Source organism: Paraburkholderia sp. EG286A (assembly GCF_040965375.1).
Taxonomy (GTDB): domain Bacteria; phylum Pseudomonadota; class Gammaproteobacteria; order Burkholderiales; family Burkholderiaceae; genus Paraburkholderia.
The window spans coordinates 1-57303 of sequence record NZ_JBFRCB010000011.1 but is presented as its reverse complement, the minus strand read 5'-3'; the positions used below and the strand labels follow the sequence as shown (position 1 = coordinate 57303).

Below are 57303 nucleotides of genomic sequence, written 5' to 3'. Positions count from 1 at the left end.
TCAAGCTATTTTTCTCATCCTCAACGCCACGTCCAGGAATCGGTGGCCCGCGTCGACAGCGGCTCCGCGCTGGTGTCCGAAACGGGAACGGCCATCCGGGAGATTGTTGATGCGGTGAAGCGGGTCGATTCGATCGTCCACGAGATCGCGGCCGCCTCGAACGAACAGAGTACCGGCATCCAGCAGGTTGGCAAGGCGATCGCCCAGATGGATTCAGTGACGCAACAGAATGCGGCGCTCGTTGAGCAGGCGGCCGCTGCAGCTCAGTCACTCAGCGTACAGGCCGGCGGACTGGCGCATGTCGTCGCGGCATTTCGCCTCGAAGCCGGCGACCCGCGTATGGCCGAACGTCCTCGCCACCCGGTAGCTGCGGAGCCGGTCGATGTCGATAACGCTTAAGCTCATCCTGAGCTGGCTCGTTGTGCTGGCTGGCCTTGCCGTGCTGATATGGCTCTTCGCTTTCCACTGGTAGCACGCACCTGCGCGTTCGAGGCAGATGGCCGACTGCCGCCGGGTTCTCCAGCGCCGAAGGCGAAACAGACGCTTCGCGTTCCGCGCGAGATGTCGAAGCCGGAGCGGTTACGGACCAGACTCGCACCCAACGCCGCTCCGTTGAGCGTTGGCTTTCCCGGCATGTTGTTCCGTGCATACGGGAAGCAGATCGGCGACAGCATTTACAGCGCCTGTCTTGTCGTTCACCTGACTTGCGAGCGACATTACCGCGCGGCCAGGCTCCTGCCAGGATTACCCCGCTAAAGATATTGGGATGAGAAGCCGTAATACATACTTGTTCCAACAGGACCGTGGCGTTGGCGCTGGCATGAGAGAGCAAACGTTTGCCCGGAAACTGTGGCTGTGGCTGCTCCCGGGCTTGGTGCGTCTGACATCGATCGAGGGACTCGACGCGCGGTTGTTGCGCCAGGTGCATCGGACGATCGCCGTGCAGGTTGCCGGCAATCCGGGCACGCAGGTTCCGCCCGTCCTGACGTTCCCCCGGCGGATCGCTGGCAACCGATCGCGGCGGTGGAACAGGCTGTAAACTGCTGTGCCCCGACATCCCTGGCAGCGCGCTGAGGAAAGACCATGTTCGACGCCGAGATTGCGGCCACGCTCCTGAACCGGTGGGACCGCAAACGTGCGCACCCTGACGACCAGTCACCGCTAAACCTTTTGCAGGAGGGCAAGCTGCATTTCAGGCGTGATGTTGGCGATATTTGTACGGACGCCCGTGCAGCAGACCCCTGTCTTCGCGTCGAATGCCTGACGTTCGCCGACGGACAAAGTGGCTGGTCGCGATGGGCCGCTGCGGAATCGGGCTGAGCGCGCGAGATGTTCGCACGGGCGGGCCATGTCGGTATCGGCTGGCTTCTCTCGGCGCTGGCTCCCTGCGATGGCAGGCATGCTCGCGCCGAACCGGTTCCTGGCGACCGCCAGCCTGCAACGCGTCCTGCCATGGCGAGGACCGGGCCGTTACGGTGGTCACGCCGGGTGATGGGAGTAGTCACGTTGTGTTCCGGGCGCGGTGTCGACCCGGACACGGCTGGTGACCAGGTGACATACCGGGTTTCAGGTGGTCGAAGGAGGTGCACGTGGACTTCGTGAAGACAGAGATCGGGCAACTGGAGAAGGCGCTGAACGCGCTGGTTCGTCATCCTCAGCTTATCCGCCGCGAATACTGGATATCGCAGATCGAGGGTCTGCTGGGACGTCCCAGGCTGTCGCCGCAGGATCGGCAACGGTTATGCGCGCTGCTCGACCTGCTCCGCACCCCGGCGGAATACAGTCCGGCGCAGTAGTAACGGCGCCGGGAAGTCTTTGAGTTAGCGCTCCTCGCAGGTGAGGATTGCGTTCGCTGAAAACCCTGGTCATCGTGGCCAGCCGCATTGATCACGCGGGATGTCCGCCGCAACCTCGTCAGACGGGCGGCCGGTCGCGCCCGCACGTGCGCCGCCACGATCCACACCTCGCGAGTACCATGCTGATATCTGATTTCCGCCGCTCAGCCAACTTCCGGTGTGTTGTACATCTACCGGTGCGTTGCGTTGCTTCGCCAGGAACAGCGTCCGGGACCGCGGCCCGGGTTCCTCCAAACCTGTCGACGGCACGCTGACGATGCACACCCAACCGCCCTGCAGCAACACTCCTGTCGCCACTCCGTCAGAGTTGATCACGGCACTCAGGGACCTCTACATCGTTTCAAGTGCCGCCGCACAACTCGGCGGATACGGGCTGGAAGTTCACGAAGCGCAATGGCGCGCGCTGGCTCGAGGCACCCGTGGGGCGAAGGCGGTCCTCGACCAGCAGACCGCCGCCCGCGACACAGATGCGATTACCGCGTTTCGCCAGCTGGCGAAAATGTGTGAGGACATTCTTGAACTTTACGCAAGGCATCAGAAGTTCCCGTCTGCGGTGTGGCGCGAAGTGGGCAGGCTGGGGCGCGAGGCCTACGACTGCATCGACCTGTGCATCACCCGCCAGCGGGGGGGCGGCGCATGAATTCGTTGTCGTTCGTGCCCGGGTTTCCGACACTCCAATAAAACTGAACCATGCACGGCCGCGGGACCGCCCGGCTGGAAGACCGTTGTGAGCGTCCTTAGATCAAGGAATACCCAATGAGCACCGAGGGAATCAACAAGGCCGCCGCGCTGCTGCTCATGTCGCTCGGTGAAAACGAAGCTGCCGAAGCCTTCCGGTTCCTCGCACCACGGGAGGTACAAAAGATCAGCTTTGCGATGGCCACGCTGAAGAACGTTGCGCGCGGCGACGTCAACACCGTGCTGCAGGACTTTATCGGACAGGCGCAGACGCAAACCACGCTGTCACTTGACTCGAACGACTATATCCGGTCGGTCCTGACCCGGGCGCTCGGCGAAGACAAGGCTGGCAGCGTCATCGACCGCATACTGCTAGGCGACAGCATCACCGGCATCGAGGGCTGAAGTGGATGGATGCCCCGGCCGTCGCGGAACTGATCAAGAACGAACAGCCGCAAATCATCGCCACGATCCTCGTGCACCTGGACCCGGATCAGGCTTCCGGCGTGCTCCAATCCTTCACCGAACGTACGCGCAACGACGTGCTGCTGCGCATCGCCACGCTCGACGGCATCCAGCCGACCGCCCTGCGCGAGCTCGACGATGCGCTGACCGAGCTGCTGTCGGGCAGCGGCCACGCCAAGCGCACGGCGATCGGGGGCGGCCGCGCGGCCGCGGAAATCATCAACAACCTGTCGGACCAGCACGAAGAATCGGTAATCGGGAACGTGCGCGAGTACGACGCTGGTCTCGCGCAGGAGATTATCGACGGGATGTTTACGTTCGAGAAACTGGTCGAACTTGATGACCGCGCGGTCAGGCTGCTGCTGAAGGAAGTGGGTTCAGAAACACTGGTCGTCGCGCTCAAGGTCGGGCCGCCCTCACTGCGTGAAAGGTTCATGTCCAACGTGTCGCAGCGGGCAGCCGAGCTGTTTTCAGAGGAGATGGAAACACGCGGCCCCGTCCGGCTCTCGGAAATTGAAGCGCAACAGCACAAGGTCATGCAGGTCGTGCGCAGCCTCGCCGAAAGCGGCCAGATAGCGTTGGGCGACAAGCCGGGTGACGCGTATATCTAGATTATTCGATGCGTGGCCGGCAGCGACGGAGACCGGAAAAGCAGCGGGATGCGGATCGGGTCGCAGGCGGCCCCGCGACGACATCTCGTTCAGCCGGAAGGCTATCCGGCCGCCCCGCTGACGATGCCGCCCTGGCGGCCTCGAGCATCCGCTTGTTCACTGTCTCGACGACATGAAATGGAGCGCTGCGCATCTGCCGCTCATTCAGCGTCAGGAGGTCAGCCAGGAGGTCGAACGTGACCGAGTCTACGGCCCAGACTCCGGTGACTTCCGCGCTCCGGTGACAACGGACCAACGCGTCCTGGACCTCGGCCATGCCCTCCGGGCACGCCTCGACGTACCCCGCCGCAAGCAGATGACATGTGATGGCGATGACGTCTGCCATCGTTTCGAAGTGACGCGCGTCGCCGCGTCCCTGTCGAAGGTTCGCCAGCCTCATGTGATACTCGATCAACAGGGCGCAGGTGACTTCCGTGGGGAGCAGAAGCAAGCGCATACTCGCTGGCATCGCGTGAGCGAAGCGGCGTTTGGCTGCAGACGAGTTCAATCTGGAGCGTGGCATCGGTGCGCCGTGGGTATCCGGGATGCCTGTGATATCGGCGGAAGAGCTGTCCGGCTTCAATTCTTTCTGCGGTGACGCCCAAAAGAGGTCGATGCCCTGAATGTCGGCTTCACCACGCCGTACTCAACCCGGCGGTCGAGCCATCCCATGCCGGTGAGCAACATGGTGGCGTAATCGCCGTGGCGAGTGAAACGTGCACTCTGCAGGCAAGCGCAAAGCCCACCTCCTGGGGGATCAGCGGGCCTGAGGGGATGCCAGAGAAAGCGAATCGCTCAACTACTGCGATACCCCCGCACGTGATTGTCATACCAGGCAGCCGCCGCAAGCCCGAGCGCGGTCAGATAATGATGGGTAAAGTCGGGCAGTTCTTCGCATGCCGCGCAGATCACCGTGAGCTTCCCCGATTCGACCGCCTCAGCGGCGTTCAATAACAGGCCCAGCGCACCGTGTCGTTCGAGCAGCGCCCGCCGGATATCCACGTGAATCGGCAGCTTCGACGCGACGTCGTCGATCGTGCTGCCAAACAGCACATGAACCAGCGAGAAAACGCCGGTGATGAAAGCAGCATCGGCGAACCGTTCGTCACCGGGCTGCAGCCGGCCCGCCGCGAGTTCCATGAATCGCGCGCGCGTGCCACATAGCTGCGCCAGGGGATCGGAGCGTAATGTGCGGAGATGGCCGTCGGCGAAGAGCAGCAAGTGCGTCCAGCGCATGATCTGCCGGGTGCCAACCACCATGATCGCCTGACGCAATGATGAAATCGTTTGGGAGAGCCCGAACGCGCTGGAATTGAGCAGGCGCAGCAGTTGCATCACGAGACGCGGATGCTGCTTGAGTTCGGCCTCAAGTTCAACAATCTCTGGTTCGCCGCCCAGCAGCACCAGCAGACGCATTAGCGATTCGCGCAATGGCGTTTGCCGCCGCGATGCCAGCACCTGGGGCTTGGCAAAGTAGTATCCCTGGAACAGATCGAAGCCGGCGCGCAGGGCGACGTTGTGGTCTTCGGGTGTCTCGACCTTCTCGGCGACCAATACCTTGCGGTGTTGCCGGACGACACCCACCAGTTCGTCAAGGCGTTCACGCGGGCAGGCGAGCAAGTCGATCTTGACGATATCCACGCACGGCAGCAGTTCCGTCAGACGCGGGGAAACCTCTGCGACATCATCCAGCGCAAGCCGGAACCCCTCGCGCCGCAGTTCGCGGCAGCGGCCGAAGAGTGCTTCATTAAAGGTTACTGTTTCTAGGATTTCGAGCACGAAGCGCTCGGGTGGCAACACCTGGACGATGTCGGACATCAGCACCGTCCTGTCAACGTTCACATAACCGGTGTGATCACCCAGCGCAGCGTCGAGACCCATATCACCGACGAGTCTCGCGATGACATCCGCGGTGGCTTCAACGTCATCGACGACGTGAGCGAAATTCAGTTCCCCCGAGCGGAACAGCAGTTCGAATCCATTCAACACGCCGTCTCGATCAAGAATCGGCTGGCGACCGAGGTAAACGTATTCGGACGTATCCATATCGTTTATTATTCGTTGCCGGTTGGCTGCCGGCGCAACCGGATGAGGGCTAGTTTCAATCCTGAACTCCTCGCACGCCACAAATGCACAATATCGTCCATGCTGGCGGGTTTTGCAATCGCAAATGTACTGACTGGCGCAACCACGTGAAACCTGTCCTTGCAGGTCCCGCCTGAAAGTGCGGCACAGCGGTGCAACACCAGGCACTGTCACCGACAGCCCCTGCGAAAGAGTGTGAATGCGCAGTTTTGCGTTCCCCCACGCGACTGAGCGTAGCCAAAGTGAACGGACCCCCAAAGGCAAACCAAGGGGTGCCCGCCACAACCTGCGGATGATTCCCAGGAAACTGCGGCTTTTTTACGCCTTGATGTTTGCTGTCCTACTCAAGCGCCCGACTGTCGAGCTATCGACGGCATGACGCCGCCGTAGAGCGAAGCGAATTGTTCAGGGCCCACTAGTTATGTGTATTTGCTTACAATCCACGGAGCGTGTGCTTGAAATCAGCCACGTTTTCTGCTCGAAATAACTGCAACTGACCAGAGGCGCGTGCTTGGATTAATTGCAACTGTGCTTGCATTCAGCGCGGCGTGCTTGCATTCCACGTCGTGCTCACGTTATCTGCAACTGACGAACCTCAGATCGGCAGTCCGGCCGCCAGTATCTTGTCGCGCAGGGTCGCAGCCCGTACTGGTTCCAGCGAGTTGCTGAACAGTGCCTTGATCTCGGTCGGCTTTGCGTCGAACTGCTCCACGAGGTCCTTGATGCGGTAGCCGTGCCGCGTGAGCGTCGGCTCAAGATCGTCAAGCTGCCGGGACAGGATCGATTCGACCATCGCGGCCGGTACGGGCTTCTCGCCGGTCCGATACCCCGCCTCGAACGCGAGCGTCAGATGCAACTGGATTTGCAGCGGAGTGCGCAGCTTCGACGCCAGCAGGTCGATTGCTTCCTCGGTGAGGATCGATTCAATGTCGGTGCCGTCGGCGGCACACGCGCCCAAGAGCCAGTACAGGAATTCGCGCTGGCTCCCGGCGATGCCGTCGAGCGAGAAAATGTCGGTGCGGTAACCAATCTCTTCCATCGTCGCGCGGCGAAGGTCATTGCGCAGCTTCGGATGCCCGGCGAGGATCAGGGACAGACTGCCGCCGCCGTCCTCGATCAGTTCCATCAGACGCTTAAGGCCAATCAGCGTATTGCCGTTCAGATCGTGCGCCTCGTCGACGAACAGTGCACCAGGCCGCTAGTTTTTTCTGACCAGTTCACGCAGATCACGCTCCCGTTTCTCGCCTTGGGTGGGAATGCGAACCTGCTTCTCCGTCCCTTCTTCGACTCGATCCTCAGCCTGAAGCATCGGACCATCCTGATGGATGCGTACGCAGCGGGCCTGCGCGTGTCGGAAGTCGTCCGCCTGAAGGTCACGGACATCGACAGCAAGCGCATGGTTATCCGTGTGAACCAGGGCAAGAACCGCAAGGATCGCTACGTAATGCTCTCGCCGCGTCTGCTCGAAATCCTCAGAACGTACTGGCAAGACGCTCACCCCAACGGCTGGCTGTTTTCCGGTGATATTCCTGGACACCCCGTCACGCGGGGCGCCGTCTCGCGAATCTGCGCTCTCGCTCGCCAACGATGTGGCATCCGGAAGCCGATAACACCGCATTCCTTGAGGCATGCGTTCGCGACTCATCTGCTCGAAGCCGAGACCGATGTGCGCGGGATCCAACTGCTCATGGGCCATAGGTCCCTCGCGACTACTTCGCGCTACTTGAGAATCGCGACCAGCACCGTGTGTGCCACAGCGAGTCCCTTCAATCCGCTGCCGCACCCCGCACCCATTCCACCGCCGCCACCTGCCCCCGAGTACTTCTGAAGCCGGCGATGCGCCCGGCGCTCGAGTTGGCGGACATACTTCGCCGCTGTGGTCCGCAGTATCGGCAGACCCATGCCGACGGGCTCACTCGTGTCCAACGGCGCGTGATGAGTGCGATCGAGCTTTGTCGGACTGCCGCGCTCGGCGGGCATGTCGAGCGATGCGACGCATGCGGCCATCAGCGCATCGCCTATGACTTGTGCCGCAATAGACATTGCCCAAAGTGCCAGTCGCTCGCACGCGCACAATGGCTCGAACGCCGGCAGGCCGAGCCGCTTCGCGAGACCGAGTACTTCCATGTCGACTTCACGCTTCCCGAACCCATCGCGGCTCTCGCGTACCAGAACAAACGGGTGCTCTACGACATGCTGTTTCGCGCCAGCGCTGAGACGCTGCGCACCAGCGCTGCCGACCCGAAGCACCTGGGCGCCGAGATCGGCTTCATCACGAACCTGCACACGCGGGGGCAGAATCTGCTGCACCACCCGCACGTGCATTGTGTCGTGCCCGGTGGTGGCATCTCCCCGGACAGTGAACGCTGGATCGCCTGCCGCCCCGGCTTCTTCCTGCCCGTGCGTCTCACGACTCTTTCGCCGACTGTTCCTCGAGCAGCTGCGCCGCGCTTTTAACGCTGGCATACTTCGCCTGCACGGCCAGCTCGAGTTCCTAAGGGATGCCAGGGAATTCGCCGCCTGGCTTGCGCCCGCTGCCAGGTCTGAGTGGGTCGTCTACGCCAAGCCATCCATTGGCGGTGCCGAACATGTGCTCGATTACCTGGGACGCTATACCCATCGCGTCGCCTTCTCCAATAGCCGGCTGCTGGGTTTCGACGGAAACGGCGTGCAGTTCTGCTGGAAGGACTACCGGCACGAGGCCCGGCACAGGACCATGACGCTCGCGGCTGACGAGTTCATCCGCCGCTTCCTGCTGCACGTGCTGCCCGACGGCTTCAAGCGCATTCGCAGCTACGGCTGGCTCGCCAACTGCCACCGGGCGCAGCGGCTGGCCAGCTGCCGGCACCTGCTCGGCGTCGAGCCGCCCTCCGCCGAATCACCCGCCAACGGAGAAGATTACCGCGACCGTTACCAGCGGCTCACCGGCAGGTCATTGCGTGACTGCCCAGTGTGCGGAAAGGGCCACATGGTCCACATCGAAGGTGGCGTACCCGGCAGCCTTCCGCGGGCTCCGCCTGCTCCCGCCCATGTGCACTAGCCGACATCGATGCTTCTGCCCAACAGGCTCGCCTTGCCCGATCAGGCCTGCGTGCCCGAAATCGCCAGATGCTAATCGTTGGCTATCGCAGTGCCTTCCACTTCGCGCGGCGGGATGATCGGTCCATACCATCGAGCGGTAGTGAATTTTCGATCGGACACGGGCGCCGTGTGCTGACGGCCCGCCTGTGCGACCTCCAGTTCTGTAGCGGCACGAGGCTCAACCTGATATTTGTATACCTTCACGACTTCGAGTTCTCCATCGATTTCCATCCAGTACCAGCCGGGCCTGGTTGGTCGCGTTAGGTGCCATTGCATATCCCCCCCCCCTTTTTGACGATTTCTTGAGGATTATGCCGCAGTGTGGAGTATCCGCCAGGAGACCGCAGCGACCCGCAGGTTCGCTCCTGTCCCTTAAAGCGAGCCTCTTTATAATTTCCGTTGCTCCATTTGGCGACGCTCACTGCGTCATCAAACCCGGACTTCTAACATTCTTTAAAGCCTCTGGGCGGATGTAGTGATAGATTGCAAATCAGGGAGAGGTAAGCAAGATGAACGATCATGTCATCTTCTATAAGGGCTACATCGTCGATTTCACACCATTCGCCGCAGGAGACGCAACGTTCGGTCCGCGATGGAGCATCTCAAAAGACGATGCTGTGTGGTCTGGCAGCGTTCCGCTTTCCACCGGAAACCTGATGTATCACTGCTCGAAAGAGGAAGCGGCGGAACTTGGAAAACGCCATGCGCTTCGAATGATCGACTGCGAGTAATGGCGGGTAGCCATGCCTCGTGCCGCCGACGTGTGAACACGACGTTCTCGTGTCGGCTTAACATCCTCCGGGCCACCTGGCCGTGCGCAGCACACGCAGCTACCTTTGCGCGAGCGCATGCTCACGAGCATGTTCTCAATTGGCTTCCAACCCCCCGTTCCTGCATCGGATCCGGTTTAAACAACGTCGCGCTACGGACTACTTATGCCACAACCACAGGGCGAATTGACGCATTTGTCTTGATAGATGGGCCAGGTGCCGTCTCAAGCACAATCACAAGCGTCGCCAATAGTGCACCAGCAATTACCAGGAGAGTCGCAATAATAACCCGGCGCATCATCGCAGCCCCTTCAAAACGATGTCGTTGATGCCTCTTGCCACTATTCTTGAAATATTATCAAGGCGGGCCCGAATGAAAAGTCAGAGATGGTCAAGCTTGCGGACTGCAAGCACAGACATCGCGGGAAGTAACCTTGAGGCGCGGCCCGAGGAAAGGCCGGAGACCCGCGGCGAAAGCGCGATGATTGCCGGTCTGGATCACATCCGATAATTAGCATTCCTTTATAATCTTCGCGTTTAACCTGTCTCATCCTTCACAACCGAAGGACAATGCGCATCGTCGGCGACGCGTACGATCAGGCTCGACAGCGCCGCGCCGGCGGGAGGTTCGTGTGGATGAGGGGGCGAATATGAATAGCCAGCATGAAAAATATATTGCGGCATTGCCAGCGGCGCAACTGGCCTCGGCGAAGCGATTAGCATGCCGTTGGATGAAGCAGGTCGGGTCGTGGTCGTCGCGCACTCGCCGACGAACGCCAGCGTGACGGCGTGGCTGGGCGGCAGCGGGGAGCGTCTGGGCATGCCGCGGAATGCGCCACGCGCACGGCCTGGCTGTGCAGCGAGGAGACCGGCTTCGTGCCCCAATGCCCTTCGCGATCAACGGCGGTCAGCTCATCCAATACAGATCGGGCTGGTCCGACCAGAGGTAACCCGAACATGACGACTACCCGGCAGAACTGTATCCGTGCCGGCTCATGCAGCGTGTCGTCGTGGTGAGGAGGATCTACGGGCCGAAGCGTCTCACAGGCATTTACGGCAGCCCGTGCCCGGCACTTTGGTGCGTACGGTGCGGCGAGCCGCCGACCTGCCCGAAAGCGGCATGATGTCCGCTGGAGGGGGGCGCCTCCCGGGCAGGCGTGGAATTGCACCTGGGAGCGTCATTCCCCGTTCCACGCGTTACCCTTGAGAGCAGACACACGAAGCGTCTGGCAATCTCACCGTGGTGTCAGGCCGGAGATTCATTGCCCTGGTGCAGGTCAGGCCAGCGGCCGCAGCGCGGCTGCTGGCCTGACCTGCACCGATCCGTGTTTCCGCAGGTGACCAGAAGCCCTTTGCGGCAGAGGGCGAGGCCCTGATGGCCGGCTCCAGTGACCGACCGAAGCCAGCGCCTGCGGAGCGTCGCATGACCGGGGAGTCGCTGCCTGGCCGCGTGTCGGCCAGGCCCTTCCGCGCGCGCGACCATGCGAAACAGGCCTGGATCGCGCGCGACCGGCGGCTTTTCGCCTGCGGCGCTCATGCTCGCCTTCACCGACTGGTACATCCACCTGATGGCGGCACCGGGCAAACGGCTGGAACTCGCCTCGCTCGCCGCGAACAACCTGCGGCGACTGCTTCAGAGTCTGGCCGGCGGACCGCCACTGGCGCCGGCGTTATCCGATGACGACCGGTTCAGTGCGCCTGCCTGGCAAATCGAGCCGTTCCGTCTCTGGCATCACGCCTTTCTGCTCACCGAACAATGGTGGAGCTCGGCCAGCCATGAAGTGCCCGGAACCACCCGCCATCATGAAGACGTCGTGTCCTTCGTCGCGCGCCAGCTCCTCGATACGCTCGCCCCCACCAACTTCGTGCCGACCAACCCCGAAGTCCTGCAGCGCACGGCTGCCACTTCTGGCGCCAATCTGGCGCTGGGCGCGTGCAACGCGTTCGACGACGCGCGACGCGCGCTGCTGGGCATGCCACCCGACGGCGCAAAACGTTTCCGGATCGGCGTAGACGTCGCCACGACCCCGGGCAGCGTCGTATTGCGCAATCGCCTGATCGAACTGATCCAGTATCACCCGACGACGCCCCAGGTCACCGCAGTACCCGTGTTGCTCTTGCCCGCGTGAATCATGAAGTACTACATCCTCGATCTGTCACCGCACAACTCGCTGGTCCGCTACCTGCTCGACAAAGGGCATACGGTGTTCTGTCTCATGGCGCAATCCCGATGTGCGGGACCGCGATCTCGCGCTCGACGACTACCGCAGCCTCGGTGTGATGCCGGCGCTCGACGCGATTTCGCGCATCGTACCCTTGCCGATTGGCTTGGTACGTAACACCTGGTCGTGCCGCCATGATCGAGCAAGCACAAAACGTCGATGAGTGGATAACACAGCAATCGGGCGGCTTATCCACAGAAACACTGAACAACCCTGTGGATAAACGAGGGCAATCCCTTGCCTCATGGGGTGATTCACTGGCCTTGCTATGTCGCGTACGCAACCATTCAACACAGAATAACGATTCGATATCGGGAAGAAAATATCTGCACCCCTGCCTGCTCATACCCGCTACCCGCACATGGTCAGTTTCCCGATTCATGGGCTACACCGCCATTTCGCTGCAGCTAGAGTTTCTGTGGATATCGCCGTCGCTTGACCTGTGCTCGAGGTCGTCTGTGGCGGCAACAAATGAAGTCCAGGACGCTCTGCAATCAATTGTCTGGTTAATCGTCTACAGTATTCGAACCGGAGTCTGCTTCCCTGCGGGCCGGTGCGTGTGTGATTGACTGTCCGCGCCCACCATCGAATGGGCCCTCGTTGGAGAATGAGCGGCGAGTGGTCGTATACGCGCCTCAGTGGTTCGTGCCGGCTTGAGCATCGGTTCCCGGTCCCGATCCGCCCGGTACGCGCGGTACGCCCGCAGGAAAAGCCTGCGCACAGGTCCGGCCGAAAACCGGCGCGTTTCGAGGGTCGACCGGGATGATCCACCCGTTCTTCCCTGGAATCAGATTTAGTTGGCCGGATCGGAGCGCACCAGAATTTTGACCAGGACCAGGAAGAAATGAAATGCCAACCAGAACGAACCAACCTTCGGCCGCGGATCTGTTACGTTGCCAGTTACGGTATCCCGTTGAGCTGGCCCGCGGCAGTTCGCATATTGGCAGCACGCTGACGCAGGCGTCGTGCAAGGCGGCGATCACCGAAATACTCACTGAATTTGAGTCACGGTACGGCCCGGGGGACCTGGCCGCGTTTGTTGACGCCCTTGCCCGGCGCCTCGAAGAGAGAGGGAATCCTGATGCAGCCTCTGCGATTCGGGAGTGCTCACGCGCCGATCGGGCGGCATAACGCGTGGGGGCGGTCGAAAGCAATGTCCGTCGGACATACACGGTACGGCGGTTCCCGATGAAGCTCCTGGCAAACCCCGGACCTGCTGGGCCTATCGGAGATTCTGTTCCAGACTGGCACCGATGACCGGTTCAAGGCACGGCGGTCGTGTCCGAAATGCGCCACACCTGATGAGCAAAGCCTCCATATGGTCCAGAGCGGATATCGGATCGTCCTCCGAAATCAGCAGGCGAGCCAGGGCCGCATGGGTGTCAAAGTATTTGTCCTCCGAAACAACCGGCTCCATGAACGCCAGGAGTCGCGTAATTTCTTCAAGCAGTGCCCCCCGATCCGCAGGGAGGCATTCAATGACTCTTCTCCGAAGCGCCACGGCCAGGACAAGATAATCGTTAGGCCCGGTTGTGATCCCGAAATCGTTCATTGCAGTTTCCCCCCGGTAGCTCGCATCATTGCGTCCCCGCTATTCGACGAGGATAGTTCAACCCCGAAGCAGATACCCTGTCCGAAAGGCTTGAGTTTGCGACATGCAAATAAACAGGCGATGCAGCGCATCAGGGGCTCTTCGTTAAACCCACAAAGCGCTCAACAACCAACCGACGACACGCTGCATACCGACAACCCGGAATCGCCGTGCGCAGCGCCGGAAAACACACCACGGAAAGGTTGTCAGTCAACGGATGAGACACAACCTCAATCCGACGCGGTTCCCCGCGTCTAACTGACGTCCAGAGTCCAGACCCGAATCTGGCGACGTTGCCGCTAGGCCGTGCAACCAGTCGTGCGGGGTATTGGCAAAATCAGGCTAGTGCTTCGCGCGACAGCGAAGCTGGTCATTGTTCCTCCAGCCCCGGACTTCCTGCTTGCGCGTCCGCAGTCTGCAAATCGGCCCATGCGCCCCGCTCCAGCACCCCCAGTTTGGCGGGATAGGGGTTACGCTCGCCGGAAAGTGCAAGCAACTCCCCGTTTCCCCCCGTCACCATCCGCAAAATCTCGGAGCCGCTGTACCAGCGGGCCATATTGCCGATCATCAAACCCAGGCGCGCTGCCACGGCCGGCGAGAAGATCAGGTCGGTCCCGAACGCCACCTTGAGTTCGTGCTTGCGTGCGAGCCTGTACATGTTGTCGGTCCCCACGATGACTTCCCGGAACTTGTCGAGGATCGGTCCCGTTAGCGGTCCGACATCGTCCTCGTTCACGAATGGTTGCGTATTCAACCATATTCCGTTCTTCGCCATCAACTCGGCGGTGTGTTCATCGATCAGATGGCCATGTTCGATGCATTGCGCGCCTGCCGACACGGCTCGCTTCACGGCAACTGGCGTGGACGCATGAACGGCCACATAGATCCCCCAGTCGCCCGCAGTTTCGACGGCTGCTCGCAGTTGAGGCCCGGTAAAGGTCAGCATGTCGAGCGGACTGCGCGGCGTGGATACGCCGCCGGCCCCCACAATCTTGATCTGCGTTGCGCCCTGCAGGAACTGCTCGCGCACGCGTAAGCGCACGTCGTCCGCCGAATCGGCGATCGCATTCGCGCCAGCCCTCTCCTGCTCACTGACCTGGCCCGTGGTACGAGGGATGGTCGTGAGCGGTCGAAAATCGCCATGACCGCCGGTAGTCGTGATCATCGCACCGGACGGATAGATGCGAGGGCCAGAAATCATGCCCGCATCGATAGCCTGCTTCAGCGCAAACGCCGGGCCGCCCAGGTCGCGTATCGTCGTGAAGCCGCGCAGCAGCGTGCGTTGAGCTTCCGCACTCGCAGCAAGATAGACCAGGCCAAGATCGGCCTGCATGATCGTCTGGATCGGCAGTGAGGCGAGCATGGCATGCCAATGCATCTCGACCAACCCAGGCATGATCACCTTGCCGCCGCAATCGAATTGTGCGGTACGTGCTTGCAGCAGGTGGCTGGCCTTGCCCGAGCTGTGAGATGCGGCTTGCTTCGACGACGAGATACATCCCATCGCGCAGCCCGGCAGACTTGCCGTCGAACGGCCGGAAATTTGTAAACGTAACGGGCTGCGGCGCAGTGGCGGCGGGACTCGCGCCCTGCGCCCGCACGAATTCCGGCAGGACGGCACCCAGCATGGTCGCCCCCATACCGATCAGGAATCCTCGCCGCACGAGGTCGGCGCCGATGCGACCATTCGCATACTGGGCAAGCGCCTTGTTACAAAATCAGGGATACGTTTGGCTTGTTCTGTTGACACCAAGGTACTTGCGGGAATCCATGTCTGTCCCGATGTGAATTGAACAGTATGCACGGAAAACCCCTTGCGGTCCTTGAACAACCCTGTGGTCGAACATATCAAATACGGCCGTGCCGGTGAGTCTCCGCAAGCCGGGAAAATACTTCGCATAATGCAGGACGCCCTGCAGACGATGATGACACACCGTGTGACCTGATCGAACGCGAAGTCAAGATTCAGTTCGCCCTCCTTCGTTTCGCCGGTTCACGAAAAACTCGCAGAGGCAACCCGCGACCTCCCATTGTCTGGTGACAAGCCAGAAGAAGCGCATGGCAGGCATACCCTTAGCAAGTCGCGCAGGTGGCTGACCCGAAGGCTTCAAGGCGATTGAAGGCAGCATATCCCGAGGCTTTTATAGCGCGCGCGCCCTCTGGCGAACCGCTAACGCCGCATCCGGGCGCTGCCGCTCTTCCAGGATGCTGGCGAGAATTTCAGCGAACGCCAGAACATCCCGGGTTCCGTACCGCCCTACAAATTCGGAGAACGTTTCATCAATCGCCGCTTGCTGGCCAGACGGTGAAAGTGTACTACCAATGTGAGAACTGCCGCGTGCGAGGTCAACCGGATAATCGATCCTGCAGCGCGCCAGATCTGCCGCTGGGGGCGGTCGCATTTTCAACGGCATTGCGATCTCCTTGCTTTCCGGCGTTCCTGTCCGGCACATGCGACCCTGTTCGACCCTCGTCAACGGCGCGGTGCGTCGATGGACGGATCCTCAATTGCACCGGGGCGAGGTGTCGCGACGGTAACCCAGGGCAAGGCATTCAGCCGTCCGGCGATTTCGGTCAGGTCCGCAGACGAGATGGATTCAAACATGACCGTTATTTCTTCAAAGTTATGCTTGCTATCCTGATGTATTCGCGCCCGCCCTGCCTGTGCGGCGTGCTCTCCGATCGCCTGGCAGACAGCGATGATTTTCAGTTCGCCAGTGGCGGCCCGCACGGTCAGGCTCGCACGGATATTCGCGAATTCAGCCAGCTTGCCGCTATCCTTGCTGCGCTGTATTGTCGCCATAGCCATCCGCTCTCGTACGGTCATTGTGAGAGAGGCGCGAATCCGTCGACTCGCAAATTGCGACCCTCCATCTGCCGTCGCCCCGTTGTGGCCCATTGCATCGCGAGCGCCGACACGGGGTGCCAGTCCGCGACGACGCCAGCCATGCCCGGTCACGGCCTGGGTCCAACGTTGCGCCGCCCACTGCTACGTGAGCAAGCGGGTACCGTCCGCGGCACGGGCGACAGTGCAGCCCGAGGTCTCTGTGAAGATGATTGCCCTGCAATCGCCTCGTCGTTTTCGGTCAACGGCCCAATATAAACAGCCAGCCATCGCGGGTAACATGAAAGGCGCGGAGGTCCGGCCCCAGCCCCGGCCTCGTCCAGATTAATGGAATGGGCTTTGCCCAGGACATCAGGATCTTCGCGGTCCAGGTAATTTCGCCGATGCTGGCCTGTATCACCGTGGCGGCACGCGTTCGTGCGGGCGGCGAATGGACGCCGCCCGGTCGTCCCGGCCTGCCGTGCTGTTCAGGTAGTATTTACCGCCAGAACCGGCGCACGTCTGTAACGGCGGTTACCGATTCCTATTCTAGGTCAACGGGTTGGCTCGTGACGATGAATAAAGCATAAGGCCTGTTTCATTCATGCCACGCGCCCGCACCAGTGAAACGAACTGCTGACCGAACGTCAGCTCACTGGTGCGCCGCAAGGCCTGCGTCAACAGCCTCGCCGCCATCCGGGCCCGGTGCACTTGGCACGCGGCTACCGCGGTCCTGGCCTTGCGGCTTCGCGTGGCCAACGAAACGGCGAAGCCTGCTCCACTGGCAGGCGAATCGGCGTCGTCAGGATCACGCAAACCGCAGGCTATTTTTTCCACGATGGCCTGCGCGCCAATGCTCCGGTCTGAGCGACGCGCGCCCTTGCCGCATCCAACCCAGCAACAGCTTAGCTCGCGGCATTCACTGTATTCTTGAATGCCTTGCCCGCTGTGAACTTGACAGTCTTCGCTGCGGGGATCTTCATCTCCTGGCCGGTCGACGGGTTGCGCCCGGTGCGCGCCGCGCGTTGGCCGGTCGTGAAGCTGCCAAACCCGACGAGCTGTACGGTCTGCCCGGCTGCAATCGCTTTGGTAATCGTTCCGATCAGCGTCTAGATCGCTTCACTCGTCGCGGACTTCGAAAGCCCGGTCTGTTCCGCAACCTCAGCAATCAGTTCGTGCTTGTTCATTGCGTTCTGTTCCAATGTAGTGAAATATGCCGACCAAACCGCGAATCGCCTCATTACCTGCCCAGCGAGGTCTCTCACGCGAAGAGCCTGGGTCGATTGACGCATTGTGGCGCCGCGCAGGCTGACCATCCCGTCGATGGAGCGCTCGTAGTCCCTTTATGGGCCGCGAGCGAAAGCGCTATGCCTGTCTTGCACGTGCGAACGCCGGTGGCTAACGCGGATTTCTCGCGATGCTGCGCCAGCAAACCTGGAGCTCCGGGATACGACATCATCCGGGCGTGGGCGCGTGGCGCTTAGTTTAACAGGACGGCAGTCAGACAGGCATTGCCGTGCGCCCCACTCAAACTCCCTTGGGGAGAGAGATACTGAATTTCCAGCGGAGCGGATAAACGCGGCAGAGTTCGGCTTTGCCTTCGCGCGCCGTGATAGCCCAGAAGTCCCCGCCGGGACACGCGCGGGTGCTGTCCAACAATGGCGGTACTCGGGAGCGCCCTGAGCGCCCTTGTCAATGACGGCGAGTGCAATGGACCTCGGTGACGGAACCATATTCGTGGGCTTGCGCGCGACGCAATTCCTCCGTGTAACTGGCTGTCATCGCGCTTCCGTACTGCTTGTTGAACCGGCGTGTGTCTCCCCCGTTCGGTCAATGCTTTGCCGGGTCGCGTGGAGAAACACTTTAATATGCATTCCTCAACTTCTTTGCAGGAATGCGATCAACACCTCTGGATCCACCGGCTTCACGAAGTGTTCTGTACATCCCGCGTCGCGGGACCGCCTAAGGTCGTCGGGTGCTCCATATCCGCTCAGCGCAACCAGGACGGCATTTGCGGTCTCCGGTAGCATTCGCAGCCGTCGCGCGAGTTCGTAACCGCTGATCCCCGGCAAGCCGAGATCGAGAATGATGGCGTCGGCATGAAACTGCCTGGCAATTGAAAGGGCGGTTTCTCCATCGAACGCGCATTGGACTTCATGCCGGTGCAGGACCATTGCCAGTGATTCTGCAGCGTCCCGGTTGTCATCGACAACCAGCACACGCAACCGTCTCGTTTGCTGCTTCGACGGTTCGGCCACGTTTGTCGCACCAGCGCCGATTGCCCGGGTGGTCGACAGCGAGACGGTAAAGCGTGCTCCCTTGCCCGCGCCGTCGCTTGCAGCAGTGACGTGTCCACCGTGCATGTCAACGAGATTCCGCACCACAGACAGACCAATTCCCAGACCCGACTGCGCCCTGCCATCCGCAGGCGCAAGCTGCACGTACGGCTCGAACATACGAGCGAGCTGCGATGTCGGAATGCCGACTCCCCTGTCGGTCACGGTGATCTGCACCCGGTCATGGCGCGCCGAAACATCGACCGTGATCTCAGACCCGTCACCCGAATACTTGATCGCGTTGTCCAGAAGATTGGACACCACCTGTGTGAGCCTCGTCTGGTCGCCATCCACGGCAACAGGACTGTCGGGCAGCGTTACTCTGATACTGTCGCGGTGCTCGTTCGCTGACGGCAGGCAATCTCGACCGCGTTTCGGACCGCGTCCCGGATATCGAATATTTCCCGGCGCAGCCGGATCTCGCCGCTGCTGATCCTGGACACGTCCAGCAGATCATCGATCAGACGGCTCAGATGCGCGCACTGGCGCTCGACTGTCATGCGCGCCCTTTCCACCTCCGACGGAAGATCAGCCCCAACCTGCTTAAGGATCTGCGCCGCGTTGCGTATCGGCGCGAGCGGATTCGTCAATTCGTGCGCCAACGTTGCGAGAAACGCATCCTTGAGCCGATCCGCCTCCCGAATCGCTTCTTCTGCGAGCGTGCGACGTGTGATGTCCGTCAGGGTACCAACAAACAGGCGGATCGAACCATCGGTCTCCTTCCTGCGGACTAATCGCAAGCTTGCGATTAGTCCGCAGGCTGGAAATCCAGCCGGTCAAACTGGGCCGGTTCATGCTGGCGCAATGTCCGCACGAACCGCTTGACGCTGTCGTATCCGGCAGCAAAGCCAAACCGGTCCACCAGATCCTGGTAGATGGCCATGGCGTTGCGCCGCAGCCGCAACTGGGCCTCTATGAACTCCCGGTGTGACTCGCAGGCCGATATCTGGTTGCTCTTTGCCGGTGGGCAGGGTGGAATGATATGAACGGCCCCGCCTACCGTGAAGGAGCCTGCGGGGGGCGGATCCTCACGGGCCGACGGCATCAGAGTGCCCAGATTGGAAGATCATGAGATCTTCACAGGCAACCGGAGGATCCAAAGTGAACTATACGACCATCGGCGTGGACATCGCCAAGAACGTGATGCAGATGCACTGGATCGATCCCGACACCGGGGAGGTTGTTAACAAATCGATCAGGCGCACAGCGTTTCTCGAGCATTTCGCGAACCGCACGCCCTGCTTGATCGGAATGGAGGCGTGTGGCGGCGCTCAGCACTGGGCTCGCGCCCGGACGAAAATGGGGCACCAGGTCAAACTGATGCCCGCGAAATTCGTCAAGGCCTTCAACATCGGTAACAAGAACGATCCGGCGTTTCGTACATGGCTCAACCACCGTGAATCACCCGTATGTGTCGCTCTTTCGTGAACTCTGCGCACGCTGAGTGAAATCCGGTCGGGCAGCGGCCGCCGGCGCCGGTGCAATGACCGCGCGCCTTATCGCTGCGACGTGGCACAGCATTCGCCATCCGACACGTCGCGGCATTGCACTGGCAATTGCCGCTGTGCCTGCGCTGTCGCTCGCGTATACGCTGGCCCTTATTCCATTCACACCCCGACTCGGTGACATCCGCAAGGCCCGCGTCGACCGTCCCGCGCTGATCCTCTCCGCCGACGGCACCGTGCTCGCGGAATTCAAGCCAGTCCATCGCGAGTGGGTCACGCTCAGCGAGATTTCACCGCATGTGGTGGATGCCCTGATCGCGACCGAGGGCCGCCGCTTCTACCAGCATCACGGTATTGACCTGAGACGCATTCCGTCGGCGGCATTGCGCACATTCTCCGGGGCCCGGCAGGGTGGCTCCACCATCACGCAGCAACTGGCACGCAACCTGTATCCCGATGAAATCGGTCGCGCACCGACGTTGACACGCAAACTCAAGGAAGCGATCACGGCGCTCAAGATCGAATCCGTCTACAGCAAGGACCAGATCCTCGAGACGTACCTCAACACCGTGCCGCTCCTGTACAACGCCTACGGCGTCGAGATGGCTGCGCGCACCTACTTCGGAAAGCGCGCAGCAGACCTCGATGTCCTCGAGAGCGCAACGCTCGTTGGCATGCTGAAGGCGAATAGCACGTTCAACCCCGTGCTCAATCCTGAGCGCGCACTGGAACGCCGCAATACGGTACTTGCGCAGATGTCGAAATACGGCAAGCTCAGTTCTACTGAATATGCACGACTGAACTGGCAACCGCTTGATGTCGATTTCGAACCCCAGACCGAGCCCATTGGCACTGCTCCGCATTTCGCAGTGCAGCTGCGCAGGTGGTTGACCGCGTGGGCTGATCGCAACGGCTACAACATCTATTCGGACGGGCTCGTGGTGCGCACGACCATCGATTCCCGACTTCAGGCAACGGCGACACAGGCCGTTGCCTGGCAGGCCAGCCAGCTGCAGTGGATCGCCAGCGGCACATGGAACGAGCGCACAGGCTGCTGGCCGGGTAACGAACTGTTCCAGTCCTTCATCAGACAGACAGCGGAGTACCGGACCGCACGGGACACCGGCCTCTCCGATCAGGCCGCAATCAGGAAACTTGCGCAGGACGCGGCGTTTGTGGGTGCGCTCTGCCACAGCAAAACCCAGATTCAGGCCGGATTCGTCGCCATCGATCCACGCAATGGAGACATCAAGGCATGGGTCGGCAGCCAGGACTATCGCGATGAGCCATTCGATCACGTGCAGCAGGCCCGTCGGCAACCCGGCTCCACCTTCAAGGCTTTTGTGTATGGTGCGGCGTTTGCCGATGGTGCGCAACCAGGCGACACAATCGTCGACCGCAACGTTGCCATTGCATTGAAGGGCAATGCGGTTTGGCGGCCGACCGACCCCGAGCCCCCTACCGGCCGGCCGATGACACTGCGCAATGCGCTTGCTTTTTCACGCAATCGCGTGACAGCCCAGCTCATGCAGCGGGAGGGACCGGCAAAGGTTGCGGCGCTCGCACGCCAGATGGGCGTGCGCGAAAGTCCCCTTGATGCCGTGCCGTCGCTTGCCCTTGGTACGAGCCCGGTCACGCTCAAGGAGATGGTCTCGGCGTATTGCACGATCGCAAACCGGGGAGCCTATGTCGAACCACGCATGGTGACACGTATCGAGGATCGCAACGGCAACATGCTCGCCGAGTTCCCTGCTGCGCGGCCAACGCAGGCGCTACCGCCTGCCGCTGCGCTCAAGCTGGTCGACGTGATGCGTGACGTCGTCAATCGGGGCACTGGCTCCGACATCAGGACACGTTTCGGCATTCATGCCGACGTGGCGGGCAAGACCGGAACGACGCAGGACAACACGGACAGCTGGTTCATCCTGATCCATCCGCAGCTGGTCGCCGGTGCCTGGGTGGGCTTCGACGACGCACGCGTGACATTGCGCAACGACTACTGGGGCAAAGGTGCGCATGGCGCATTGCCGATGGTGGGGGCCTTCTATGACATGGCACTGCGCGCACAGGTCGTTGATGCCCACGCGCAGCTTGCGCCCGTGAGTAATCCGTCGCACACAGCTCATGCGCGCGCGCACCATCACTTCCTTTTCTGGCGATTCTGATGCGTCAGTGCATCCGAGGATCTGCGGACTCGTGTAGGCGACCAGCCACAGGCTGGTCGCCTGTGGCATTGCTGTTCGCGCTGTTGATCGCCCCCGGGCTGATAGTAGCAGCCTGCTTTTCCGCCCGGCCCGAAACAGGCGTGCCCCGCGGCCAGACCGAGCCACCAAGCAGCACCACAAGAAGCAGGCTGAGCGAAACAGCAAGCAGCAGCATGCCCAGGAACAACCACCGGTTCGGGGTCGTGATCGGCATGTATTTTTTATCACTTTCACGGCATCCGATCGAAGCAGTTTATGTTCAACGCAAGCGCGGAAAATGGCGGCTTCAGGGTAGATGTGAACAGGGAAATTCCGAAGACGACCGGTGGCTGACACATCGTATCGCGTGTACCGGCTCCGGTTGTTTGGACACGCTTTTGCAGTTCAGGCGGCAAGCTTCATGAGCCTTTCCTGACGGGCTTCCAGGGGTGATTTGAGGCCCAGCTTTTCAAGACGCCAATCGCGATTGTATCGATCCTTGAACGCGATGGCGGCGGCACGAACTTCCTGCAGATTCCTGAAGATGCGCCCATGAAAAGCCTGTTCTTTCATTGTGCGGTTGAACCGCTCGGCAACGCCGTTGGTCTACGGCTCGGCGACGAAGGCGTAGCTCGGCGTGATGCCCCAGAACCGGATCTGATCGCGGAAGTCGTCCGAGGTGTATTGCGAACCGTGATCCATGCGCAGCGACAGTCGGCGGCCACCGAGCCAAACGCGCCCAGCAGCCCCTGGGAGATCGGCTCGAGGGCGGCGAAGCGGTCACCGATTTTCGCCGCATGGATGCCGGTGCACATGCCGTCGCAGTGATCGACGCTTGAGAACAGCCATACCATGCCGTCGTCCACAGTCGCGATGCGCACACCGTCGGTGCCCCACATCTCATTGGGGCGATCAGTCGTGATCCGGCCGTCGTGAAGCCTGGGTTCACCGCGCGCTTGCCGGTGCGGCGAGAGCAGACTGTGCTCGCGCATCAGCCGCAGCACGCGGGTCCGGGCGACCCGGATGTCATGCAGGATGCGCAGACGTGCCCAGACCTCGCGATGGCCCTCGCCGTTGAAGGGCGAAACCGCCAGATCGGCGCGAATGGCCTTCAACAGGCCGGCATCGGCCATCTTCGGCTTGGGGCCGCGGCGGCCTGGAACGATCGGCACCACGTTGGCCGCTGCCCTTGCACGAACGGCATAGATCGTCGAACGTGGAAATTCGAGCACCCGGCAAACCCGTTGCAATCCAAAGGGCTTGCCTGCACTGACGAAGACCTCGTGGCTCATGTCGACAATCTCCGCGCGGTCAAAGGGCGACGGGCCTGCAGTTCCCGTTCCCTGCGCAAGATCTCGTTTTCCACAGACAGCTCGCCAACGCGTCGCACGGCGTCATTGAGCCGGGCTCGCAGCGGATCGCTAGTGCGTGCCTTCAGGCCAGCCTCCATGCCGGCCAGTGCCAGCTCACGCCATTGCTCGAGCTCGGCGATCGTCACGCCGACTTCACGGGACACCGCGTCGACGGGTTCGCCGCGCAGCAACCGAAGGACCACGCTACGTTTGCGGCCAGTCGACCAGCGCTTGATTTCGGTTTCGCCAGAGGCGCTTCCAGTCGCGCTACGCGCTCCTTCCAGCGCCTCTGGCGAAACCGCATTCGTATTGCTTTTCTTCAACATCAACCACTCCGTTTTGGAACACACGTTTTAACCCAAATCTGTGTCCAAAAAAACCGGAGGTGCCGCAATGCAGCGAAAGACTACATGCTGCGCTTCGCACGCGAGCTGGCCGATACGGGAAGATACGCGGACTGGCGAGCGATCGAGGAACCCCTGCGATCCAGGTATGGCGACGAGCAGAGCCTGCGCCTTCTTAACGACAGCTCCCTGAGGGATGAGCTGGACCGGCGTTGCCAGAACGCCGCGCTGGCCAGCGGCGTCCGGCGGACCTCGCGCTGACGTACGGTATATGGGCTGCCTTCATCGACGGTCAGCTTCCTCTACCTCATTGAGTTTGGCCACGGCGGCTAGATACGCAAAGGTGGTCCGATTGAAGGCTGCTGTCAGCGTGCGGACATCGGCCCCCTCATCGCTCCCGGGGAGATCCCCGCGAAAACGCCTTTCGAAGCGGCGTCGTGCGTTCGCCATTGCCTGATAGGCGTTGCAGAACGCCTTGATTTCGCAGTTCATAACGAAGCCTCACGGTGTGCAATGGGCCCGGCGGAGGGGGCTCATACTAGAATTGAATGCAACGTTAGCAAGCGCTTTCGGAATCGTCTATACGACCATTGTCCGACTGGCGTTAGCCCGTCCCGTACGCGGGCTTCCGCCCGGAGGGCGAAAGCTTGTACGGCGGGGCTTTCTGTCGGCGCCAGTGCAGCGCTGAAGGCTGGGATCGGCCAGTTTGGGACATTCGCTTCCACTGCTTCGCGTCGCTCAGGCGTCGCTTCTGTGCCAGACTGCGGCCGTTCAGTTGAGGCCAGACTAACGGGCTGCCTTCCTCGTGCTCATCGTCATTACGAGTCCGGCCAAGACGAGCAGCGCGCCGCCCACGAATGACGCTCCGAGCGTATCGCCAAACATCGCAGACGCTGCGACAATGCCGACCAGGCGCTGGAGGTACTGAACGCTCGCGGCGACGCGAGCCGGAACGACGCGCAAGAGGTGCAGCCATAGGAATAGACCTGCAACTGTCACCACGACACCTGGATACACGGCAGCCGCAACGCCTTGCGTGGTGACGTGAATTGGTACGTGCGTGAATTCACTGATACGCCAGGGCAGCACGGCTATGAAACTGAACAGCGTGCTCCGCGTTCATGGCCTGCGCAGATATTGCGCCCCTTCGAAAAACCGACCCGGAAGCGACGTCCCGCCGGGCCCAGCGAGTGTTCTATCGCCGCGTTTTGTCAGTCAACCTTGACGACTTTTGGCAGTGCCCAGCTGCCGTTGAGGATCGAAGGATGGCTTTCCTGCGGCCAGTACATGCGCAACATCAGGTTGAAGTCGCCCTTCGGGGCCGGCAGCCAGTTGGCCTCCTTGTCCTTGCCTGGCGATTCGGTCTGGAAATAAAGCGTGACTGAGCCATCCCCGTTCTTCTTCAGATCGTCGCGCGGGCTGACCGTGAATTTGTTCAGTGCGTTTGGAACAAACCACCAGCCCTGATCGACCTGATACATGGTAATGGACCAGAAACCCTTCACCGGCGGCTCCTGCCCCTTGGCGAAGGTGAGCGTGTACTTGTGGGCACCATTGAGAGCGGCGCCGGTGCTGTCCACCCTGGTGTAGGGATAGACAGCATCCTCCTGCACATTCGACGGCCAGCCGAAGGCCGCCACGACCGCGCGCTTCATGTAGTCGGTGCCGAACACGCCAAGGCCCGTGGTGATCTGCCAGCCATCGACGACCTGACCAAAGCTTTTCTGGCTGTCGCTAATCCTTTTCAGCGCTTCTTGAGGGAGATCCTTGAGCGCCGCTTGCGTCTGCGCGTCGAACTTGGTCATGTCAAACGCCTCGCAGGGTTTCAGCCCGATTTGCGCCATCTTTTCGATCATTGGGGCGTCCGCGCCGGCAGGCGGGGCGTCCTTGCACATAGTGCGGGACATCATGTCGAAATAACCCTTCGTACCCATGTCGAGGATGACCTTCTGCGGCTTGTCGGTCATCGAAAACGGCGGATTCGGATCGAGCGCTGCGGGCGCGGGCTTGTAGTCAGTGCCCCAGGCGGAAAGCGGCGTGACCTTCAGCTGCGACTGCAGCCCGTTCACCGCCTTGTAGTCCGCTTGCGTCCCGTTCGCATAGGTACGCCCGAGAATGATCATGTAGCGGGTATCGACCGGGATATGCACCATCCCTTTCGGTACTTCTCCCTTCCAGTCAGCGCGCGTCAGCAGATAGTTCGCCGCACCTTGGCCGGTAGTCCGGCTGCCCTTCGAAGTGAAGTCGCTCATCCACAAATCGTACATTGGGAACATGTAGTAGCGGCCGTCTGGCATCGCCGGATGGCTGAAGACCTGTGGCTCCGACACGTCGATCCAGGCAATCGAATACAGCGTGTCGGCGTTCGGTGCCGAAACACCGCGATAGTCCGCCGGCGGATAGCGCGGCACGTTCAGGAACTGACCCATGGGTACTTTCAGTTCCTTCAGCGACACCTCGGTCGTGTGGGTCATCTGGAGCCGGGTGACTTCGGTGGTCATCATCGAATACCCATAGATATACGCGTCCATGGCGATGCCTTTGACCTGATCGGCGGTAAGCGCGAATGCCGATCCCGAACCGGACACGAGACTGGCGGCAAGTGCAAGGCTTGCAGTTATTTTGAATTTCATCAGATACCTCTAGCTTCTGGTTATATTCGAAGATTAAATGGAACGCTCACGAGGCTGCTTGTCACGAGGGCGCCCTTTTTGGACCCGCCCAACGCCTGCCGTCCTACTGGCCGCCGAACGGTTTCTTGACGGTCAGCCTGTTGGTCACGGACGCCACACCTGGAACGCCGCGAGCGATTGCGGCGACCCTGTCGATCTGCGACGCGTCTTCGACCGTGCCGTCGAGCGTCACTGCATCACCCCTCGCAACGACACTGATGTCGCCAGCGCTGATCTCCTTGTGCTTCACGATCGCTGCGTAGACCTTCCGGCGCAGCGCGCGGTTGGCAGCTCGGGTGTCTTTCGCCGTTCCGCCGGATGTGGTGGCGTTCGAAGTGGCACCCGCTTCACTTGCGCCTGGTTGTGCATTGACATGAACGGATGCCAACGCGATCAGTGCGGCGCCTGCTACCCCGACTGCCCTCTTTGTGGTCATGCAATGCTCCAGTTTGTTGTGCAGGATGGGTTCAGAAGCTGTTGCGGATGCCGATCATCGCCGCCGTGGTCGACCTGCCCTGCGGAACGGGCGCACCATAGGTGATCGTCTGGCTCATGTTGCCGTGGTTGTCAACGTACCCGACCTGCGCATAGGTGAGGGTGTGCCTGGACAGGCCGTACTCGGCGCCCAGCGCATATTCGGCAGAGTGATTGGCCCCGACGTTCCGGTCATGGAGGTAATAGAAGCCCGACGTGACCTTGAAGAACGGGCCGAACTTGTAGCCGAGCCCACCGGAAAACATCTCCAGGTTGAACCCCCTGGGTCCACTCATGTTCGCGGGGTTCCTCGCCCGGCTGTATGACGTCGACACTGAGAAGTCGTGGAACGTGTACTGCGCACCCACATAGTAGAACTGGTTGTTGTTCAGGCCAGTCGAGGGCGCTGTGACGATTCCGCTGGGCGTCGTCGTGAACGGATTGGAGTCGTGCCCGTTGTAGTACACGCCCGCGAGGTTCAGGCCGTAGTTCGAGTACTGCAGCACGACCGACTCTCGGGTGCCCCCCTGGAACTGTCCCGGGACGCCGCCCGGCGCGTACTGGAGCGCAAGCGATGCACCGTAGAACTTCGGCGACCGGTAAACAATCGCGTTGTCGTCATAGAGGGCACCCACTGAACCATTCGTGCTGGTGCCCTGCCAGAAGGCGGCCTGGTTCAGGCCAAGCCACGCGGTCAGGATGGAGCCGAAATACTGGGCGTTCCGTACGTCGGTGTCGGCCATTGCATAGATCATCGGTATGATCTGCCGGCCCATGTCGATGGACCCGTACGGGCTCGACACGCCCACGGTCGTTTGCTGGTTGAACACCGCGGTTGCGGTCGGCGCGTCGGTCAGTCCGCCCCTCCCGGTTCCGGTATTGAACGCCCCCTGCAGTCTGAAGTTGACCTTGAAGCCCCCGCCGATGTCCTCGGTACCCCTCATGCCCCAGATGCTCGAATAGATGCCACCGTCCTTGAACGCGTAAGCATGCCCGAGATTCACCGCGGACTGGAAGTTGGCTGCATTTGCGCTCTGATAGAGCAAACCGGAATCCACGACACCATACAGTGTGACCGACGATTGCGCGTGCGCGGCACTGGCGAACAGCACCAGTGCCGCGCCACAGCTGAGCTTCAACTTCATTGTGTCCCCTCTTGTGGTTTGTAGACAGCAAAGGTATCCGGGCGGATGCCCCTTGTGGTGAAACGAAACGGATCCCTTCAACGACCTTCAGTCACCCACGTAGTAGTTGCGGAACTGTTCGCGCAGCGTGTTCTTGAGGACCTTGCCGGTCGCGCCGAGCGGAATGCTGTCGATGAACACCACCGCATCGGGTTTCCACCATTTGGCGACCTTGCCGTCGAAGTGCGTGAGCAGCTCGTCACTGGTAATGCTGCTGCCAGGCAGCTTCACAACGAGCCGCAACGGGCGTTCGTCCCACTTCGGATGACGCGCCGCGATGCAGACGGCGCCCGATACATCCGGATGCTGGACTGCAACGTTCTCGATGTCGATGGAACTGATCCACTCGCCACCCGACTTGATCACGTCCTTGCTGCGATCCGTGATCTGCATGAATCCGTCGGGATTGATCGTTGCAACGTCGCCTGTGGGAAACCAGCCGTTGCACAACGGCAAACTGTTCTCCCCGCCGAAATATTCACGCGCTACCCAGTGGCCGCTCACATGAAGATCGCCCGTTGAACGACCGTCCCAGGGCAGCTCATTGCCGCTGGCGTCGACGATCTTCATGTCGACCCCAAAGACGGCACGCCCCTGTTTGGCCTGAATGGCATTGCGCTGTTCGACGGGCAGTCCCAGCTGATGAGGTTTGAAACTGCACACTGTGCCGATCGGGCTCAGCTCCGTCATGCCCCAGGCGTGCAGCACGTCGACGCCATACCGGTCCTGAAAAGTTGCCGTCATTGCCGTTGGGCAAGGTGCACCGCCAACCACGGTACGCCGCATCGACGAGAAGGAGGCGTGATGTTCATCCGCGTGCGCAAGCAGTCCCTGCCAGACGGTTGGAACAGCCGCCGACAGGGTGACCTGTTCCGCTTCGACAAGCTCGTACAGCGACCTGCCATCGAGGTACGGGCCGGGAAATACCAGCTTTGCGCCGACCATGCAGGCGATGTACGGCAGCCCCCAGGCGTTCACGTGGAACATCGGCACCACGGGCAGGATCGCGTCGCGCGCCGAGCAGTTGAGCGCGTCCGGAAGTGCGGCCGACAGGGTGTGGAGCACGGTCGAGCGATGGCTATAGAGCACACCCTTCGGCAGACCAGTGGTACCCGACGTGTAGCAGAGCGAACAGGCATCGTTCTCGTGCAGCAGCGGCCACCTGAATCCGTCGCTGTGCGAATCGATCAGATCTTCGTAGCACAACAGGGAGACGGGCAGCTGATGGGTGGCCGGCATGTGCTCGCGGGTAGTCATCGCGACGAACACCGTTGAGCCCGTCACGCGCTTTGCGAGCTCCTCGATGACTGGCAGAAACGTGACATCGAAAAAGACGGCGCGATCCTTTGCGTTTTCGATGATGTACGCTAGCTGATCGACATGCAGGCGCGGATTGAGCGTGTGCAATACAGCGCCGGACCCGGACACCGCGAAGTACAGTTCCAGGTGGCGATAGCCGTTCCACGCAAGCGTGGCGACACGATCGCCGCGATCGATGCCCAGCGACGATAGCGCATTGGCGATCCGCCTCGAGCGTCGCGCCAGTTCGGTAAAGCTGTATCTGTGTATGTCACCTTCGACTCGCCGCGACACGATCTCCCGCTCACCGTGATGCCGTTCGGCATGCGTGAGCAGCGAAGAGACAAGCAGCGGTTGCTGCATCATCAAGCCTTGCATCTCTGGTTCTCCTGACTGGGTGCTTTAATCGACCGTACGGCCATTTGTGCTGACGGCGTTTCGGGTAGCGGCGCGGACCAGTCGGGCTTTGCAGGCCCCGCAGCCAGGTGCTCGTCGTTGCGTTGTCTGCCCAGCGCTCCGCTGATCAGTCCACCACGCGGCGAACAACGGGCGGCCGCCGCGAACCCTCGAGCGCCACGAGGTCCGGGTAGTACAGGCGAACGTTCATCGTGAAGCGACCAGACTCGGGTGCAGGGAGCCAGTTGCTCGTGTCACCTTCCGGGCGTTCGCGCCGGATCAACAGATCGAGCGAACCATCGCTGTTGAACCTGAGCGCGTCGCGGTCGCCGATTGCGTATCGGCGGATCGGATTGGCTGCGAAGAACTGCCGTCGTAGCACATGGTCAGTGACCAGAATGCTCACGCTGGCGGCAACTGACCGACTGTGCAACTGCGGCGCCCATCGGGGCGCCGGCGCGGATGCGAACCGGCACAAATATCAGGCCGCGAAGGACGACAGATCTTTCGGCACGATGTCGTTAGTCCTGCAGTACGCCAGATAACGGTCCATCGATGTCTTCCAGTTCTCGACCGCGATGATGTTGTCTTTGTCGTCGAGGTACAGCAGTTCGCCGGCCACGATATTGAAGGTAATGATGTCCGGCCCTTCCGCATAGGCCGCCTGCGGCGTGTGTCTCGTCGATGCCGTTTCGTAGACCACGCTGCCGGCATGCGCCACCCAGTCGTGCTCCTTGTAGCGCCAGCTGCCCTGAACGGTATAGACGATGACGGTCCCTGTGTGGTGATGGCGCGGCATCTCCACACCGGCTGGCGCCTTCAGCAAGGTAATGGTCTCGCCGCGTACCGGATCGATCTTGAAGTACTTGACCATGACGTCGTTGCTGTACGGCGCGAATGGCATCCAGGGGGTGTCGTTACCGTCGAGGCAACCGGTATTGATAGACTCGAATAACATGGACTGTCTCCGTTTTGTCATGCCCCGGTCCGTCTGGACGAGGAACTTTATGCATTCTGGCAAGGCTGATTCAGCAGCGCTTGTCATTTTCAGACAATGCGTTATCATTTTTCGACAGCCCAAATCATCGCCAATCAGCCTCTGCATACGCTCCCATGATCCCGAAAGCCGCGAGTCGCCAGGTACCGGCACGCTATGTCCTCCTGCTCGACGATTACTTCAGGTCGTCTGGCAGTTCGCTGGCGGCCGTGTTGCGTTCGGCCGAGGTGGACCCCGACCGGATAAGGGAAACCGACTTCAGCCTGTCTGAAGAGCAGATCGATACCTTCATCGAGGAGGGCATGCGGCTGGCGAAGCGTAGCGACATTGGCTTCGAGTGGGGCCGTCGGCTCAAGCTGAACTCTCACGATATCCTCGGCTATGCGATGCTTTCGGCGCCAAACCTTGATCGCGTGCTGCGCCTCTGTTCGCGTTACTACCGGCTGTTGACGCCCATGTTCCGAATGCTTTATCACCGCACCGGTGATCGCGCGGAGTTAATTTTCCGGCCTGCGCACCCGATGCGGACGCGAACCTTGAATGTGCTGCAGGAGGCAATTGCCGTATCGGTGCACTTCCAGTGCACGCCACTGCTGCAAACCGCGTCGTCTGTCTATGACATGTACATGCCGTTCGAGGAGCCACCGCACGTTGCGCGCTATCGGGAACTGGCGCCCGCCCGCGTTCATTTCGGCCCTTCGGCGCTCCCGGAAATCCGTATCGTTGCGGACACGTGGAGTCTCGACGCTCCGCTGCCAATGGCCGATGAGCACGCGGTGCGTCGGGCAGAAGACCGATGCAAACTTCTGCTCAAGACCTTTTCTGCCAACGGCAACTTCAGGGACTGGGTTGTCATGATGCTGAACGAAGCGGACAGCGTTCAGCCTACGATCGAGGAACTGGCGCAGATGCTCGGGATTTCCGCGCGTACCCTGGACCGGCACCTGCAGAACGAAAATTGCGGCTTCCGCGTGCTTTCGACACAGGTCCGGGACGCGCGCGCTCGAACCTTGCTGGTCGAAGGTGAACTGTCCGTATCGCAGATCGCGTACAAGCTCGGTTTCACCGACGTCGCCAACTTCAGCCGTGCTTTCCGCCGGGCGAACGGGGTAAGTCCATCAGATTTTCGGGCAGGCGAACGAGGCGCTCGATGATCGGCGGGTGTGCTGACAGTTGGCATAATTGAGCGTTACAGCCACGCCGTCCCACTATCGCCGCCGCCCCCTCAACAGCATGCGCAGCAACAGGAGGAGGACGACGGCATCAGCACAATGGGCCCCGTGATGATGGCAGTGGCGAGCGACGGCTGCATCGCGGAGCCCTGACCGAACGCAAACGCAAACGGCTGGAGCACGAGAATCGCAGTGATGGTGGTCATCGCAATCGGTGTAGCCGGTGCCGGCCGCTACGAAGAGATGAATGACCGTTGCGCGACGCAGAGCGGACGTCGTCGCAACCCAGGCGCAGAAGGCCGTTTAGGGTCGACGAACGAAACCGCTCGCGCGGTAGGGGGCTGCGGTCCGGCGCTGGAGGTCAGGGAGGGGCCGGTCGCGCGGTTTTATGTTGGCGAATGAGGCAATCCGCCTCGTTCTTCAACAGGAGCCGCATCATGACCTCCTCCCAACCGACTGTCAGCCCGTTGCGCCAGCGCATGATCGACGACATGCGCATGCGCCAGCTTTCCCCCAAGACGCAAGCCAACTATCTGCGCATCGTCCGCGAGTTCGCCCGATACCTCGGGCGCTCGCCTGATACCGCCACGGTCGAGGAGCTGCGTGGTTACCAGTTGCATCTGGTCGATCACGGCACGTCGCCGGTGTCACTGAACGCCGCGATCACCGGGCTGAAGTTCTTCTTCGAGATCACGCTCCGCGAGCCCGAACTGATGGCCCGCATGCAGCCCGTGCGCGTGCCCCGTACGCTGCCGGTCGTGCTCAGTCCCGACGAGGTGCGGCGACTCATCGCCGCAACGGGCAACCTCAAGCACCAGACGGCTCTCTCGGTCGCCTACGGCACCGGGCTCCGTGCCGGCGAAGTGGTGGCGCTGAAGGTCACAGACATCGACAGCCAGCGCATGACGCTGCGTGTCGAGCAGGGCAAGGGCCGCAAGGATCGCTACGCGATGCTCTCACCGGTGCTGCTCGAACGCCTGCGCGTCTGGTGGCGCGTAGCACGCGCCCAGGGCAAGATGCCCGACGGCGGGTGGCTGTTTCCCGGGCTCGACCCCGTCGATCCCCTCACGCCGAGGCAACTGAACCGTGCCATCCGTGCTGCAGCCGAGGCCGCGCAGATCGACAAGCGCGTGTCGATGCACACGCTGCGCCACAGCTTCGCGACACACATGCTCGAACAGAAGGTCGACATCCGCGTGATCCAGGTGCTGCTCGGCCACAAGAAGCTCGAGACCACCGCGCTTTACGCGCAGGTGGCCACCGACCTGCTGCGCGAAGTCACCAGTCCGCTGGAGCACCTGCCCGCCAACTGACACGCCAGGCAGTGCCTCATGCTGGAAGTCGCGGACATCTTCCGCGCCCGCGGGCCGGCGTGGCGTCGCACGCTCCACCTGAGCCTCGGGCAGCTGAAGGTGATGTCGGCCATCGAACAGTGCCGCAGCGCGGCGCTGGGCGGGCATGTGCTGCGCTGCTCCGGCTGCGCGCGCACTGAGATCGCCTACAACTCCTGCCGCAACCGCCATTGCCCCAGGTGCCAGGGCAATGCCGCACGACGCTGGCTCGAAGCACGCCACGCCGACCTGCTGCCGGTCGAGTATTACCACGTCGTCTTCACGCTGCCCGCACCGATCGGCGCAATCGCCTGGTACAACAAACGGGTCATCTACGGGCTGCTGTTCGACATCGCCGCCGACACGCTGCGCACGATCGCCGCGGATCCCCGGCACCTCGGCGCCCAGATCGGGGCCACGCTCGTCCTGCACACGTGGGGCTCAGCGCTCACGCATCATCCACATGTGCACGGCATCGTCCCGGGCGGCGGGCTGTCGCCCGACGGCGAACGCTGGATCGGCTGCCGGCCCGGCTTCTTCCTGCCGGTGCGCGTGCTCTCGCGCCTATTCCGGCGCCGCTTCCTCGAAGCGCTCGCCGATGCCCATCGCCACGGCCAGCTGCAGTTCTTCGGTGAGTATGCGCCGCTCGCCGATCCGGCCGTCTTCGCCCGCTGGCTCGGGCCCCTGCGTGCCTGTGAATGGTTTGTGTACGCCAAGCGCCCCTTTGCGGGACCCGAAGCCGTGCTCGCGTACCTCTCGCGCTATACGCACCGCGTCGCGATCTCCAACCAGCGTCTGCTCGCCTTCGATGAGCGCGGCGTGACGTTCCGCTGGAAGGACTACCGCGAGAAGGGGCGCACCCGCTACAAGACCATGACGCTGGAGGCCGGCGAGTTCATGCGTCGCTTCCTGCTTCATGTGTTGCCCGGCGGTTTCCATCGCATCCGTCACTACGGGCTGCTCGCCAACCCGGTGCGCCGCGCCAGTCTCGCGAAGGTGCGTGAGCTGCTGCACGTCACGCCCGAACCCGACCCGCCATCCGGGGCACCCGTCGTCGCGCCCCGAGCCGCCTTCATCTGCCGGCACTGTGGAGCCCCGATGATCGTCATCGACATCCTCCAGCGCACCGCACCGATTCGCGCGCCACCGATGCAGGCCCGCCCATGAATGCGGCGCTTCCTCGATCTGCCAACCCATCGTCGGCTTTGCGGCAACGAGGCCCACAAGCGGACGTTTGTGCCTGTCGCGTCACACAGCCCCCCGCACGTCCACTTCATCCTCACCCTCGCGCCAGTGCATCGCATCGTCACGACGTCCGGGCTCTTCCAGCGTCCTGTTTGAGCCGCCGTACTCCAGAAATGCTGAGGATGCCGGACCATCAATCGCCATAGTCACCCGAACTTCCGAACGCCCCGGACCACTCCGCGGTTTCCTCCCTCGAGGCTTATTCGACGCCTGCCCGCACGCGCCGCGGCAGACTCACGGCCATGTGGTTGAGGGCAGACGTCCAATAACCCGTAACGATATGACCCATTCACTCTCACCCGAAGGCAACATGCGTTTCGCAGGCAGTACCTCGGGCCGCCTGCCCCCTTCCGCTGTAGCGCTCAGAATATCGTCGGCGCCTAGAAATGCTCTCCTGCCGAATCCTGACAAAACAGGAGGAATATCTCTGCCCGGCGCCGCCGGGGCAGGCAAACAATTGGCGCAATACCGCGCGGTCCGCGACACCCTGTTTTCCGAGGAAGTTCGATCAGCCGCCTGGCAAGTCGTGCAGACGCCGGGGACACACGCACCGGCGACGTAATCGCCGCAGAACTGCTGGCGGCGACCACGTCATACGGGAATCGACGCGTGCCTGTTACTGCTGGTCGTCTGTCGGCACAAAGACCATGCCGTGCGGGCTGCCTAAATTCGTGACCAGCGGCAGAAGTGCCCCGCTACGCAAATCAAGTTGACCAACGTAAGCCGGCACCGCCGGCGTGCTACTCGTAGCGGCCACCCCAGTTGATGCGGAGAACGCCGCGTCGCGCTGCCAGACATTGGCGCTGATCTTGTACACCACGTTAGCCTTCGTATCGGATACCAGTATGTAGCCGCGTCGCGCCGTGGCAAATACCGTGTCGTCAACCTGCACGTTGCCAAGAAGTGGCAGAAATTGCACGCGCGGTTCACCGCCCGATGCGTTCAAGAGGACAAGCTGGCCATCTCCCTGATCGTCGAGCAGTACATCGCCCGCAGGCGTTAGCGTCATTGAATCCGGATCGGTCAGGTTGAGGGTCGACACCGTACCAAATGGAATGTTGCTGGCGTCAAGCGAGCCTCTCAGTACCGGTGTGACGTCGATCGTGTAACTGTTTGCGTCGAGGTGCACAACGCGGACTATCGCGGGTCCCATGTTCTTGCCGCTAGCATTAATGGTGGGATTGGACGCACTGAAAAACGCCTGTCCGTCCTTGAACACGATGTCGTCATAGCCGCCTCCGTGCAGCGTTCTGGCGAAGGAGTACGGTTTGGATGCCTGGCCGGTCGCGGGATTTATGATGACGAGGTTCGGATTCGCATCCTCATTCTGCATCGCCCAGATCTCGCGCGTGTACGGATTGACCTTCAAACCATCATTGTGTCCCGTGACTTGATACGTCTTCAAGACACTGCCGTCCTGTGCGTATTCGACAATCAAGCTCATCGCACCATTCGAGCCATCCGGTGCACCGTTGTTTGCGTAGCCAACCCAAACGTGGCCATCAAGCACTGCCAGTGAGTCCGGTGCGCTCATGAGGCCGCCGGAGCCAGTTGCGAACACAGCCAGGCTAAAACCCGGCGTGACCACCGGCTTCGCCGAGGTCTGCGCGGACGCACCAGACGCAAAAGACAGGACGACAAGTGCAAGCGTGCTGCAATGAATAATGCGGCGGGCGGCAGCAAAAGGTCGAATGTTGTGCATGTTCTGCTCCTGAGAGACGTGCATCTTCGGAATGGTTGGGGACGGCAGACCGGCCCCAGGACGAGCGGCTGTAATGCTTTGTAACGACGCAGGAGACATGGAAGCAGGCGATCGTGACCAAGAGGTGTCACAAAGGAGCTAAAAAAATAGAAAAAAATCCGTTACCAATCCGTAAGCCGAATTTACCAATTAGTGCAGGGTCCATTACGATTTCCGCATACGTACGCCGTCGATTGCTCGAAGCGACCTTTGTGCCTGGCTCGCAGTATTCATTTCGGCCTGCCAGCAACAGAAAATATCGGCATGACGGTCGACCAGCCTGTGCGCCCGTTCTTGCGAGCCAAAGTGCAGTGCGCTAAGCGGCAACGAGCGCCGCAATCCGATGCTCAAATGTCACCGCCGCGCGGACGTCATTTGACGCTACTGCATTGTTAGACCTATCGATCTTGTCTGAATCACGAACAGCCTCGCCCAGTCCTTGCCGACACTCAACCAAACCTCTTGTTAAGGCTCCCATCATGTTCATCACTTATGCGTCGACAAGGCTTTGTCGTCCTCGTGGGTTCCGCAGGAAAAATGGTCGCATGGGCTTCAATGGAAGAGGATCTGGCTGAGCCCAGCCTATAAACCCTTGTCAGGATAACGAAAGGACCGTTTGACCCTGAAAGCGGTCGTTGAGGTTGCGCTGCGTCTTGTGGCTAAGTTGGGTCGGTCGTTTCCGGAAGTTCGTGCCACGCGACTATCAGCGGTCACCGCGTGGTTAGCGAACTTCCGGGTTTTCGTTCAGGGTTATTCGATGCCTGCCATCGGCCACAGGAATGTGACGGTGCCTCCGCGCGTGTCGGCAGGCGTCGAATAAGCCTCGATGGAGGAAACCGCGGAGTGCCCCGAAGCGCTTGAAGTCTTCGCGGCTATGGCGATTGATAGGCCGGGATGCTCAGTGGTGCCGGATGCGGCGCGTTCAGGCAGGATGCCGGACGGGCACTGACGCGATGGCGAAGCGGTGCTGAGGTGCGATCGCGGTGATGACGCGGGCTTGGGAGGCGCTTCGAGAAGCGACACGCGCAAACGTCCGCTCGTGGGCCGCGTTGCCGCAAAGCCGACGGTCGGTTCGGATATCGAGGAGCCATGAAGTTCATGTCTGATCCCGGCGTATTGGCGGTGCGCGGATCGGAGCGCTGCGCGCGAGGATGTCGACGACGATCATCGGTGCGCCACAGTGCCGGCAGATGAAGACGGGCCGGGTTTCGATGGTGGCGTTGTCCGGTGACGGGCTGATCCCTGGTGCGACGTGTAGCAGATCGCGCACCCTGGCGAGCCTGGCGCGGCGTATCGGGTTGGCGAGCAGTCCGTAGTGACGGATGCGATGGAAACCGCCGGGCAGCACATGGAGCAGGAAGCGGCGTATGAATTCGCCGGTTTCGAGGGTCATGGTCTTGTAGCGGGTGTGTCCCTTCGCGCGGTAGTCCTTCCAGCGGAACGTCACACCGCGCTCATCGAAGGCGACCAGACGCTGGTTGGAGATGGCAACGCGGTGCGTGTAGCGTGAGAGGTACTCGAGCATCGCCTTCGGTCCGGCGAACGGGCGCTTGGCGTAGACCACCCATTCGCAGGTACGCAGCGGCGCAAGCCAGCGGGCAAAGGTGGCGGGATCAGCGAGCCCGGTGTACTCGCCGAAGAACTGCAGCTGGCGATTCCGGTGGGCCAGTTCGAGCGCTTCGAGGGAAGCGCCGGCGGAACAGGCGTGAGAGCACGCGCACCGGCAGGAAGAAGCCGGGCCGGCACGCAATCCAGCGCTCGCCATCGGGCGAGAGTCCGCCGCCGGGTACGATGCCGTGCGCGTGTGGATGATGCGTAAGGGCTGAGCCCCAGGTGTGCAGTACGAGCGTGGCCCCGATCTGCGCGCCGAGATGCCTGGGATCGGCAGCGATCGTGCGCAGCGTGTCGGCGGCGATGTCGAGCAGCAGGCCGTAGATGATCCGTTTGTTGTACCAGGCGATCGCGCTGATGGGTGCGGGAAGCGTGAAGACGACGTGGAAGTACTCGACGGGTAGCAGGTCGGCCTGGCGCGCCTCCAGCCAGCGGTGTGCGGCACTGGCCTGGCACTTCGGGGAATGGCGGTCCCGGCACGAGTTGAAGGACACTTCCGTCCTTGCGCAGCCTGAACAGCGCAGCACATGTCCGCCCAGTGCCGCCGTGCGGCACCGTTCGATGTCGATGTGCGCGGCCTCGGCGGCGGCGTGAATGGCGCGGTTCAGTTGCCGCGTGCTCAGCGCATCGACCGGATCGAGCCCGGGAAACAGCCACCCGCCGTCGAGCATTGCCGGCTGCCTCGATGAGGCGCCGCACCTCATCGGGACTAAGCACGGCGGGCAATATGCGGGGCACGCGCACCGGCTGCATCCTGACCATCAGCTCGGGCCGGTCGAGCGTGACGGTGAAGAAGAACTTCAGGCCGGTGATCGCGCGGTTCAGTGAGACGGGCGAGGTGCCGTGATCGACCAGATACAGCTGGTAGCGCCGCAGGTCCTCGACGGTAGCCATGTCGGGCGAGCGCTCGAGAAACCGGGCGAACTCGCGCACGATGCGCAGATAGCTCTCCTGCGTCTTCGGGGCAAGCTGGCGCATGCGCATGTCGTCGATCAGGCGCTGGCGCAGCGGGCTGGCGTTTGCTGGTGAGGAGGTCTGATTCGGCTCCTGTTGAAGAACGAGGCGGATTGCCTCACTCGCCAACATAAAACCGCGTGACCGGCCTCTCCCTGACCTCCAGCGTCGGACCGTAGCCCCTACCGCGCGAGCGGTTTAGTCCTTCGCCCAAGAAGCGGCGTTCGGCATGTATTGTGTACTCCACAGGGAACGACTCCCACTCGCCTGAGAGAAGTCATCCACTTGCCGGCTATCGGCTGCGTAGGGCGTTACTTAGGCAGTATTTCCCATAGACGAGACAGTGGGCCGCCCCGCCATTCTGCGGTCCGTTCGCAGAAAAGACGTCCACCGCGGGCTGCGCTACGTTTGTTGTGGTTATCGAGCAATTTCGATCGGCAGCCAGAAAAGTCGCGACCAGGACCAGGGCCGAAACCACGGATATCTCAAGAATGTGCTTTTTCATCATCGACTCCTGATGCGGTAACCCGTAGCCGAACCACGTCCGGCGACCGCGCGACGCGCCCTTCCAACCGCCTTGGTCGTAGTCCCCTGCACGAGCGGAAAGCTCTCAGATGCAGCTCACGACCGCCCCGGAACTGCTGCCCGATGGCCTGGTGGAGATGCGCTGCCCGCGAGCCAATTAACGGACGGTGCCCGGATTTTCTGGCTATTTAAGAAACATCAGTTGCGCGACTTTCACGATCACGAGCGCAACCGCGATCAACAGGTAGCCGCGCAGTACCCCCATCCAGATCCGCTTGGCGAGAGTCAGTCTGGGCGGTGGCAATTCGTCGAGCGGCGGCATGCGCCACCAACGGCGTGCGTCTTCCGGATACACCTGCGGCTCGCCGCCGACTTCGTCCCTGGGTTCACGATGCAGTCTTCGAATCCCAACCGTGACCAGATAGCCCACGACCGCCAACACAGTGCCGCTCGCGAGCACCTTTAGTATGGTTTCTCCACTCATAACGGGATACATCACAGATGCGGTCAGGATGACTGACAGCATCACCAGCACCCAGATCACCGCGCCCGTGAAAAGGTTCACCTTCTGCGAGTTAGCCCATGGACCGAGTACCTCCCGGTCATTGCACAGGAGTAGCAGGAACACAGTTGCGCTTGGCAGCAGCACACCTGCGAGCGACTGCACGGCCAGCGTCAGCAGACCAAGCGGGCTTCCAGGAATCAGGACCAGCCCCGCCGACCCAGCGACAATTCCGAAATACACGAGATAAAAGCCCTTTGCGGCAAACACGCTGCGATGCAGCGAATGGCGAATCCTGAAAACGTCGCCGATGGCGTAGGCCGTCGACAGCGACACGGACGCCGCGCCGATGATCGCGGCGTCGAACAGAGCGACGGCGAACAGCGCCGCCATCGTCCAGCCGGCGTACTTCTCCAGACCGGCGATAACGCCACCTGCATCCGTAAAATTGCCGAATTCAGGCTTGCCAGCGAACAGTTCCGCGCAGAAGGCCATCATCGCGACCGCGCCAATCATCACGAACACGATGCCGATCCACAGGTCAGCCCGTTCATACCGGATGAAGCGCGGCGTAATGCGTTTGTCGACCACGTAGCTCTGCTGGAAAAACAACTGCCACGGAGCGACCGTCGTCCCGACGATGCCTATCACGAGCAGCATGACGTCGGAAAGCTTCGAATGAGCGGGCCATCCCGGAACAAGGAGGTCACGCGTCATCTGCCCGACCGGCGGGTGGATCGACACCAGCACCGGCACCAGCAGCAGACTCAGCACGCACAGCACCATCGCGAAGCGTTCGAAGCGCCGGAGGTTTCCCGTGCTGACGGCCGCCATCGTCAGCGCCGCGGCAATGCAAACGCCGGCGAGTCTCGAAAAGCCGAAGAAGTCGAGCACGAACGTAATGCCGATGAACTCGGTAACGATCGTCAGTGCGTTCAGCAGAAAGAGATCAATGATGCTGAACGCGCCCCAGAAGCGGCCAAAGCGCTCGAAAATCAGGCGCGCGTGCCCCACTCCGCTCACGGCGCCCAGTCGCAGCACCATTTCCTGGTTCACGTAGAGTACCGGCACAAGTAGCAGGAGTGTCCATAACAGCGCGGTGCCGTAGTTCTGTCCCGCCTGGGTATAGGTGGCGAAAGCGCCCGCATCGTTGTCACCCACCATCACGATGAGCCCTGGGCCGAGAATGACCAGAAGCGTGCGCAGACGCGCCCACCAATGGGTTCGGGGCGCTACGTCGTGGCGTGCGATGGTGCCCAACGCACCGGTTATGTCGCCAAGATGCGCTTCGTCCAGGACCGCACTGCGCTCCAGCACGCCGCCGGCCGACGATGCGCTTTCCGTCTGGATTGACATGCTGTTTCTCCCCGATGTTTCGAGTTACTGAAACGCAAATGCCCGCCTCCGAAGAACGCGAGCGAGCGAATCGCGACGTGAACGCATCGCCCGCTTCTGCCGAAGGCGAGTGCCTGTATTTACGCAACAAACTGCGAAATAAGCGCCATCACCCGCTTCCAGAAAGTAGCGAGCCGGTGGGACTCCCGGAACTGGAGCGACAGCATCGCGTCGTACTGGACGCGCGCTTCATCAATGTGTGGCAGGTTGGATAGAAGCAGGCCGAAAATCATGATGTTTCTCCGTGCGCCTGGCGTTGACGCATCAGCGCGGATAGCCGACGGACACGAAGAAGGTGCGCCTCATGGACGCCCTAACCGTCTGCTAACCGCTATCTCCAGTGGGTTGATGAGGCGGTGGCATAAGGGACAACTGTCACTTGCTGGCATTGAGACTCCTCCTCGTTGCCGGGCACGGCCGGCGCTTTGTGCCTATGACGTTCCCACGCGAACGAACGCATGCTGCGAGCGGAATGTTCGCAGCATGATGCCAAGCGAAGCGCACGCAAACGCGGCACCTGCATGGCGCTAATCATCAAGGTGCACGGGAGGTATTACCAGGACGCGCACCGCCTGCCGGACGGCAGGACGGTGGCCAAAAACAGGCGCCGACGCCCTGCGGACTCAGGCAGGAAGACCGTTCGAAGATCGACAACTACTGGTGTCCAAGGCATCAGCCCCCTTTAGTGAAGACTCTTATAGTCTAGGTTTATGAATACGGGTCGTCAACGTGATTCGTTCAGCACCACGAACCTGTACTTCGCACAAGCAACTGCCGGAATCAGGCCTTCCACAACCCGACCCACGATGGTCGCAGATACCTATTTATCGCTCCTTTTGCCACCGACGCCGACCTTGCCGCGCCCGACCTTGCGATGCGGTGCAGAGGGGCGCAGCCTGTTCCTGGCGCCAGTTGCCAACGAGACGTGCTCGGCAGGGTAGCGGGTCGTTCTGTGCGATACGGCCTGACAGGCGGGACCGCCCGGATCGATGCGTTTGATAGCTGACATGGACTCGAGCCTCTAGAATAGCAACCGGGGCCTTCCCCTGAATCAGGCCAGACGCAGCGAAACTACTGTACCCCTCGATCGGAGCCGTCCGGATGGACTTTAACGTCGGCCTCTTTGAAGTCCTGTTGCTCGTTTCGGCAATGGTGGCAATGCTCGCGCGGCGCTTGCACATGCCGTACAGCGTCGGTCTGGTCATCGCTGGGGTCGCCCTATCGCTCCTGGCCTCTTCCCGATTTCCCGTTATCCCCCTCAACGAAGATTTCATCTACAACGTGCTGCTGCCACCGCTGATTTTCGAGGCGGCATTTCACATGCGCTGGGGTGAAATTCGCAGGGACTTTGCCGTAGTCCAGACGTTAGCTATCGTCGGTGTACTCATATCGGCCGGCGTAACGGCAATGGGCATGCACTACCTGTTGCACTGGGAATGGATTTCCGGCCTGCTCTTCGGCATGTTGATCGCCGCCACGGATCCCGTCTCTGTCCCTGGCGAGTTTCGGGGAGGCTGGTGGGGCGGCGCGCTTCAGACATTTGACGACAGGAGACGCAGGAGGACTCACCAAGGCTTGACCTTCATGAAAATCGGCTTGAATGTTCCATCCGCATCCAACAAACCGACATTCAGCACGTACCGTGTACTGCTAACGACTACTCCCACACACGCCTGAGAAACGCGACCCACTTACTTGTTATCGGCCGCGTAGCGCGTCGCTGAGACAGTATTTCCCATAGACCAGGCAGTGGAACATTCCATCACTCGGCGGTGCATTTTCAGAAAAGACACCTGGAACGACCTGCGTCGCGTTCGTTGTGGTTACCGGACCATTATGATCAAAGGACTGGAGAGCTATGACGAGGACCAGGGCAAAAACCATGCGTATCGGGTGAATGTGCTTTTTCATCTTCGACTCCTGATGCAGTAGCCCGGAGCGTCCTGGCAACGTGCGGCCGAGCAACGCCCAATCCACGTCACTGAGCGGCCTGTTACGCTACGTTCGGCAGATACACGCGTGAAATGACCTTCTGGCCGCCATGGAGTTAGTCGACTGCACGGGCAGCAGACGCATGTACCTCGGCGCACCGTCTGCGCTTCCAGTCACTTCATTCCGGTACGGATTCGGCATCTGCGCCGATCAGCCGGCGCTGGGTACGCTGTTTTCCGTGCTGCTGCGAATCGCCACCTGTTCCAGCCTGGATGCGTGCCGACGGTCGCCTTGACCTCGGCACGCGACGGGCCGCGTTTTCAGTTATCTGTACGCGAGTGTGATCGCTCAGGCCTGCGTACCTCAGGTAGTTCAGTAATACGGTGCGGGCTGGGACCTCCGAGGTGTTCAAGCAAGCGCGGCGGCAGAATTTCCATCCCAAAGGCAGCGGCATCACCTCGATCCCTCAGTGCTGCCAGCGAGCAGGCACAAAGCCAGATCGAAGGATCTAATAATGCAGCACAAAATTCGCGAAGCTCGCCCCCCTTCTTCGTTTGCAGCGAACTTGTGTCCTGTAATCCACGCTGCAACTTCGTATGGCGTTGAGCGCACATAAGACCTCCTCGTCGATATGTCCGGTGCATGCTTTAGCCGCTATTGCCGCCTCCTCGGCCTGTCCGGACCAAAGAGAGTCTCGATTCAGAAATGAGGCGCTAAGCGAACTGTGTGCGAATTCCTTCCTTTTACAGCTATCACGACTCAATCCGCAGGCGCTGCAGCAGCGCGCGGCCGGAATCCGTTAGCCGCACGATGATCCACCCAGGCGCACGATTCTGGGTTTCTACAAGCTGCCGGGTCTGCAGCGCTCGCATGTTCGGGTCGAGTGTCTGTACCCGCTTTGCCCCGTTCGCCAGCGTTAGCAAAGTCCCAACTTCATGGTGGCTGAGCATCGAAGTCCCCCAAATGGAAACATGTCAAGGACGCAGCAGGAAACTTCCTTCACAAGCCTGTTCGCACCATGCTTTAAAGGGTTTTTAAGAGGAACATTGCCCAGCTGATTCTGGATTGCGGGTGACTCGCCGTCTTCGCCGTTTCGATTTCCGTCAGACATCGGTGAGAGAATTCAACGAAGCGGGAATTCGAGCACAGACGGTTTTCCAGCAGGTTGAAGGCGCAGCATGTATGCCCACGTGTGTGCGCGAGCGCGCAAATTCGTGCGCCGAGCGTTCCTGAAATCGGGCAGACGCGCGCCTGCCCCATTTGCGTTAGTGAATGGCCATCATCTGCACGACCTTCACGATGACGAGACCCACCGCGACGACGAGATAGGTGCGCAGCACACCCATCCACACACGCGTCGACAATGTCAGGTGCTGCGGCGCCGGCAGGTCTTCGAGCGGCGACATGCGCCACGTGTTGCGCAACTCCTTGAGCGCTGGCTTGTTGAGCGGCAATGCATCCTGGGTGACATCCGCGCCGCGCGACTTGCGCGAGAGTTCCGCCGCGGCGTACACGGCCACGGCAATTCCACAGCCGCCCACGAGAATCTTGACGATCGCCGCGCCGCTGATGTCCGGAAACACGGTGGCCGCCGTCAGGATGATTGACAGCACGACGAGCACGGCAATCACTGCACCCGTGAACACGTTCAGCTTCTTCGAATTCACCCACGGGCCAAGCACCGCTTTGTCATTGCAGAGCAGCAACAGGAACACCGTTGCGCTCGGCAGCAGCACGCCAGCCAGCGTTTGCACAGCCTCGGTCAGGAGGCCAAGCGGGCTGCCGGGTATCAGCACGAGGGCGGCCGCGAGCGCGATGATGCCGAAGTAGACGAGATAGAAACCCTTCGCGTCGAGCACGCTGCGGTGCAGCGAGTGCTTGACCTTGAAGACATCGCCAACCGCATAGGCCGTCGATAGCGAGACCGCGGCAGCGCCGATGATCGACGCATCGAGCAGCGCGACGGCGAAGATCGTGGCCGACGTCTGTCCGACGTATTTGTGCAAACCTGCAATCACGCCACCCGCGTCGGTGAAGTTGCCGAACTCGGGCTTGCCGTCAAAGAGCGCGGCGGTGAAGGCCATCATCGCCACAGCGCCGACGATCACGAACGCGATACCGATCCAGAGGTCCGCCTTTTCGTACTTCATGAAGCGCGGCGTGATGCGCTTGTCGATCACGTAGCTCTGCTGAAAGAATAGCTGCCACGGCGCGACGGTCGTGCCGACGATGCCGATCACGAGCAGCATCACATCGGAGAGCTTCGAATTCGCCGGCCAGGTCGGCACGAAGAAGTCACGCGCGATAACGCCCACAGGCGGGTGAATCGAAACGAGCACCGGGATGAGCAGCAGACTCAACAGGCACAGCACGATCGCGAAGCGTTCGAAGCGCCGGAAGTCGCCCGTACTGACCGCCGCCATCGTCAGTACCGCGGCGATGCAAACGCCGAGCACCTTCGAGACGCCGAGAAAGTCGAGCGCAAACGTAATGCCGATGAACTCGGTGACGATCGTGAGCGCATTGAGCAGAAAAAGATCGATGACGCTGAAGGCGCCCCAAAACTTGCCGAAGCGTTCGAAGATGAGGCGTGCGTGACCGACGCCGGTCACGGCGCCGAGGCGCAGGACCATCTCCTGGTTCACGTAGAGAACCGGGATCAGCAGCGCGAGCGTCCAGAGCAGCGACGTGCCGTAGTTTTGCCCGGCCTGCGTATAGGTGCCGAAGGCGCCGGCGTCGTTATCACCGACCATGACAATGAGGCCGGGGCCGAGAATGGCCAGCAGCGTGCGCAGGCGCGCCATCCAGTTGCTGCGAGGGGCGGTGTCGTGGCGGGCGATCGTGCCGAGGGCGCCTTTGATATCGCCCACGTGCGCGTCGTCGAGCACGGCACTCCGACGTTGCGTGAGGTTTGCGGGAGCGGTAGACATTTTTAGTTATTCCTTGGCAGTGCTGCTTGAAATCGATGATTGAGGCGTGGCACTGCCCTGCCACCGCCGGTATTGATGCAGTGGGCAGACAGTCGGCCACGCCCGGCCGTGTCAGCGAGCGAGCTGTTTGAGCGCCGTCCAGATGGCAGCGACTACGCCGGTCGATGCGTGCGAACGGGCGTCGAGCGCGAGCATGCCGTTGTAGTGCGAGCGAGCTTCTTCGACGTGCGGAAGTTGCGAAACGAGGAGTGCGAAGTGCATGGTGCTTCCTCCAGTAACTTGAAACGTGGCGCCTTTGACCAGGCCTGCTCTCGTTTCAGTTCACGCGCGCCGATGCGCTCGGGCGTGATGGAGGAACGTGTGCGGCCAGATGTCAGGCGAAGTGAGCGGCGTTCGGCGAGAACGCGTGCTGTGTCGTACAGGAACAAGGCTCAGGGTCGGGCATCGTAAACTCCTCTTTCATTTGGGTCCGGTTCATGTTTGACGGACGTGTTTAACCGCACGCTAGCTCCGGCACGCAATTGCGTGCGCGAAAACGGCGTGAACGAGCGGCGGTGCGAGCCAATGGCTCGACGCGCCGGGTCGCGTTGACGAACGTGCGTGACAGCACGCGCGTCAACGACGGCGGCCAATCGAAGGGATGCGCGGGAGAAACTGCGGAAGCTACTGCGGCGCGCACCGTCTGCCTGCTGGCAGGACGGCGGCTAAGGAAGAATCCAGGCGGGCGTCGTGCCGGTCAGGCAGAAAAACGATTCGAAGGTCGACTACTACAACTATCCAAGGCAAATGCCCCTTTCGTGAAAACACGCGAATTCTAGTGACGACGCGCAAGCCGAGTCAACGACTATTTCAAAGATTTTTCTTTCGAATCTGTTACTGCGGTGGATGCAAATCATTCGCATAACTCTTCGTTTCGTTTTCATACAACGGAGACCGTTGCGCGCGGATGTCCGTTCGATATCCCTTTTGAAGCTACTAAGCACTGCGTGACATTTTCCGCTTGCACGTTCACAGAGGGCGCGCATAGAATCCGCCCTGTCTTAGAAACAGGAGAGTCCTTCGTGGACGCAAGCTCTAGTAGTCGATCTTGTACGCCGGCGTGTGCCGGCACCCAGACTGCAATCGCGCGTTAGCGACGCCGGACTTTCCTTCCTGCCGCTGACTCCGATTGTCGGGTCAGCGCGCTTCTTCTGGACCGCCTCTGCGGTCTCACTGTAGCTCGCTCCCTTTTTTGCTTAAGAAAACCGACAGCGCTTGACTGCGCTGACGGCGTGTCGCTTATCGAACGTTGCCCGGTCTCGCTGGGCTCGACGGGAGTTGAACCATGCATATCGATCGCTTTCTCCGCGTCTCACGGACTTACCTGCGTGCGACGCTGGCCGTCTCACCGCGCAGCGACCTTGACGGACCAGGCCAGCTCTGGGGACACCCAGGTGCCCGCCCAGCAAACACGGTGCAACGCGACACATCGGTCTCGGCCCTCTGGACCACGTCAAAACGTAACACCGGCAGTACATCATGGCCGGCCTGAGCGGGCCGTCGCGAGTACGACTCCACAAACCTGCCGCCTTGTGGCGAGTTGACGCCGAACACCTTCCTGCCTCGGCGTCGCTCATTCATCAGTTTGTTTCCCAGAAGAAAGCAAAAATGATCTCCTTTGGCACGCCTTCACAAAACGACAATGGCATCGGCACGCGACGCCTCCTCCACCCGTCCTCGCGCATTAAACCGGTCTGCGCCACCGCGGTGCTGTTAATTGCGCTGGCCGCCGGCACAACCGATCCGGCTTACGCACAGTCGCAGTCACCCGCTCCCACATCCGCGGACCAGGACCCTGCGGCAGCCACGAACGCCGATGCAAACGCCGCGCCAGCCGACGCCGCCCCGACCGGACTCTGGGAGCGCTCGAACCTGCTCGGTGACATGGGCGGACTGCGCACGTTCCTGGGCGACCACGGCGTCACGTTTAACGCGCAGGAGACAAGCGAGCTTTACGGTAACTTCTCCGGCGGTCTTTCGAAGGGCGCTTCATACAACGGCGCCACACAATTCGGCCTCAACGTGGATACCGACAAGGCGTTCGGCCTCAAGGGCGGCACCTTCTTCGTCGATGCCTTGCAGATTCACGGACACGGCATCACGGCAGCACGCCTGAATGCGCTGCAGGCCGTGAGCGGCGTCGAGGCGGAAGCGTCGACGCGTTTGTGGGAACTCTGGTACCAGCAGGCGTTCGGCGACAGGTTCGACGTCAGGATCGGCCAGCAAAGCCTTGATCAGGAATTCATCATCAGCCAGTACGGCAGCACATTTGCGAACGCGACATTCGGCTGGCCCGTGCTGGCCGCCACCGACCTGCCTGCGGGCGGCCCTGCTTACCCGCTGTCGTCGCTTGGCGTGCGCCTGCGGTTCAAGCCGAGTGATTCGATGACGATTCTCGGCGGCATCTTCGACGGCAACCCCGCGCCGGGCAACGGCGACCCGCAGCAGCTCAACGCCAGCGGCACCCAGTTCAACCTGCACAACGGTGTCATGATGATCGGCGAGGTCCAGTACGCGATCAACCAGCCGCCGGCAGGCGGATCCGGCGCGACGCAGCCGGGCGGCCTGCCCGGCACCTACAAGCTGGGCTTCTGGTACAACAACAATCACTTCGCGGATCAACACCTCGATACAAACGGCATCTCGCTCGCGAGCCCTGCGTCGAATGGCGTGCCGGCGACGCATCGCGGCAATTTCAGCATATATGCCGTTGCAGACCAGATGGTGTGGCGCCCGAGTGCCGGCAGCCCGCAATCGCTCGGCGTCTTCACGCGTGTGATGGGCGCGCCGGGCGACCGAAACCTGCTCGACTTTAATCTCAACGCGGGCGTCGTGCTGAAAGCGCCGTTCAAGGGCCGGGACAGCGACTCGGTCGGGCTCGCTGTGAGCTACGCGAACGTCAGCTCGAGCGCGAGCGCGCTCGACCGCGACATCGCAACGCTCCAGACGCCGGGCTACCCCGTGCGCTCGGCGGAAACGGTGATCGAAGCGACGTACCAGTATCAGGTTGCGCCGTGGTGGATGTTGCAGGGCGAACTCCAGTACATCTTCCATCCGGGTGGCGGCATCCCCAATCCGAACAACAGCGGTGCACGCATCGGCAACGAGGCCGTGGCCGGACTGCGGACGGTCGTGACGTTCTGATGGTGTGACGCTCTGCGACGCCCCGGCCTGCCAGCATTCCGCGACCAGGCCGGGATATACGGTCACTAAAACGACGCGCGCGCTCGGTAAATGGTCATGATTGGTTGAGGACGACTGTGCACAACCGATGACCATCAGTAGTGGCAGATTTCCTACAACCATCGGCGCGAACGCTGCCCATGGCTCACATCAGCCTGCCTACATTCGCCAGCAGGCTGACTTCGTCAGCCGCCCATTGGCGGCGTATGTCCGAGCACGGCCGCGCTCGCGAGAACGCCCAGCATAACGAGCGCTTCGACCATCAGCCAGCCGTCGAACCGCGCTTGTGTGGCCGGGAATCCCGGGCGATCTTGCAGAGCCTCGGCGCGCAGATCGGGCAGGACAAAAAGCCGGTTCCAACCGCCGATCGCCACAGCCGCGGCGACGCACGCAAGTTTCACCGCGAGTATCCTGCCCCAGTCCATGCTGAAAAACGGCGCGCTCGCCTGCGCGGTGTCTTGCATCACATTGAAAAAGCCCGTGACCATCACGACGACGAGCGCCATCGTCGCGAGATGCGACAGGCCGGAGCGGAAGGCTGCCGCTTGCCCGGGCGTTGGGTGGGCGGTCTGCGCGCGCCGGCGCTGCACGGCCGCTGCGACGATCACGCTGCCGGCCCATAGCGCCGTCGCACAGAGATGCACGACATGGATCGCTTCGCGCGCCGAGAAGTCACCCGAGTCAGCCGCGTGGCTCGACGCGGCCTTCCCCGCAGCCCAAGCGACAAGGCCCGCGGCGAACAGCGGCAGGCCGCGCCGGTCGGCGAGGCGGCTGACCGCCGCAAGCAGCGCGCCGACGAACCCGACCGACCACGCAATGCCGTAGTGCGACTGAGTGAGCACTGCGGCGACTGCGGGGGCGGCCTCGGCGAGCGGTGAGCCGCTCATCACGGCTGCCTGCAACCAGAGGTAAGCGACAGCCGTGAGCGCCAGCGCGATTGCGAGACCCGCCTGCCACCCGCGTAGCGTGGCCGGCGCGCCGATGCCGCTCCTCTTCTCCAGCACAGCGCACGCAAGCGAGCCGGCTGCCGTCGCGAACAGGACGTCCTGCACTGCGGCGAGGGCGATCTGCGCGACCACGAGCGGCTCCATCATCACTTCACCTTGAACGTGTAGTGCCCCTGCGTGCGATGCCCGTCCGCAGCGACAGCGATCCACGAGACCGTGTAGACACCCGGAGTCAGCGGATTCAGCGACACCGACATGTGCTTGATGTTCGACTGGTCAACCACGGCCTTGCCACTGGTGACGGCGCCGCCATGGGCGTCCGTGACGCTGATCGAACTGAAGGCCGGCTCCAGGCCATCGTCGAAATCGATTGCGACGTCCTTCTGCGAGACGGGGACGGTCGAGCCGGCCGCTGGCGCCTGATGGGTTGGGTACGCGTGCGCGTGTGCGAGTTGCGCGAGGGTCAACGTCAGCGCGGCGGCGGCGCCGCGCATCGAAAGGGAGACCAGAGCGGTTTTCATTGTCCGAAGAGCGGTTTGCCCAGAGTGTCAGGGAAGATATCGTCGAAATACACGTGAGCCTGCAACAGTATTCCCGTATGCGTACCGCTCGCGCGATTGACGGGAATCTGCGCCTCGATGCCGAACTGGCCGTAGCGGTTGATCCAGATTACGCCGGGGTTAATCGTCCCCGTCGTGTGACCTGAGCATGCGCCCGCCGTGCAGGTACTCATCGGGAATTCGACGACCGGCACCAGATTGCTGATCGGCTGGGGCAGCCCGAGGTCCTTCACCTGCGTTTGCAGGTAGGGAATGCTGTACTGGAGCGTGACGCCCCAGCCCAGCGAGTTCGGACCGTTATCGGATGACGCCGTCGTCAGGTTGGGACCAATCGTACCGGTAATCGCGAGCGGCCGCAGGTAACCGAGTGATGCCGGCAGGTCGCCGAAGCCCTTGCCGAAATAAGCGGTCGGGGTGAACGTCGAAAACGAGTTCGCAATCGATCTGGCGCCGGTACCGCCGAGTGTGGCGAGCAGGCCGACCGACGCCATGAATTCGTGCGGCGCGTTCGTGTAAACAAGATATTTGACGCCGAGCGTGAAATTGTCCCAGCCCTTCGCGCTGCCATCTGGTGAATTCAGGCTTGTGTAATTGCTCGCGATGCTGAACGCGAGATTCTTCGTGATCAGTTTGTCCCATTCGTACGACACGGTATTCACGTTCATGTCGTCGCCGTTGCTATCCGGCGTCTTGATGTGGCTGAACTCCAGGTTGAATTCGTCGCCGACGCCTGGGTCATCGACAGCCATCGTGGCGGGAAAGACCCGGTCCCCGACGACGGCATGAGCCGACGCGTCAACGGAAAGCAGGCACGACGCGAGCGCGCATAGCGCGGCGGCGGCACGTTTGGGCGTGGTTCGCATTTTCAGATCCTGATCAGATTGTCGTGACGCGCCCTGCAGGCTGCCTGCAGGCGGACCAGGAAGTCCTTGCAGGCCGCGCCCCGAAGATGCGCGACAACGCAGCGACGCCGGTCATCGGCATTGCTGGAATGGTTGAGAAACGTTGACGAAGATCAGGACCAGGTAGGGGGAGCGCGCGGCTGGGCTGGCGTCAGCACCGTATATGGACGGAACGCAGGGCCGATGAGGGGGGACGGAAAGGAGGGGCGCAGCGGCACGACGCTCGATGCGACGGTCACGCCAGGCAGGGCTGGAGAGTGTGCGAACAGTCCGCAATATGGGCACGCGTCGCACTGAAAGGACGAATCGGAACCATGGTGATGCATGGCATGCCCGGCATGCGCATCAGACGCGACTTCGACGGCCGCTTGATGGTGATGCGCATGATGGGCGTGATGCTCGACCTCTCCATACACGCCGCGCAGCACCTGCGACACCGTCGGCGCGAACACGCTCAGCAGGATGGCAAGCATCCCGAGCCAGGCACCAAGCTTCTGACGGTGGCGGTTGAGCATTGCGAATCTGCCAGACGGCAAAATAAGCTGGAGGGGAAGGAATGCTAACAGCCTGCCTGGCATTCCCAATAAGCGGAAACCCATGACCGGCATTGGCATGTAGCGGCAGCAAAACAGGCCGCCACAATGCGCAAGCGACGCAGTTTCCAAAAAAACTGCCGCCATCGGACCGAGTATGTCGCACCGCCATTGTTGACGCACCCGAGCCAGACCCGAGATAGTCGTGGGGACATTCCCCCTAATCATCCACGTTGTCCAGCGCGGGGAGCAAATGGCGCCGCGTTGGAGGGGGCGCGGCCAACTCCCGTCTCAGCTTCAACGCTCCAGAAAGTCCGCTTTCCGCTCGAATCCGGACGTATGTCTAGCAACGACGAACGTCAGCAACGGGTCGGCTACTGCCGAACGTCTGGACTTCGTCAAACGCTGAACTCCTATACCTTTTCCCAAATTCGGCGTAAGCCGCCGACGAACGACCCTGGCGAAGTGTGCCCACACGTCGTCAACGCTTACGTCGGGGGCAACAGATCAGAAGACCGCATCCGTTGTCATTGCTCGCCAGACCGCCAGGCGGCGACGTGACCTGCCCGAGGAAAAGCCCCATGTCGGACGTGCCGTCGCCGAAGTCCGGCGCCGGCGATTGAGCGCCCGTTGGCGGCGACCCACCGCAAAGTGACGAACCGGGCCAAGTCGATATATCCCACTGTTTAACCGCCCACCTGCAGTCGGTGTATGAGCCAGGAAGCGGCTCCAGAAGAACTCGGCTAAGGATCTGCTAAGTCTGAGCGATCAGACTGCAGGTCCGTCACCTGATTTCCGAGGAGTCGCCGTATGACATACACATCCGATCGACCGGCTACACGCTGGCTCAACAAGGTTCCAGCGATCACTTTCGCGTTCTGGATCATCAAGATCATGTCGACCACGGTCGGCGAGACTGGCGCCGACTTTCTAGCGGTCAACGCGGGATGGGGACAAGGCGCAACGCGCGCGCTGATGACGTCGCTGCTTGCGATCGCGCTCATCCTGCAGATGCGCACGCGCAAGTACACACCATGGATCTACTGGCTTACGGTCGTGCTCGTGAGCGTTGTCGGCACGCAGATCACCGATCTGCTCACCGACGGCCTCGGTGTCAGCCTCTACATCAGCACGGGCATATTCGCCATTGTGCTCGCGGCATTCTTCGCGATCTGGCATCGCGTCGAGGGCACCCTGGCGATCGACGCGATCGACACACCGCGTCGCGAACTGTTCTACTGGACCGCGATCCTCTGCACGTTCGCGCTCGGCACGGCCGCCGGCGATCTCGCGACCGAGGCGCTCGGTCTCGGCTTCTCGCTCGGCGCGGTGTCGTTCGGCATCCTGCTGGCTGCGGCCTACGCAGCATGGCGAATCGGTGCGAACGCGGTTCCCACGTTCTGGATCGCGTACATCCTGACGCGACCGTTCGGTGCCTCGCTCGGCGACCTGCTCACGCAGTCGCGCGACTACGGCGGATTCGGCATGGGGGCCGCTTCGACGAGCCTGCTGTTCCTCACTGTGATCGTCGTGCTCGTCGCCGTCGCGCAGGTCGGCGCGAGTAGCCGCGCGCGCGTCGAGAGCGCCGAGTGACCGTCACGTTTCTTTCAACATCGAATCGAGGTTTCTTCATGCGTTATCCAACCACGCTTTCGCGTCTGCTCGTTGCCGTTTCCGTGTGCGCTGCGCTCGGCCTCGCGGCCGGTTGCTCCAGACAGACCGGCAGCGCTGCCGCATCGACCACGGCGTCCGCCTCCGCCGCCGCACAGGGCGCTTCGCCCGCGAGCGCGTCGAAGCTCGGCGACCTCTCCCAGTTCCGCAGGATTGCGGCCGACGTGTCCGCTCTCGTTGCAAGGGGCGACCTGCCTGGCGGCAGGACACGCATCAAGGATCTCGAGGTCGCATGGGACGAGGCCGAAGCTGGCCTGAAGCCACGTGCGGCCGACGACTGGCACGTGCTCGACAAGGCGATCGACCGCGCGCTCGAAGCACTGCGCGCCGACCACCCGACGCAGTCCGACTGCACCGCCGCGATGAACGACCTCCTGCACACGTTCGACAGGCTCGCCGGCAAGACCTCGTAACGCGCATGCGGAAATCGCAGGCGCTGATTCCGGCTATCGCCCGTGGAGTGGAGGTATGCGAATACTGCTTGTCGAAGACGACCCGATGATTGGCGAAGCTGTCCAGGCTGCGCTGAAGGACGCGTCGTACGCGGCGGATCGCGTCACGGACGGCGCGCTCGCGCTGACCGCGTTCGCCACGCAGCGCTATGACCTGATCCTGCTCGACCTCGGCCTGCCCGGCCGCGACGGCCTTGACGTACTGGCCGGCATCCGCGCGAAGGGCAGCGCGGTACCGGTCATCATCCTCACCGCGCGCGACGGCCTCGACGACCGCCTGCGCGGGCTCGACGGCGGCGCCGACGACTACATCCTCAAACCGTTCGAAATGGCCGAACTGCTCGCGCGGATTCGCGTGGCGATCCGGCGTCAGGTCGGCTCGGCCGCGCCCGTGCTGAGCAACGGCATCGTGTGGCTTGACCCGGCGACACGCGAAGTCGCGGTCAGCGAGTGTACGCCGATACCGTTGTCGAACCGCGAGTTTTCGTTGCTTCGTGCGCTGCTCGTACGCCCCGGCGCGATCCTGTCGCGAAGCGAGCTCGAGGACCGCATCTACGGCTGGGGCGAGGAAGTCGAAAGCAACGCAGTCGAAGTCCTGATCCACTCGCTGCGCCGCAAGCTCGGCAGCAGTGTGATCAAGAACGTCAGAGGTGTCGGATGGATGGTGTCAAGAAACGGCTGAAAGAATCGATCCAGTTCCGCCTGTCAGTCGCGCTCTCGGCCGCGATCCTGGTCGTCGCGACCGCAGCGGCGGCCTTTTCGTTCTCGTCGGCTTACGTCGAGGCGCATGAATTCCAGGACGACGTGCTGCGTCAGATCGCGACGCTGCTCGATCGTCAGAGCGCGCCGATGCCTGCTTCGCCGACCGGCAGCGCCACACACACGCCGGAAAGCGACGAAGTACCGCGCGTGATCGTTGAACCGCTGAAACGCGACGGGGCGCCGCTTGCTGCGGGCGATCGGCGACTCGCCGGTGCAGCAACGCTGCCTGACGGTTTTCATACGCTCGATGCGGACGGACAGACGCTGCGCGTGCTGATTCACACGCTCGCGAACGGCGAGCGCATCGCAGTCGCCCAGGATGGGGGCGTGCGGGATGACACCGCGCGCGAAGGCGCATGGCGGACAGCGATGCCGCTCATCATCCTGCTGCCGATTCTGCTGCTGATCGTCGCCGATCTCGTACGCAAGATGCTGCGGCCGGTCGCGTTGTTGTCGGCCGAAATCGACGCGCGCAGCGAGCACGACCTGCGGCCCGTCCAGACCGATCACGTGCCGGTCGAGGTGCGGCCGTTCGTCGTGGCGATCAACCGGATGCTCGTACGTGTGGCGCAGTCGGTCGATGCGCAGCGGCGCTTCGTCGCCGACGCGGCGCACGAGCTTCGCTCACCACTCACGGCGATGTCGCTGCAGGCCGAGCGGCTCGGCCAGACGGATCTGCCGGTCGACGCACGCGCGCGCCTGACCACGCTGCGCGGCGGCCTTGAGCGCAGCCGCAAGCTGATCGAGCAGTTGCTCGCACTCGCAAGGATACAGGCGAAGCCAGCCAAGCCCGTGCAACCGGTGTCGATCCATGCGACCTGGCGGCGTGTGCTCGAAGATCTGATGCCACTTGCTGAAGCGAAGCATATTGATATCGGTGTCGAAGACGGGCCGGATGTGCGAGTGAGCGTCGACAGCATCGAGTTGACGACACTGATCAGGAATCTCGTCGACAACGCGATTCGCTACACGCCAGATGGCAGACGGGTCAATCTGGCCGTCCGGGAGACAGGAAGCCAGGCGCTGTTGACCGTTGCCGACAACGGCCCGGGCATCGCGCCGCACGAGCGTGCTCGTGTGTTCGACCCGTTTTATCGCATTCCGGGTAACGAGCAGATCGGCTCAGGGCTCGGACTGGCAATCGTCCGGACGATTGCCGACCGGATGGGCGCCGAAGTGAGTCTGGCACCCACCGACACGCATACGCAACGCGGCTTGCGCGTGTCGGTGCGGATTCCACCGCAGTCTCGCTGATCTCGCTGTGAGCGCACATCTTCCCGTCTCCATCAGTCCGTACCCGGGGTGTCGTCAAGATTCGGAAGTTTAAAATAACCCGGGCGGCGGGCGCTGATGGCCGCAAAGCCACGGACTTGATGAGCGGCCAATCCGCGATCTGACGTCCCCGAACAGGGAGCCGGGAAGTAACTGTGTCATGGATGAAGCCAGTATGGGTGCCTTGGGTCGGCACACACGGCACGTTACCGGGAAACGCCGTCCGGGCGGAACACCCCGGTCCGCGGCCGCCGGATTCTCTCCGCGCCGCGGAGAGAATTCTCGGCCACCACCACCGGTCACTCCGCAAGCGCGCCATCCTGACCAGAAAAGGCCGCCCTGCCGCGTGTCCCGCGCCGGGGGCGGCGACGCCCGGGCGCGCCGGGCCGCCGCACGTTCGCGACCAGTTCCGCCCTCGCCGCTCAGGAAGCCCGTCTCGCTGCCAAGCGTCCGGCCATCGGATCGATACGAGCCCGACACGTCAGGAGGTACACCACTCCCGCAGTTACCCCACTTGCTGAAGACGGGGTTTTGCACCGTCTGCCTATGTTGGGAGGTTGGGCACCGCAAGACCGTTGATATGACTCCGCTTGTCAATAGGGATCGGTTTTCGGGCTTTTTGGGTCTCATGTCATCTGAATTTCCTGAAGGCGACGTAGCAGTAAATCTCGACGGTGGATCATGCTGATATCCGCGGGTTGGTTACCGCATTACAGAAGTCCGCCCAGTGAGCCTGCCGC

At 61.8% G+C, this 57303-nt stretch carries 48 protein-coding genes and 9 pseudogenes; 23 read left to right on the top strand and 34 right to left on the bottom strand.

The annotated features are described in order from the left end of the window. Positions 1–36: 36 nt before the first annotated feature. From AB4Y35_RS36610 to fliG, 6 genes and pseudogenes are all read left to right on the top strand, one after another. A pseudogene (locus tag AB4Y35_RS36610) lies at positions 37–399 on the top strand (methyl-accepting chemotaxis protein); the annotation flags it as partial. 421 nt (positions 400–820) lie between these two features. Continuing rightward, positions 821–1039, top strand: coding sequence for a hypothetical protein (locus AB4Y35_RS36605; RefSeq protein WP_368708264.1), 219 nt, complete (start codon positions 821–823; stop codon positions 1037–1039). 44 nt (positions 1040–1083) lie between these two features. Beyond that, on the top strand, positions 1084–1320 hold the full coding sequence (locus tag AB4Y35_RS36600; protein ID WP_368708263.1) for a hypothetical protein: 237 nt from the start codon (positions 1084–1086) through the stop codon (positions 1318–1320). Positions 1321–1589: 269 nt separating this feature from the next. After that, positions 1590–1796, top strand: coding sequence for a hypothetical protein (locus AB4Y35_RS36595; protein ID WP_368708262.1), 207 nt, complete (start codon positions 1590–1592; stop codon positions 1794–1796). Between the two features lie 316 nt (positions 1797–2112). After that, positions 2113–2496, top strand: a complete 384-nt coding sequence (locus tag AB4Y35_RS36590) for a hypothetical protein (protein ID WP_368708261.1) — start codon at positions 2113–2115, stop codon at positions 2494–2496. A gap of 116 nt (positions 2497–2612) precedes the next feature. After that, positions 2613–3610, top strand: a pseudogene (gene fliG / locus AB4Y35_RS36585) (flagellar motor switch protein FliG). 1 nt (position 3611) lies between these two features. Here fliG and AB4Y35_RS36580 read toward each other — a convergent pair. The 3 genes from AB4Y35_RS36580 to AB4Y35_RS36570 form a co-directional block, all read right to left on the bottom strand. Continuing rightward, positions 3612–4049, bottom strand: coding sequence for a hypothetical protein (locus AB4Y35_RS36580; RefSeq protein WP_368708260.1), 438 nt, complete (start codon positions 4047–4049; stop codon positions 3612–3614). A gap of 395 nt (positions 4050–4444) precedes the next feature. Next, complete coding sequence (locus AB4Y35_RS36575) at positions 4445–5695, bottom strand: EAL and HDOD domain-containing protein (RefSeq protein ID WP_368708259.1); 1251 nt, start codon at positions 5693–5695, stop codon at positions 4445–4447. 634 nt (positions 5696–6329) lie between these two features. Next, complete coding sequence (locus tag AB4Y35_RS36570) at positions 6330–6860, bottom strand: hypothetical protein (RefSeq protein WP_368708258.1); 531 nt, start codon at positions 6858–6860, stop codon at positions 6330–6332. Here AB4Y35_RS36570 and AB4Y35_RS36565 point away from each other — a divergent pair. The 4 genes and pseudogenes from AB4Y35_RS36565 to AB4Y35_RS36550 all read left to right on the top strand — a co-directional run. Then, on the top strand, positions 6807–7562 hold the full coding sequence (locus tag AB4Y35_RS36565) for a tyrosine-type recombinase/integrase (RefSeq protein ID WP_368708257.1): 756 nt from the start codon (positions 6807–6809) through the stop codon (positions 7560–7562). The two genes, AB4Y35_RS36570 and AB4Y35_RS36565, sit on opposite strands and share 54 nt — an antisense overlap. A gap of 8 nt (positions 7563–7570) precedes the next feature. Continuing rightward, a pseudogene (locus tag AB4Y35_RS36560) lies at positions 7571–8774 on the top strand (IS91 family transposase). 550 nt (positions 8775–9324) lie between these two features. Continuing rightward, positions 9325–9546, top strand: a complete 222-nt coding sequence (locus AB4Y35_RS36555) for a hypothetical protein (RefSeq protein ID WP_368708256.1) — start codon at positions 9325–9327, stop codon at positions 9544–9546. Positions 9547–11047: 1501 nt separating this feature from the next. Beyond that, positions 11048–11901 (top strand): annotated as a pseudogene (locus tag AB4Y35_RS36550) (PHA/PHB synthase family protein); the annotation flags it as partial. A gap of 1867 nt (positions 11902–13768) precedes the next feature. Here AB4Y35_RS36550 and AB4Y35_RS36545 read toward each other — a convergent pair. The 7 genes and pseudogenes from AB4Y35_RS36545 to AB4Y35_RS36515 all read right to left on the bottom strand — a co-directional run. After that, entirely contained in the window at positions 13769–14902 is a 1134-nt protein-coding gene (locus AB4Y35_RS36545; protein ID WP_368708255.1) for an amidohydrolase family protein, read from the bottom strand. A gap of 637 nt (positions 14903–15539) precedes the next feature. Further along, the gene (locus AB4Y35_RS36540) at positions 15540–15812 is read right to left on the bottom strand and encodes a hypothetical protein (RefSeq protein ID WP_368708254.1); all 273 of its coding nucleotides are present in this window, start codon (positions 15810–15812) and stop codon (positions 15540–15542) included. A gap of 59 nt (positions 15813–15871) precedes the next feature. Further along, positions 15872–16207, bottom strand: a complete 336-nt coding sequence (locus AB4Y35_RS36535; RefSeq protein ID WP_368708253.1) for a hypothetical protein — start codon at positions 16205–16207, stop codon at positions 15872–15874. Between the two features lie 920 nt (positions 16208–17127). Beyond that, positions 17128–17409: pseudogene (locus tag AB4Y35_RS36530) on the bottom strand (HU family DNA-binding protein). 690 nt (positions 17410–18099) lie between these two features. Then, positions 18100–18822, bottom strand: a complete 723-nt coding sequence (locus AB4Y35_RS36525) for an ATP-binding protein (protein ID WP_368708252.1) — start codon at positions 18820–18822, stop codon at positions 18100–18102. 53 nt (positions 18823–18875) lie between these two features. Next, positions 18876–19298 (bottom strand): sensor histidine kinase, encoded by a 423-nt coding sequence (locus AB4Y35_RS36520; RefSeq protein ID WP_368708251.1) that lies wholly within the window; start codon positions 19296–19298, stop codon positions 18876–18878. A gap of 11 nt (positions 19299–19309) precedes the next feature. Continuing rightward, a pseudogene (locus AB4Y35_RS36515) lies at positions 19310–19501 on the bottom strand (IS21 family transposase); the annotation flags it as partial. A 158-nt stretch (positions 19502–19659) separates the two neighbouring features. Here AB4Y35_RS36515 and AB4Y35_RS36510 point away from each other — a divergent pair. Continuing rightward, positions 19660–19926: pseudogene (locus tag AB4Y35_RS36510) on the top strand (IS110 family transposase); the annotation flags it as partial. 115 nt (positions 19927–20041) lie between these two features. Further along, entirely contained in the window at positions 20042–22168 is a 2127-nt protein-coding gene (locus tag AB4Y35_RS36505; protein ID WP_368708250.1) for a penicillin-binding protein 1A, read from the top strand. A gap of 4 nt (positions 22169–22172) precedes the next feature. Here the strand turns inward: AB4Y35_RS36505 and AB4Y35_RS36500 are convergent, their stop codons facing one another. The 4 genes from AB4Y35_RS36500 to AB4Y35_RS36485 all read right to left on the bottom strand — a co-directional run bounded on the left by AB4Y35_RS36500 (position 22173) and on the right by AB4Y35_RS36485 (position 23864). Continuing rightward, the gene (locus AB4Y35_RS36500) at positions 22173–22421 is read right to left on the bottom strand and encodes a hypothetical protein (RefSeq protein ID WP_368708249.1); all 249 of its coding nucleotides are present in this window, start codon (positions 22419–22421) and stop codon (positions 22173–22175) included. A gap of 170 nt (positions 22422–22591) precedes the next feature. Then, on the bottom strand, positions 22592–22759 hold the full coding sequence (locus AB4Y35_RS36495) for a hypothetical protein (protein ID WP_368708248.1): 168 nt from the start codon (positions 22757–22759) through the stop codon (positions 22592–22594). Further along, on the bottom strand, positions 22756–23478 hold the full coding sequence (locus tag AB4Y35_RS36490; protein ID WP_368708247.1) for an IS3 family transposase: 723 nt from the start codon (positions 23476–23478) through the stop codon (positions 22756–22758). Before AB4Y35_RS36490 ends, AB4Y35_RS36495 begins: the two co-directional genes overlap by 4 nt. Then, positions 23475–23864: a transposase gene (locus tag AB4Y35_RS36485; protein ID WP_368708246.1), complete on the bottom strand. Its 390-nt coding sequence runs from the start codon at positions 23862–23864 to the stop codon at positions 23475–23477. The genes AB4Y35_RS36490 and AB4Y35_RS36485 overlap by 4 nt, the downstream gene beginning before the upstream one ends. Before the next feature lie 84 nt (positions 23865–23948). Here AB4Y35_RS36485 and AB4Y35_RS36480 point away from each other — a divergent pair, with 84 nt between their 5' ends. Then, positions 23949–24143 carry a hypothetical protein gene (locus tag AB4Y35_RS36480; protein WP_368708245.1) on the top strand — a complete coding sequence of 65 codons (195 nt, stop codon included), beginning with the start codon at positions 23949–23951 and terminating at the stop codon, positions 24141–24143. Positions 24144–24164: 21 nt separating this feature from the next. On the opposite strand, the gene AB4Y35_RS36475 is transcribed toward AB4Y35_RS36480, so the two are convergent. The 8 genes from AB4Y35_RS36475 to AB4Y35_RS36440 form a co-directional block, all read right to left on the bottom strand. Continuing rightward, positions 24165–24374: a hypothetical protein gene (locus tag AB4Y35_RS36475; RefSeq protein WP_368708244.1), complete on the bottom strand. Its 210-nt coding sequence runs from the start codon at positions 24372–24374 to the stop codon at positions 24165–24167. Positions 24375–24668: 294 nt separating this feature from the next. Next, positions 24669–24989 (bottom strand): EamA family transporter, encoded by a 321-nt coding sequence (locus AB4Y35_RS36470; RefSeq protein WP_368708385.1) that lies wholly within the window; start codon positions 24987–24989, stop codon positions 24669–24671. 104 nt (positions 24990–25093) lie between these two features. Next, positions 25094–26515, bottom strand: coding sequence for a DUF1254 domain-containing protein (locus AB4Y35_RS36465; protein WP_368708243.1), 1422 nt, complete (start codon positions 26513–26515; stop codon positions 25094–25096). A gap of 103 nt (positions 26516–26618) precedes the next feature. Beyond that, a complete protein-coding gene (locus AB4Y35_RS36460; protein WP_368708242.1) occupies positions 26619–26990 on the bottom strand; it encodes a BON domain-containing protein in 372 nt (123 codons plus the stop codon). 31 nt (positions 26991–27021) lie between these two features. After that, positions 27022–28173 (bottom strand): porin, encoded by a 1152-nt coding sequence (locus tag AB4Y35_RS36455; protein ID WP_368708241.1) that lies wholly within the window; start codon positions 28171–28173, stop codon positions 27022–27024. Between the two features lie 87 nt (positions 28174–28260). After that, the gene (locus AB4Y35_RS36450) at positions 28261–29889 is read right to left on the bottom strand and encodes a 3-(methylthio)propionyl-CoA ligase (RefSeq protein WP_368708240.1); all 1629 of its coding nucleotides are present in this window, start codon (positions 29887–29889) and stop codon (positions 28261–28263) included. Positions 29890–30034: 145 nt separating this feature from the next. Beyond that, complete coding sequence (locus AB4Y35_RS36445; RefSeq protein WP_368708239.1) at positions 30035–30313, bottom strand: DUF1214 domain-containing protein; 279 nt, start codon at positions 30311–30313, stop codon at positions 30035–30037. Positions 30314–30388: 75 nt separating this feature from the next. Further along, a complete protein-coding gene (locus AB4Y35_RS36440; RefSeq protein ID WP_368708238.1) occupies positions 30389–30865 on the bottom strand; it encodes a 2,4'-dihydroxyacetophenone dioxygenase family protein in 477 nt (158 codons plus the stop codon). Positions 30866–31020: 155 nt separating this feature from the next. Between AB4Y35_RS36440 and AB4Y35_RS36435 the strand changes: the two genes are divergently transcribed. The 3 genes from AB4Y35_RS36435 to AB4Y35_RS36425 all read left to right on the top strand — a co-directional run bounded on the left by AB4Y35_RS36435 (position 31021) and on the right by AB4Y35_RS36425 (position 34574). Next, positions 31021–32058, top strand: coding sequence for an AraC family transcriptional regulator ligand-binding domain-containing protein (locus tag AB4Y35_RS36435; RefSeq protein WP_368708237.1), 1038 nt, complete (start codon positions 31021–31023; stop codon positions 32056–32058). Positions 32059–32513: 455 nt separating this feature from the next. Then, the gene (locus AB4Y35_RS36430) at positions 32514–33389 is read left to right on the top strand and encodes a tyrosine-type recombinase/integrase (RefSeq protein ID WP_368708236.1); all 876 of its coding nucleotides are present in this window, start codon (positions 32514–32516) and stop codon (positions 33387–33389) included. An 18-nt stretch (positions 33390–33407) separates the two neighbouring features. Beyond that, on the top strand, positions 33408–34574 hold the full coding sequence (locus AB4Y35_RS36425; protein WP_368708235.1) for an IS91 family transposase: 1167 nt from the start codon (positions 33408–33410) through the stop codon (positions 34572–34574). Between the two features lie 694 nt (positions 34575–35268). Here the strand turns inward: AB4Y35_RS36425 and AB4Y35_RS36420 are convergent. The 5 genes and pseudogenes from AB4Y35_RS36420 to AB4Y35_RS36400 all read right to left on the bottom strand — a co-directional run bounded on the left by AB4Y35_RS36420 (position 35269) and on the right by AB4Y35_RS36400 (position 41613). Further along, positions 35269–36354, bottom strand: a complete 1086-nt coding sequence (locus tag AB4Y35_RS36420) for a hypothetical protein (RefSeq protein ID WP_368708234.1) — start codon at positions 36352–36354, stop codon at positions 35269–35271. Positions 36355–37489: 1135 nt separating this feature from the next. Then, positions 37490–38573, bottom strand: a pseudogene (locus tag AB4Y35_RS36415) (IS91 family transposase). Then, positions 38568–38988: pseudogene (locus AB4Y35_RS36410) on the bottom strand (phage integrase N-terminal SAM-like domain-containing protein); the annotation flags it as partial. The pseudogenes AB4Y35_RS36415 and AB4Y35_RS36410, both read right to left, overlap by 6 nt. A gap of 679 nt (positions 38989–39667) precedes the next feature. Beyond that, a complete protein-coding gene (locus AB4Y35_RS36405) occupies positions 39668–41341 on the bottom strand; it encodes an NRAMP family divalent metal transporter (RefSeq protein ID WP_368708233.1) in 1674 nt (557 codons plus the stop codon). A gap of 119 nt (positions 41342–41460) precedes the next feature. Beyond that, entirely contained in the window at positions 41461–41613 is a 153-nt protein-coding gene (locus AB4Y35_RS36400) for a hypothetical protein (RefSeq protein WP_368708232.1), read from the bottom strand. Positions 41614–42481: 868 nt separating this feature from the next. Here AB4Y35_RS36400 and AB4Y35_RS36395 point away from each other — a divergent pair. Then, positions 42482–43057, top strand: coding sequence for a cation:proton antiporter (locus tag AB4Y35_RS36395; protein WP_368708231.1), 576 nt, complete (start codon positions 42482–42484; stop codon positions 43055–43057). A 21-nt stretch (positions 43058–43078) separates the two neighbouring features. Here the strand turns inward: AB4Y35_RS36395 and AB4Y35_RS36390 are convergent, their stop codons facing one another. From AB4Y35_RS36390 to AB4Y35_RS36380, 3 genes are all read right to left on the bottom strand, one after another. Then, on the bottom strand, positions 43079–43291 hold the full coding sequence (locus AB4Y35_RS36390) for a hypothetical protein (RefSeq protein WP_368708230.1): 213 nt from the start codon (positions 43289–43291) through the stop codon (positions 43079–43081). A 1286-nt stretch (positions 43292–44577) separates the two neighbouring features. Beyond that, a complete protein-coding gene (locus AB4Y35_RS36385) occupies positions 44578–46242 on the bottom strand; it encodes an Nramp family divalent metal transporter (protein ID WP_368708229.1) in 1665 nt (554 codons plus the stop codon). Positions 46243–46353: 111 nt separating this feature from the next. Beyond that, positions 46354–46503, bottom strand: a complete 150-nt coding sequence (locus tag AB4Y35_RS36380; protein WP_368692036.1) for a hypothetical protein — start codon at positions 46501–46503, stop codon at positions 46354–46356. 1386 nt (positions 46504–47889) lie between these two features. On the opposite strand from AB4Y35_RS36380, the gene AB4Y35_RS36375 reads away from it, so the two are divergent. After that, a complete protein-coding gene (locus AB4Y35_RS36375) occupies positions 47890–49425 on the top strand; it encodes a carbohydrate porin (RefSeq protein ID WP_368708228.1) in 1536 nt (511 codons plus the stop codon). Positions 49426–49649: 224 nt separating this feature from the next. Here AB4Y35_RS36375 and AB4Y35_RS36370 read toward each other — a convergent pair whose 3' ends face one another. From AB4Y35_RS36370 to AB4Y35_RS36355, 4 genes are all read right to left on the bottom strand, one after another. After that, the gene (locus AB4Y35_RS36370) at positions 49650–50558 is read right to left on the bottom strand and encodes a copper resistance D family protein (protein WP_368708227.1); all 909 of its coding nucleotides are present in this window, start codon (positions 50556–50558) and stop codon (positions 49650–49652) included. Continuing rightward, entirely contained in the window at positions 50558–50932 is a 375-nt protein-coding gene (locus AB4Y35_RS36365; RefSeq protein WP_368708226.1) for a copper resistance protein CopC, read from the bottom strand. Before AB4Y35_RS36365 ends, AB4Y35_RS36370 begins: the two co-directional genes overlap by 1 nt. Further along, positions 50929–51834 (bottom strand): hypothetical protein, encoded by a 906-nt coding sequence (locus AB4Y35_RS36360; protein ID WP_368708225.1) that lies wholly within the window; start codon positions 51832–51834, stop codon positions 50929–50931. Before AB4Y35_RS36360 ends, AB4Y35_RS36365 begins: the two co-directional genes overlap by 4 nt. 152 nt (positions 51835–51986) lie before the next feature. Further along, on the bottom strand, positions 51987–52301 hold the full coding sequence (locus tag AB4Y35_RS36355; protein ID WP_368708384.1) for a DUF2946 domain-containing protein: 315 nt from the start codon (positions 52299–52301) through the stop codon (positions 51987–51989). On the opposite strand from AB4Y35_RS36355, the gene AB4Y35_RS36350 reads away from it, so the two are divergent. The 5 genes from AB4Y35_RS36350 (at position 52188) to AB4Y35_RS36330 (ending at position 56545) form a co-directional block, all read left to right on the top strand. Next, positions 52188–52436: a hypothetical protein gene (locus tag AB4Y35_RS36350; RefSeq protein ID WP_368708394.1), complete on the top strand. Its 249-nt coding sequence runs from the start codon at positions 52188–52190 to the stop codon at positions 52434–52436. The two genes, AB4Y35_RS36355 and AB4Y35_RS36350, sit on opposite strands and share 114 nt — an antisense overlap. Before the next feature lie 780 nt (positions 52437–53216). Then, on the top strand, positions 53217–53999 hold the full coding sequence (locus tag AB4Y35_RS36345; RefSeq protein WP_368708224.1) for a hypothetical protein: 783 nt from the start codon (positions 53217–53219) through the stop codon (positions 53997–53999). Positions 54000–54037: 38 nt separating this feature from the next. Then, complete coding sequence (locus AB4Y35_RS36340) at positions 54038–54490, top strand: hypothetical protein (RefSeq protein WP_368708223.1); 453 nt, start codon at positions 54038–54040, stop codon at positions 54488–54490. A 55-nt stretch (positions 54491–54545) separates the two neighbouring features. Next, positions 54546–55211 carry a response regulator transcription factor gene (locus tag AB4Y35_RS36335; protein WP_368708222.1) on the top strand — a complete coding sequence of 222 codons (666 nt, stop codon included), beginning with the start codon at positions 54546–54548 and terminating at the stop codon, positions 55209–55211. Beyond that, the gene (locus AB4Y35_RS36330) at positions 55187–56545 is read left to right on the top strand and encodes a sensor histidine kinase (RefSeq protein ID WP_368708221.1); all 1359 of its coding nucleotides are present in this window, start codon (positions 55187–55189) and stop codon (positions 56543–56545) included. The genes AB4Y35_RS36335 and AB4Y35_RS36330 overlap by 25 nt, the downstream gene beginning before the upstream one ends. The last annotated feature ends 758 nt before the right edge of the window (positions 56546–57303 follow it).

What these genes read in the sequence shown, in the direction of transcription:
- AB4Y35_RS36605 (WP_368708264.1), top strand. Translation starts at nt 821, where the DNA reads ATGAGAGAGCAAACGTTTGCCCGGAAACTGTGGCTGTGGCTGCTCCCG.
- AB4Y35_RS36600 (WP_368708263.1), top strand. Translation starts at nt 1,084, where the DNA reads ATGTTCGACGCCGAGATTGCGGCCACGCTCCTGAACCGGTGGGACCGC.
- AB4Y35_RS36590 (WP_368708261.1), top strand. Translation starts at nt 2,113, where the DNA reads ATGCACACCCAACCGCCCTGCAGCAACACTCCTGTCGCCACTCCGTCA.
- AB4Y35_RS36580 (WP_368708260.1), bottom strand. Translation starts at nt 4,049, where the DNA reads ATGAGGCTGGCGAACCTTCGACAGGGACGCGGCGACGCGCGTCACTTC.
- AB4Y35_RS36575 (WP_368708259.1), bottom strand. Translation starts at nt 5,695, where the DNA reads ATGGATACGTCCGAATACGTTTACCTCGGTCGCCAGCCGATTCTTGAT.
- AB4Y35_RS36565 (WP_368708257.1), top strand. Translation starts at nt 6,807, where the DNA reads ATGCCCGGCGAGGATCAGGGACAGACTGCCGCCGCCGTCCTCGATCAG.
- AB4Y35_RS36570 (WP_368708258.1), bottom strand. Translation starts at nt 6,860, where the DNA reads ATGGAACTGATCGAGGACGGCGGCGGCAGTCTGTCCCTGATCCTCGCC.
- AB4Y35_RS36555 (WP_368708256.1), top strand. Translation starts at nt 9,325, where the DNA reads ATGAACGATCATGTCATCTTCTATAAGGGCTACATCGTCGATTTCACA.
- AB4Y35_RS36545 (WP_368708255.1), bottom strand. Translation starts at nt 14,902, where the DNA reads ATGGGATGTATCTCGTCGTCGAAGCAAGCCGCATCTCACAGCTCGGGC.
- AB4Y35_RS36540 (WP_368708254.1), bottom strand. Translation starts at nt 15,812, where the DNA reads ATGCCGTTGAAAATGCGACCGCCCCCAGCGGCAGATCTGGCGCGCTGC.
- AB4Y35_RS36535 (WP_368708253.1), bottom strand. Translation starts at nt 16,207, where the DNA reads ATGGCTATGGCGACAATACAGCGCAGCAAGGATAGCGGCAAGCTGGCT.
- AB4Y35_RS36505 (WP_368708250.1), top strand. Translation starts at nt 20,042, where the DNA reads ATGACCGCGCGCCTTATCGCTGCGACGTGGCACAGCATTCGCCATCCG.
- AB4Y35_RS36500 (WP_368708249.1), bottom strand. Translation starts at nt 22,421, where the DNA reads ATGCCGATCACGACCCCGAACCGGTGGTTGTTCCTGGGCATGCTGCTG.
- AB4Y35_RS36495 (WP_368708248.1), bottom strand. Translation starts at nt 22,759, where the DNA reads ATGAAAGAACAGGCTTTTCATGGGCGCATCTTCAGGAATCTGCAGGAA.
- AB4Y35_RS36490 (WP_368708247.1), bottom strand. Translation starts at nt 23,478, where the DNA reads ATGAGCCACGAGGTCTTCGTCAGTGCAGGCAAGCCCTTTGGATTGCAA.
- AB4Y35_RS36485 (WP_368708246.1), bottom strand. Translation starts at nt 23,864, where the DNA reads ATGTTGAAGAAAAGCAATACGAATGCGGTTTCGCCAGAGGCGCTGGAA.
- AB4Y35_RS36480 (WP_368708245.1), top strand. Translation starts at nt 23,949, where the DNA reads ATGCTGCGCTTCGCACGCGAGCTGGCCGATACGGGAAGATACGCGGAC.
- AB4Y35_RS36475 (WP_368708244.1), bottom strand. Translation starts at nt 24,374, where the DNA reads ATGAACTGCGAAATCAAGGCGTTCTGCAACGCCTATCAGGCAATGGCG.
- AB4Y35_RS36465 (WP_368708243.1), bottom strand. Translation starts at nt 26,515, where the DNA reads ATGAAATTCAAAATAACTGCAAGCCTTGCACTTGCCGCCAGTCTCGTG.
- AB4Y35_RS36460 (WP_368708242.1), bottom strand. Translation starts at nt 26,990, where the DNA reads ATGACCACAAAGAGGGCAGTCGGGGTAGCAGGCGCCGCACTGATCGCG.
- AB4Y35_RS36455 (WP_368708241.1), bottom strand. Translation starts at nt 28,173, where the DNA reads ATGAAGTTGAAGCTCAGCTGTGGCGCGGCACTGGTGCTGTTCGCCAGT.
- AB4Y35_RS36450 (WP_368708240.1), bottom strand. Translation starts at nt 29,889, where the DNA reads ATGCAAGGCTTGATGATGCAGCAACCGCTGCTTGTCTCTTCGCTGCTC.
- AB4Y35_RS36440 (WP_368708238.1), bottom strand. Translation starts at nt 30,865, where the DNA reads ATGTTATTCGAGTCTATCAATACCGGTTGCCTCGACGGTAACGACACC.
- AB4Y35_RS36435 (WP_368708237.1), top strand. Translation starts at nt 31,021, where the DNA reads ATGATCCCGAAAGCCGCGAGTCGCCAGGTACCGGCACGCTATGTCCTC.
- AB4Y35_RS36430 (WP_368708236.1), top strand. Translation starts at nt 32,514, where the DNA reads ATGACCTCCTCCCAACCGACTGTCAGCCCGTTGCGCCAGCGCATGATC.
- AB4Y35_RS36425 (WP_368708235.1), top strand. Translation starts at nt 33,408, where the DNA reads ATGCTGGAAGTCGCGGACATCTTCCGCGCCCGCGGGCCGGCGTGGCGT.
- AB4Y35_RS36420 (WP_368708234.1), bottom strand. Translation starts at nt 36,354, where the DNA reads ATGCACAACATTCGACCTTTTGCTGCCGCCCGCCGCATTATTCATTGC.
- AB4Y35_RS36405 (WP_368708233.1), bottom strand. Translation starts at nt 41,341, where the DNA reads ATGTCAATCCAGACGGAAAGCGCATCGTCGGCCGGCGGCGTGCTGGAG.
- AB4Y35_RS36400 (WP_368708232.1), bottom strand. Translation starts at nt 41,613, where the DNA reads ATGATTTTCGGCCTGCTTCTATCCAACCTGCCACACATTGATGAAGCG.
- AB4Y35_RS36395 (WP_368708231.1), top strand. Translation starts at nt 42,482, where the DNA reads ATGGACTTTAACGTCGGCCTCTTTGAAGTCCTGTTGCTCGTTTCGGCA.
- AB4Y35_RS36390 (WP_368708230.1), bottom strand. Translation starts at nt 43,291, where the DNA reads ATGAAAAAGCACATTCACCCGATACGCATGGTTTTTGCCCTGGTCCTC.
- AB4Y35_RS36385 (WP_368708229.1), bottom strand. Translation starts at nt 46,242, where the DNA reads ATGTCTACCGCTCCCGCAAACCTCACGCAACGTCGGAGTGCCGTGCTC.
- AB4Y35_RS36380 (WP_368692036.1), bottom strand. Translation starts at nt 46,503, where the DNA reads ATGCACTTCGCACTCCTCGTTTCGCAACTTCCGCACGTCGAAGAAGCT.
- AB4Y35_RS36375 (WP_368708228.1), top strand. Translation starts at nt 47,890, where the DNA reads ATGATCTCCTTTGGCACGCCTTCACAAAACGACAATGGCATCGGCACG.
- AB4Y35_RS36370 (WP_368708227.1), bottom strand. Translation starts at nt 50,558, where the DNA reads ATGATGGAGCCGCTCGTGGTCGCGCAGATCGCCCTCGCCGCAGTGCAG.
- AB4Y35_RS36365 (WP_368708226.1), bottom strand. Translation starts at nt 50,932, where the DNA reads ATGAAAACCGCTCTGGTCTCCCTTTCGATGCGCGGCGCCGCCGCCGCG.
- AB4Y35_RS36360 (WP_368708225.1), bottom strand. Translation starts at nt 51,834, where the DNA reads ATGCGAACCACGCCCAAACGTGCCGCCGCCGCGCTATGCGCGCTCGCG.
- AB4Y35_RS36350 (WP_368708394.1), top strand. Translation starts at nt 52,188, where the DNA reads ATGGTGATGCATGGCATGCCCGGCATGCGCATCAGACGCGACTTCGAC.
- AB4Y35_RS36345 (WP_368708224.1), top strand. Translation starts at nt 53,217, where the DNA reads ATGACATACACATCCGATCGACCGGCTACACGCTGGCTCAACAAGGTT.
- AB4Y35_RS36340 (WP_368708223.1), top strand. Translation starts at nt 54,038, where the DNA reads ATGCGTTATCCAACCACGCTTTCGCGTCTGCTCGTTGCCGTTTCCGTG.
- AB4Y35_RS36335 (WP_368708222.1), top strand. Translation starts at nt 54,546, where the DNA reads ATGCGAATACTGCTTGTCGAAGACGACCCGATGATTGGCGAAGCTGTC.
- AB4Y35_RS36330 (WP_368708221.1), top strand. Translation starts at nt 55,187, where the DNA reads ATGGATGGTGTCAAGAAACGGCTGAAAGAATCGATCCAGTTCCGCCTG.